This window comes from Streptomyces sp. YS415, assembly GCF_023544665.1.
Lineage (GTDB): Bacteria > Actinomycetota > Actinomycetes > Streptomycetales > Streptomycetaceae > Streptomyces.
Window position 1 is genome coordinate 56,550 of sequence record NZ_JAMJFL010000007.1, and the last position, 55,190, is coordinate 111,739.

General features: G+C 72.9%; 54 protein-coding genes and 1 pseudogene (2 of these 55 cut by a window edge). 29 read left to right on the plus strand and 26 right to left on the minus strand.

Annotated features, from left to right (window positions below):
- From M8H82_RS10885 to M8H82_RS10895, 3 genes are all read left to right on the plus strand, one after another.
- Positions 1-550, plus strand: partial view of an MFS transporter gene (locus M8H82_RS10885; protein ID WP_250072636.1) — the end only. Its footprint begins 1,049 nt before the window's first position; the window shows 550 of its 1,599 coding nt (coding positions 1,050-1,599); its start codon lies beyond the left edge, outside the window; the stop codon is at positions 548-550.
- Positions 547-1,050, plus strand: a complete 504-nt coding sequence (locus M8H82_RS10890) for a hypothetical protein (RefSeq protein ID WP_250072639.1) — start codon at positions 547-549, stop codon at positions 1,048-1,050. Before M8H82_RS10885 ends, M8H82_RS10890 begins: the two co-directional genes overlap by 4 nt.
- Before the next feature lie 115 nt (positions 1,051-1,165).
- The gene (locus tag M8H82_RS10895; RefSeq protein WP_250072641.1) at positions 1,166-1,363 is read left to right on the plus strand and encodes a hypothetical protein; all 198 of its coding nucleotides are present in this window, start codon (positions 1,166-1,168) and stop codon (positions 1,361-1,363) included.
- 15 nt (positions 1,364-1,378) lie between these two features.
- Here the strand turns inward: M8H82_RS10895 and M8H82_RS10900 are convergent, their stop codons facing one another.
- Positions 1,379-2,773: a DUF2252 domain-containing protein gene (locus M8H82_RS10900; RefSeq protein ID WP_250072642.1), complete on the minus strand. Its 1,395-nt coding sequence runs from the start codon at positions 2,771-2,773 to the stop codon at positions 1,379-1,381.
- A 156-nt stretch (positions 2,774-2,929) separates the two neighbouring features.
- On the opposite strand from M8H82_RS10900, the gene M8H82_RS10905 reads away from it, so the two are divergent.
- From M8H82_RS10905 to M8H82_RS10920, 4 genes are all read left to right on the plus strand, one after another.
- Positions 2,930-3,556 (plus strand): HdeD family acid-resistance protein, encoded by a 627-nt coding sequence (locus tag M8H82_RS10905; protein WP_374211651.1) that lies wholly within the window; start codon positions 2,930-2,932, stop codon positions 3,554-3,556.
- A 77-nt stretch (positions 3,557-3,633) separates the two neighbouring features.
- Positions 3,634-4,110, plus strand: coding sequence for an SHOCT domain-containing protein (locus tag M8H82_RS10910; RefSeq protein ID WP_250072643.1), 477 nt, complete (start codon positions 3,634-3,636; stop codon positions 4,108-4,110).
- Between the two features lie 31 nt (positions 4,111-4,141).
- A complete protein-coding gene (locus M8H82_RS10915) occupies positions 4,142-4,561 on the plus strand; it encodes a hypothetical protein (protein WP_250072646.1) in 420 nt (139 codons plus the stop codon).
- A 131-nt stretch (positions 4,562-4,692) separates the two neighbouring features.
- A complete protein-coding gene (locus M8H82_RS10920; RefSeq protein WP_250072648.1) occupies positions 4,693-6,420 on the plus strand; it encodes a sulfatase in 1,728 nt (575 codons plus the stop codon).
- Between the two features lie 24 nt (positions 6,421-6,444).
- Here M8H82_RS10920 and M8H82_RS10925 read toward each other — a convergent pair whose 3' ends face one another.
- Positions 6,445-7,293 (minus strand): alpha/beta fold hydrolase, encoded by an 849-nt coding sequence (locus M8H82_RS10925; protein WP_250072650.1) that lies wholly within the window; start codon positions 7,291-7,293, stop codon positions 6,445-6,447.
- A gap of 10 nt (positions 7,294-7,303) precedes the next feature.
- On the minus strand, positions 7,304-8,803 hold the full coding sequence (locus M8H82_RS10930) for an acyl-CoA synthetase (protein ID WP_250072652.1): 1,500 nt from the start codon (positions 8,801-8,803) through the stop codon (positions 7,304-7,306).
- A 122-nt stretch (positions 8,804-8,925) separates the two neighbouring features.
- On the opposite strand from M8H82_RS10930, the gene M8H82_RS10935 reads away from it, so the two are divergent.
- The gene (locus tag M8H82_RS10935; RefSeq protein ID WP_250072655.1) at positions 8,926-11,334 is read left to right on the plus strand and encodes a penicillin acylase family protein; all 2,409 of its coding nucleotides are present in this window, start codon (positions 8,926-8,928) and stop codon (positions 11,332-11,334) included.
- A gap of 167 nt (positions 11,335-11,501) precedes the next feature.
- Positions 11,502-11,954 carry a hypothetical protein gene (locus tag M8H82_RS10940; protein ID WP_250072657.1) on the plus strand — a complete coding sequence of 151 codons (453 nt, stop codon included), beginning with the start codon at positions 11,502-11,504 and terminating at the stop codon, positions 11,952-11,954.
- A 36-nt stretch (positions 11,955-11,990) separates the two neighbouring features.
- On the opposite strand, the gene M8H82_RS10945 is transcribed toward M8H82_RS10940, so the two are convergent.
- On the minus strand, positions 11,991-13,544 hold the full coding sequence (locus tag M8H82_RS10945; protein WP_250072658.1) for an acyl-CoA synthetase: 1,554 nt from the start codon (positions 13,542-13,544) through the stop codon (positions 11,991-11,993).
- Positions 13,541-14,650 carry a nitronate monooxygenase family protein gene (locus M8H82_RS10950; protein ID WP_250072659.1) on the minus strand — a complete coding sequence of 370 codons (1,110 nt, stop codon included), beginning with the start codon at positions 14,648-14,650 and terminating at the stop codon, positions 13,541-13,543. The genes M8H82_RS10945 and M8H82_RS10950 overlap by 4 nt, the downstream gene beginning before the upstream one ends.
- A gap of 168 nt (positions 14,651-14,818) precedes the next feature.
- On the opposite strand from M8H82_RS10950, the gene M8H82_RS10955 reads away from it, so the two are divergent.
- On the plus strand, positions 14,819-16,582 hold the full coding sequence (locus M8H82_RS10955) for a serine hydrolase (RefSeq protein ID WP_250072660.1): 1,764 nt from the start codon (positions 14,819-14,821) through the stop codon (positions 16,580-16,582).
- A 19-nt stretch (positions 16,583-16,601) separates the two neighbouring features.
- Here the strand turns inward: M8H82_RS10955 and M8H82_RS10960 are convergent, their stop codons facing one another.
- The 5 genes from M8H82_RS10960 to M8H82_RS10980 all read right to left on the minus strand — a co-directional run bounded on the left by M8H82_RS10960 (position 16,602) and on the right by M8H82_RS10980 (position 22,615).
- Positions 16,602-16,817, minus strand: coding sequence for a hypothetical protein (locus M8H82_RS10960; RefSeq protein ID WP_250072661.1), 216 nt, complete (start codon positions 16,815-16,817; stop codon positions 16,602-16,604).
- A 108-nt stretch (positions 16,818-16,925) separates the two neighbouring features.
- Entirely contained in the window at positions 16,926-18,503 is a 1,578-nt protein-coding gene (locus M8H82_RS10965; protein WP_250072662.1) for an NAD(P)/FAD-dependent oxidoreductase, read from the minus strand.
- A 59-nt stretch (positions 18,504-18,562) separates the two neighbouring features.
- Positions 18,563-20,797, minus strand: coding sequence for a tetratricopeptide repeat-containing serine/threonine-protein kinase (locus tag M8H82_RS10970; RefSeq protein WP_250072663.1), 2,235 nt, complete (start codon positions 20,795-20,797; stop codon positions 18,563-18,565).
- A 106-nt stretch (positions 20,798-20,903) separates the two neighbouring features.
- Positions 20,904-22,082, minus strand: a complete 1,179-nt coding sequence (locus M8H82_RS10975; RefSeq protein WP_250072666.1) for an acyl-CoA dehydrogenase family protein — start codon at positions 22,080-22,082, stop codon at positions 20,904-20,906.
- A gap of 158 nt (positions 22,083-22,240) precedes the next feature.
- Positions 22,241-22,615 carry a ferredoxin gene (locus M8H82_RS10980; protein WP_250072668.1) on the minus strand — a complete coding sequence of 125 codons (375 nt, stop codon included), beginning with the start codon at positions 22,613-22,615 and terminating at the stop codon, positions 22,241-22,243.
- A gap of 71 nt (positions 22,616-22,686) precedes the next feature.
- Between M8H82_RS10980 and M8H82_RS10985 the strand changes: the two genes are divergently transcribed.
- Positions 22,687-23,052 carry a DUF6479 family protein gene (locus tag M8H82_RS10985; protein ID WP_250072669.1) on the plus strand — a complete coding sequence of 122 codons (366 nt, stop codon included), beginning with the start codon at positions 22,687-22,689 and terminating at the stop codon, positions 23,050-23,052.
- Positions 23,053-23,091: 39 nt separating this feature from the next.
- Positions 23,092-23,427 (plus strand): hypothetical protein, encoded by a 336-nt coding sequence (locus tag M8H82_RS10990; protein WP_250072670.1) that lies wholly within the window; start codon positions 23,092-23,094, stop codon positions 23,425-23,427.
- A 94-nt stretch (positions 23,428-23,521) separates the two neighbouring features.
- Here the strand turns inward: M8H82_RS10990 and M8H82_RS10995 are convergent, their stop codons facing one another.
- Complete coding sequence (locus tag M8H82_RS10995) at positions 23,522-25,903, minus strand: phosphoketolase (protein WP_250072671.1); 2,382 nt, start codon at positions 25,901-25,903, stop codon at positions 23,522-23,524.
- 48 nt (positions 25,904-25,951) lie between these two features.
- Between M8H82_RS10995 and ppk2 the strand changes: the two genes are divergently transcribed.
- The gene (gene ppk2, locus M8H82_RS11000; RefSeq protein ID WP_250072677.1) at positions 25,952-26,755 is read left to right on the plus strand and encodes a polyphosphate kinase 2; all 804 of its coding nucleotides are present in this window, start codon (positions 25,952-25,954) and stop codon (positions 26,753-26,755) included.
- 21 nt (positions 26,756-26,776) lie between these two features.
- Here the strand turns inward: ppk2 and M8H82_RS11005 are convergent, their stop codons facing one another.
- Genes M8H82_RS11005 through M8H82_RS11020 form a run of 4 tightly spaced genes read right to left on the minus strand, consistent with a single transcriptional unit; the run spans position 26,777 to position 30,947 of the window.
- A complete protein-coding gene (locus tag M8H82_RS11005) occupies positions 26,777-27,658 on the minus strand; it encodes a universal stress protein (RefSeq protein ID WP_250072678.1) in 882 nt (293 codons plus the stop codon).
- Between the two features lie 15 nt (positions 27,659-27,673).
- The gene (locus tag M8H82_RS11010; RefSeq protein WP_250072679.1) at positions 27,674-30,043 is read right to left on the minus strand and encodes a glycoside hydrolase family 65 protein; all 2,370 of its coding nucleotides are present in this window, start codon (positions 30,041-30,043) and stop codon (positions 27,674-27,676) included.
- On the minus strand, positions 30,040-30,780 hold the full coding sequence (locus M8H82_RS11015) for an HAD family phosphatase (protein ID WP_250073066.1): 741 nt from the start codon (positions 30,778-30,780) through the stop codon (positions 30,040-30,042). Before M8H82_RS11015 ends, M8H82_RS11010 begins: the two co-directional genes overlap by 4 nt.
- Before the next feature lie 2 nt (positions 30,781-30,782).
- Positions 30,783-30,947, minus strand: coding sequence for a hypothetical protein (locus M8H82_RS11020; RefSeq protein ID WP_250072680.1), 165 nt, complete (start codon positions 30,945-30,947; stop codon positions 30,783-30,785).
- 318 nt (positions 30,948-31,265) lie between these two features.
- Between M8H82_RS11020 and M8H82_RS11025 the strand changes: the two genes are divergently transcribed.
- Entirely contained in the window at positions 31,266-31,901 is a 636-nt protein-coding gene (locus M8H82_RS11025) for a hypothetical protein (RefSeq protein ID WP_308293244.1), read from the plus strand.
- A gap of 206 nt (positions 31,902-32,107) precedes the next feature.
- Positions 32,108-32,689, plus strand: coding sequence for a hypothetical protein (locus tag M8H82_RS11030; RefSeq protein WP_250072682.1), 582 nt, complete (start codon positions 32,108-32,110; stop codon positions 32,687-32,689).
- 13 nt (positions 32,690-32,702) lie between these two features.
- Here the strand turns inward: M8H82_RS11030 and M8H82_RS11035 are convergent, their stop codons facing one another.
- On the minus strand, positions 32,703-33,557 hold the full coding sequence (locus M8H82_RS11035) for a LysR family transcriptional regulator (protein WP_250072688.1): 855 nt from the start codon (positions 33,555-33,557) through the stop codon (positions 32,703-32,705).
- A 68-nt stretch (positions 33,558-33,625) separates the two neighbouring features.
- On the opposite strand from M8H82_RS11035, the gene M8H82_RS11040 reads away from it, so the two are divergent.
- Positions 33,626-34,531 (plus strand): DMT family transporter, encoded by a 906-nt coding sequence (locus M8H82_RS11040; protein ID WP_250072691.1) that lies wholly within the window; start codon positions 33,626-33,628, stop codon positions 34,529-34,531.
- On the opposite strand, the gene M8H82_RS11045 is transcribed toward M8H82_RS11040, so the two are convergent.
- The 3 genes from M8H82_RS11045 to M8H82_RS11055 all read right to left on the minus strand — a co-directional run bounded on the left by M8H82_RS11045 (position 34,516) and on the right by M8H82_RS11055 (position 36,359).
- Complete coding sequence (locus M8H82_RS11045; RefSeq protein WP_250072693.1) at positions 34,516-34,938, minus strand: PPOX class F420-dependent oxidoreductase; 423 nt, start codon at positions 34,936-34,938, stop codon at positions 34,516-34,518. The genes M8H82_RS11040 and M8H82_RS11045 overlap by 16 nt on opposite strands.
- Before the next feature lie 26 nt (positions 34,939-34,964).
- Positions 34,965-35,876: an NAD(P)-dependent oxidoreductase gene (locus M8H82_RS11050; protein WP_250072695.1), complete on the minus strand. Its 912-nt coding sequence runs from the start codon at positions 35,874-35,876 to the stop codon at positions 34,965-34,967.
- A gap of 150 nt (positions 35,877-36,026) precedes the next feature.
- Entirely contained in the window at positions 36,027-36,359 is a 333-nt protein-coding gene (locus M8H82_RS11055) for a helix-turn-helix transcriptional regulator (protein ID WP_250072697.1), read from the minus strand.
- Between the two features lie 125 nt (positions 36,360-36,484).
- Between M8H82_RS11055 and M8H82_RS11060 the strand changes: the two genes are divergently transcribed.
- The 4 genes from M8H82_RS11060 to dhaM all read left to right on the plus strand — a co-directional run bounded on the left by M8H82_RS11060 (position 36,485) and on the right by dhaM (position 39,621).
- On the plus strand, positions 36,485-37,462 hold the full coding sequence (locus tag M8H82_RS11060) for a zinc-binding dehydrogenase (RefSeq protein WP_250072699.1): 978 nt from the start codon (positions 36,485-36,487) through the stop codon (positions 37,460-37,462).
- A 116-nt stretch (positions 37,463-37,578) separates the two neighbouring features.
- Positions 37,579-38,571 (plus strand): dihydroxyacetone kinase subunit DhaK, encoded by a 993-nt coding sequence (gene dhaK, locus M8H82_RS11065; protein WP_250072701.1) that lies wholly within the window; start codon positions 37,579-37,581, stop codon positions 38,569-38,571.
- Positions 38,572-38,618: 47 nt separating this feature from the next.
- Positions 38,619-39,218 (plus strand): dihydroxyacetone kinase subunit DhaL, encoded by a 600-nt coding sequence (gene dhaL / locus M8H82_RS11070; protein ID WP_250072703.1) that lies wholly within the window; start codon positions 38,619-38,621, stop codon positions 39,216-39,218.
- Positions 39,211-39,621, plus strand: a complete 411-nt coding sequence (gene dhaM / locus M8H82_RS11075) for a dihydroxyacetone kinase phosphoryl donor subunit DhaM (RefSeq protein ID WP_250072705.1) — start codon at positions 39,211-39,213, stop codon at positions 39,619-39,621. Before dhaL ends, dhaM begins: the two co-directional genes overlap by 8 nt.
- 24 nt (positions 39,622-39,645) lie before the next feature.
- Here dhaM and M8H82_RS11080 read toward each other — a convergent pair whose 3' ends face one another.
- Entirely contained in the window at positions 39,646-40,272 is a 627-nt protein-coding gene (locus tag M8H82_RS11080; RefSeq protein ID WP_250072707.1) for a TetR/AcrR family transcriptional regulator, read from the minus strand.
- Positions 40,273-40,409: 137 nt separating this feature from the next.
- On the opposite strand from M8H82_RS11080, the gene M8H82_RS11085 reads away from it, so the two are divergent.
- Entirely contained in the window at positions 40,410-41,162 is a 753-nt protein-coding gene (locus M8H82_RS11085; protein WP_250072708.1) for an SDR family NAD(P)-dependent oxidoreductase, read from the plus strand.
- Between the two features lie 9 nt (positions 41,163-41,171).
- Here M8H82_RS11085 and M8H82_RS11090 read toward each other — a convergent pair whose 3' ends face one another.
- Complete coding sequence (locus M8H82_RS11090) at positions 41,172-41,906, minus strand: glycoside hydrolase family 75 protein (protein WP_250072709.1); 735 nt, start codon at positions 41,904-41,906, stop codon at positions 41,172-41,174.
- A gap of 413 nt (positions 41,907-42,319) precedes the next feature.
- Between M8H82_RS11090 and M8H82_RS11095 the strand changes: the two genes are divergently transcribed.
- Both M8H82_RS11095 and M8H82_RS11100 read left to right on the plus strand, forming a co-directional pair.
- Entirely contained in the window at positions 42,320-43,318 is a 999-nt protein-coding gene (locus M8H82_RS11095; protein WP_250072718.1) for a fibronectin type III domain-containing protein, read from the plus strand.
- A 169-nt stretch (positions 43,319-43,487) separates the two neighbouring features.
- Positions 43,488-44,033, plus strand: coding sequence for a hypothetical protein (locus M8H82_RS11100; RefSeq protein ID WP_250072720.1), 546 nt, complete (start codon positions 43,488-43,490; stop codon positions 44,031-44,033).
- On the opposite strand, the gene M8H82_RS11105 is transcribed toward M8H82_RS11100, so the two are convergent.
- The 3 genes from M8H82_RS11105 to M8H82_RS11115 all read right to left on the minus strand — a co-directional run bounded on the left by M8H82_RS11105 (position 44,021) and on the right by M8H82_RS11115 (position 47,099).
- On the minus strand, positions 44,021-44,578 hold the full coding sequence (locus M8H82_RS11105) for a PadR family transcriptional regulator (RefSeq protein ID WP_250072722.1): 558 nt from the start codon (positions 44,576-44,578) through the stop codon (positions 44,021-44,023). The two genes, M8H82_RS11100 and M8H82_RS11105, sit on opposite strands and share 13 nt — an antisense overlap.
- 32 nt (positions 44,579-44,610) lie before the next feature.
- The gene (locus tag M8H82_RS11110; protein ID WP_250072724.1) at positions 44,611-46,626 is read right to left on the minus strand and encodes an NADPH-dependent 2,4-dienoyl-CoA reductase; all 2,016 of its coding nucleotides are present in this window, start codon (positions 46,624-46,626) and stop codon (positions 44,611-44,613) included.
- Positions 46,627-46,715: 89 nt separating this feature from the next.
- Entirely contained in the window at positions 46,716-47,099 is a 384-nt protein-coding gene (locus tag M8H82_RS11115) for a hypothetical protein (protein ID WP_250072726.1), read from the minus strand.
- Positions 47,100-47,877: 778 nt separating this feature from the next.
- On the opposite strand from M8H82_RS11115, the gene M8H82_RS11120 reads away from it, so the two are divergent.
- Positions 47,878-49,869 (plus strand): SpoIIE family protein phosphatase, encoded by a 1,992-nt coding sequence (locus tag M8H82_RS11120; protein WP_250073067.1) that lies wholly within the window; start codon positions 47,878-47,880, stop codon positions 49,867-49,869.
- A gap of 112 nt (positions 49,870-49,981) precedes the next feature.
- Here M8H82_RS11120 and M8H82_RS11125 read toward each other — a convergent pair.
- A pseudogene (locus tag M8H82_RS11125) lies at positions 49,982-50,755 on the minus strand (putative protein N(5)-glutamine methyltransferase); the annotation flags it as partial.
- Positions 50,756-50,956: 201 nt separating this feature from the next.
- Here M8H82_RS11125 and M8H82_RS11130 point away from each other — a divergent pair.
- Positions 50,957-51,385: a MarR family winged helix-turn-helix transcriptional regulator gene (locus M8H82_RS11130; protein ID WP_250072736.1), complete on the plus strand. Its 429-nt coding sequence runs from the start codon at positions 50,957-50,959 to the stop codon at positions 51,383-51,385.
- On the opposite strand, the gene M8H82_RS11135 is transcribed toward M8H82_RS11130, so the two are convergent.
- Positions 51,382-52,092, minus strand: a complete 711-nt coding sequence (locus tag M8H82_RS11135) for a GNAT family N-acetyltransferase (RefSeq protein ID WP_250072738.1) — start codon at positions 52,090-52,092, stop codon at positions 51,382-51,384. The two genes, M8H82_RS11130 and M8H82_RS11135, sit on opposite strands and share 4 nt — an antisense overlap.
- Positions 52,093-52,250: 158 nt before the next feature.
- Here M8H82_RS11135 and M8H82_RS11140 point away from each other — a divergent pair, with 158 nt between their 5' ends.
- From M8H82_RS11140 to M8H82_RS11155, 4 genes are all read left to right on the plus strand, one after another.
- The gene (locus M8H82_RS11140) at positions 52,251-52,856 is read left to right on the plus strand and encodes a sulfite oxidase-like oxidoreductase (protein WP_250072739.1); all 606 of its coding nucleotides are present in this window, start codon (positions 52,251-52,253) and stop codon (positions 52,854-52,856) included.
- Complete coding sequence (locus tag M8H82_RS11145; protein WP_250072741.1) at positions 52,849-53,604, plus strand: ferredoxin reductase; 756 nt, start codon at positions 52,849-52,851, stop codon at positions 53,602-53,604. The genes M8H82_RS11140 and M8H82_RS11145 overlap by 8 nt, the downstream gene beginning before the upstream one ends.
- 32 nt (positions 53,605-53,636) lie before the next feature.
- Positions 53,637-54,218 (plus strand): hypothetical protein, encoded by a 582-nt coding sequence (locus M8H82_RS11150; RefSeq protein ID WP_250072743.1) that lies wholly within the window; start codon positions 53,637-53,639, stop codon positions 54,216-54,218.
- 250 nt (positions 54,219-54,468) lie between these two features.
- On the plus strand, positions 54,469-55,190 hold the 5' portion of the coding sequence (locus M8H82_RS11155) for an acetylxylan esterase (RefSeq protein WP_250072746.1). The gene runs 247 nt beyond the window's last position; the window shows 722 of its 969 coding nt (coding positions 1-722); its start codon is at positions 54,469-54,471; its stop codon lies beyond the right edge, outside the window.

The window sequence follows — 55,190 nt, forward strand, 5'->3', positions numbered from 1 at the left end:
GGCGGCCATCGTCTGGCTGCTGGCCACCATCGATCCGAAGATCGACGACGCCCAGTTCGCCGCAGCCATGGCCCTGTTGGGCCTCGGCATGGGTCTGCTGGTCTCGCAGCTCGGCAACGTCGTCCAGTCCGGTGCCACCGAGGAGGAGCGCAGCGAGGTCGGCGGGCTGCAGTACACCGCCCAGAACCTGGGGTCGGCGCTGGGGACCGCTCTGATCGGGTCGCTGCTGATCGGTGCGCTGGCGCACGCCTTCACCGGCCACGTCGAGGACGACCAGCGGTTGTCGGAGCAGGCACGGCAGCAGACGAGCGTCGCCCTGGAGGCCGGGGTCTCCTTCGTCCCCACCGATCAGGTGCGCACCGCGGCCGAGCGGGCAGGGCTGCCGCCCGCCGAAGTGGACGCCGTCGTCGACTCCTACGCCTCGGCGCAGCTGAAGGGCCTGAAGGCGGCCATCCTCGCGGCCGGCGGGATCACCCTGGCCAGCTTCCTCATCACCCCCGCGCTGCCGGGGCGCACCGCTTCCGCACGGCAGCCGGAGACAGTTCGATGAGGCGGCCGGGGCAGGCCGGGGCGGAGCAGCGGGCCCGCGCCGATTTCACCGGAGGCGTCTACGGATCACTGCTCGCCGCCTCCGTCATCCTCGGCGCCGGTTCCCTCGGCGACTTCCCCCGGGCGGAGCTGATCGCGCTGCTGTTGCTGACGGGAACGGTGTTCTGGCTCGCGCACGTGCACGCCAAGCTGTTCGGGGAACGGTTGGCGGACCGGGCCCTGAACCGCCGGGAAGTGCTGGGCGTGTGCCGCGAGGAATGGCCCATCCTGCGGGCCGTCCTGCCTCCCGTCCTCGCCATCGCCCTCTCCCCGCTGCTCCGTCTGGACATGCGGGGCACCATCTGGCTGGCCCTCTGCGTCGCCGTGGTGGGGCAGGTGGGCTGGTCGGTGCGAGGGGCCCGGCAGGCCGGAGCCTCCACCCGGCTGGTGATCGTCACCGCGTCGATCAATCTGCTGCTCGGTCTGCTGATCATCGCCGTCAAGCTCTTCGTGAAGCACTGAGGCGCCTTCGTCCGGTATCACCTGTGCCGGGTGAGGACGAGGGGCGCCGGGGACCTGAGTATCGAGGTGCGGGGTCCCAGTACGCCCGCTCCACGCCTCCTGCGGGAGAACGGCCATGCGCTATGAGATCCGCGTCGACGGGCAGATGTCGGACACGCTCGTCCAGTCCTTCCCGGAGCTGGACCATGTGGTGATGGCCGGGCAGACCATCCTGTTCGGCCCGGTGGTCGACGAGGCGCATCTCTACGGCCTGGTGGCCCGCTGCCAATCCCTGGGCCTGCGGATCGTGGAGATGCGCCGGCAGCCCGAGTGAGGCGGTCGGCGCGGCTCACAGAGCCCGGGCGGTGACCCGGCCGGAGTGGACGGCCGCGACCAGAGTCTCGAAGTCCCGCTCGTTCTGGTCCGCGTAGCTCTGGGCGAAATCGGTGAGGGCGCGTTCGAAGCGGTCGCTCTTACCGAGGTAGGCCGAGATGGCGACGGGGTCGCCGGAGCGGGCGTGCGCGCGGGCCAGGGAGGACCCGCACACCTCGGCGAAGAGATCGAGCAGCCGCGGCCCCATGGTGTCGGGATGTGCGATGCCCTTCCAGTCCCGCAGCTGCCGTACGTAGAAGTCCCGCCCTCGGCCGTCGAGGCCGACCACATGCGTCCAGCCCAGGAAGATGTCGCCGGCGGTCTGCATGAGCCGCTGCCCGCTGACCACCCGGCGGCCCTGGTTGCCGTAGTCGTCGCCGCCCGTGTGGGGCGCGAGGACCGACCGCTGGGCCTCCTTGGCCTGGAGCAGCAGGGGATCGTCGTCGTCCCTGCCGAGCAGGAGCATGATCCAGCAGCGGGTGCCGACACTGCCGACGCCGACCACCTTGCGGGCCATGTCGACCAGCCGGAAGTGGTTCATCAGGTGGCGTCGCTCGGCGGGCAGGCTGCTCGTGTACTGCTCCACCAGCGCCACCAGTTCCCTCTCCTGCCCGCCCGCGCCCGGGTCGGCGAGATCGGCGAGGGGAGTGATCAGCGGGGGGTCCGGCGCGATCCGGCGTCCTTCGGGGGTGCTCCGGGTCAGCTGGTCGAAGGCTTGCATGTACGTGCGGCCGCGGGCCTTCGCCGTGGCGTGCGCGATGCGCCGCCTGGCCTTCTTGTCCATGGCCGAGGCCAGCAGTTCCCTCATCCGGTCGGCGTCGTCCTGGGCGTACCAGATGTCCAGGGTGCGCATCCCGGCGAACTCCCGCATCCGCAGCCGGTAGGCCCGTACGCAGGCCTGTACCGCGCTGTCCTGCTCCGCGGCCGTGAAGCCGTTGGCGCGCGCGGCGATGACGAAGCTGGCGGCCAGTCGTTTGACGTCCCATTCGAAGGGCCCGGCCAGGGTCTCGTCGAAGTCGTTGATGTCGAAGACCAGATGGCGCTCCGGCGAGGCCAGCAGCCGGAAGTTCAGCAGATGGGCGTCTCCGCAGAGCTGCACGGTGAGCCCGGTGTTCGCAGCGGCGCCGAGGTCCCGCGCCATGATGGCCGCCGCGCCGCGGTAGAAGCGGAACGGCGACTCGGTCATGCGGCCGTAGCGGATCGGCACCAGCTCCGTCAGCCGGGTGGCCGACTGGGCCTCGATCACGTCGACCGGATCGGGGCGCCACATGTTCGGTTCGAACCGGGCCTGGGCCGTGCGCGGCACGCGGGAGCGCGCCTTCTTGCCGAGGGCCGCCCGTTCGCCGGCTGTCAAGAAGCTCCTCGAGGTCATGACCGCCTCCTGGTTCGCGCCGCGTGCCCGATCCACTGTTGCCGCCGCCGGGTGCGCCGGGATCACCCTTGACGGGTGATCCGGTCCGAGGCCGGACGCGCGACGCTGGGCCCGTGCGAACTCCGCACATCCGTCCCGTCGGGGCGAGGAGGAGTCATGACCGAATCTCCTGCGGCGGCACAGCCGCCCGGGACCGGGCAGCCACCCGGCGGGCCGGTCCCCGGCGACCCCGAGGACGTCCTCGGCCGCCTCGGCAGCTCCTGGACCTGGATGCTGGGCGCGGCCCTGGCCACCTTGGTGCCCGGCATCCTGCTGCTCGTCTGGCCGGACGCCACCTTGCAGGTCGTCGCCGTCCTTTTCGGCCTGTACCTGCTGGTGACGGGCGGCTTCCGGTTCGTGGCGGTCTTCGGGCAGGAACGCGGCGAGCGGGTCCCCGGACTGCTGATCGCGGTGCTGTACGTGCTGGCCGGCGTGCTGTGCATGCGGAACCCGCTGCAGACCATCGCCGCCCTGTCCTTGATCGTCGGCATCGTGTGGCTGGTGTCCGGGCTCCTGACGGCCTACGCGGCCCTCGCCACGCGCGGTCTGCCGCACCGGGGAGTCGTCCTCGGTGCCGCACTGCTCGCCATCGTGGCGGGCATCGTCGTGCTGGCCCTGCCGAGTGAGTCGGCGGTGGCCCTGACCAGGCTGCTGGGCCTGTGGCTGGTGCTGCTCGGCGTGATGGAGCTCGCGGTCGCCCTCGCCTGGCGGTCGGCCGCCCGCCGGGTCACCCCCGGAGGGTGAAGCGGTGCCGCCCTCGCCGTACGCACGCTGACAACGAACAACGACTGTCGGGCCTCGGCCCGGACGGAGGCGACGACATGAACTCAGCGATGTACCTCGCGTACGACTTCCCCCTGCTGGGGGCGTTCTGGGCGATGCTCTGGTTCTTCCTGTGGATCCTGTGGTTCGTCCTGCTCTTCAGGATCATCGTGGACATCTTCCGCGACGACGCGATGAGCGGCTGGGCCAAGGCGGGCTGGCTCGCCTTCGTGATCCTGCTGCCCTTCCTCGGCGTGTTCGTCTACGTGATCGCCCGGGGCAAGAACATGGGACGCAGGGAGATCGCGCAGGCACGCGCGCAGCAGGAGGCGTTCGACTCCTACGTCCGGGAGACGGCGTCCGCCGGCGGCCACCCCAGCAGCGCCGACGAACTGGCCAAGCTGTCGCGGCTGAAGGAGAGCGGCCACATCACGGAGGAAGAGTTCCAGCGGGCCAAGCAGCTGATCTTCACCGACTACGGCCCCGTCGGCGCCCGCAAGCAGCCGGCCTCCGCCACTCCCCCCACCGTCGGCTGAGACCGGACGCACGACACGAGAGGCAAGCGGCATGGCTACGACACAGAGCGCACGTCCCCCCACGGCGAAGCAGACCTGGGCCGAGGGCCTGACAGCCTTCGCCGCCGTGATGCTGATGATCGCCGGCGTGCTGGCCATCACGCGGGGCATCATGGCGATCGCCGAGGACGACGTCTTCGTCTCCACCCCCGACTACATCTTCCAGTTCGACCTGACCAGCTGGGGCTGGATCCATCTGATCCTGGGCGCGATCGCCGTGATCGTCGCCCTCGGCCTGTTCTCCGAGGCGACCTGGGCCCGCGTCTCGGGCGTGGCGATCGGCGCGCTCGTCATCATCGCCAACTTCCTGTCCCTGCCGTACTACCCGGTGTGGTCGGTCGTGCTGATCGGGGTGTCCACGCTCATCATCTGGGCGCTGTGCGTGGAGCGGCCCGGCCGCTCCCTCCCCTGACCTACACGACAACGACGCCCCCTGACCTGCCCGGCACCCGCGTACCGTGTGCGTTCGACCGGCTTTTCCTGTGAACGCAGGACGACAGCCGGCCGTACGCATGGTGACGGGACGCAGGGAAGGGATCGCGGGTGTCGCAAGTCACGGGTCAACTGCCGGACGCCGAAACGGAGGACGACGAGGCCGAGGGCACGCGCCCCGGGCCGCGTGGATGGCGGCAACGGCATCCACGGGCGGCCCGGGGCGTCACCGTGACGACCACCGTGCTGGCGGCGGCCCTTGTCCTGTTCGCGCTCCTGCTGCCCAACCGCGTCGAACGGCTGTCGTTCGGCGCGTTCCTGCGCATCCCCGCCGAGGGGATCCTCCTCGCCGGGCTGCTGCTCTCGCTGCCGCCGCGGCCACGGCGGATCACGGCGATCGCCACGGGCGCGCTCCTCGGTGTGCTGACCGTCCTGAAGTTCCTGGACATGGGCTTCCACCAGGTCCTGGCCCGCCCCTTCGACCTGGTCCTGGACTGGATCCTGCTCGACGACGCGACGGACTTCCTGCGGGAGTCGTTCGGACGGACGGGCCAAGTGCTGGCCGTGACAGGGGTGTTGGTACTCCTCGTGATCATCCTGATCGCGACGACGCTGGCCGCCGTACGACTGACCGACCTGATGGTCCGTCACCGCCCGGTCGCCGCCCGTACGACGCTGATTCTCGGCACCGCGTGGATCACCTGCGTCACGCTGGGCGTGCAGGTCGCCGAGGTGCCCGTCGCCTCGAAGATCAACGCCGATTACGTCGACAACCGCGTCGAGCAGGTCCGGGCGGGGCTGCGGGACGCGGAGGTGTTCGAGAAGCAGGCGGCCGTCGACGCCTTCGCGGACACCCCGCCGGACCGGTTGCTGACCGGACTGCGCGGCAAGGACGTGCTGTTCACCTTCGTCGAGAGCTACGGCCGGGTCGCCATCGACGACCCGGCGATGGCAGGACAGATCGACACGGTGCTCGACGAGGGCACCGACAGGCTGGAGAACGCCGGATTCGCCTCGCGCAGCGCCTGGCTCCGGTCCCCGGTGACGGGTGCGGGCAGCTGGCTCGCGCACTCCACCTTCCTGTCCGGACTGTGGATCAAGAACCAGCAGCGGTACCGGAGTCTGACCACCAGCGACCGCGCGACGCTGGGCAGCTACTTCCGCAAGACCGGCGCGTGGCGCACCGTGGGCATCGTGCCCGGCGTGCGCAGGGCCTGGCCGGAGGGGAAGTTCTTCGCCCTGGACCAGATCTACGACTCCGAGCAGCTCGGCTACCACGGCCCCTACTTCAGCTGGACGCCCGTGCCGGACCAGTTCAGCCTGGAGGCGTTCGAGCGGCTCGAGCACGGCAGGAAGGACCGCGAGCCGATCATGGCCGAGATCATCCTGGCCTCCAGCCACAACCCCTGGGCACCGGTGGCCCGCATGATCGACTGGGAGGACCTCGGCGACGGCTCGGTCTTCCACCGGATCAAGGAGGAGGGCAAGGACCCCAAGGAGGTCTGGAAGAACCCCGACAGCGTCCGCGCCGAGTACGCCAACGCCATCGAGTACTCGCTGCGCAGCCTCGTCGAGTACGTCGAGCGCTACGGCGACGACGACACGGTCCTGGTCTTCCTCGGCGACCACCAGCCGGTGCCGACGGTCACCGCGGGCAGCCGCAGCAAGGACGTCCCCGTGACGATCGTCGCCCGCGACCCGAAGGTCCTGGACCGGATCTCCGACTGGGGCTGGACGGACGGCCTCAAGCCGGCCGACGACGCCCCGCAGTGGGGCATGCACACGTTCCGGGACCGGTTCCTGACGGCGTACGGTCCGCGAACGGCTCCGGGACGCTGACGGTTCCGCATCCGGGGCGGCGCCCTACGACCGAGCCGCCCCGTCCAGGAACCCTCCGACGCACCGCGCGAACCACTTCGGGTCGTCCAGCCACGGGAAGTGGCCGGCGCCGGGCTGGACCGCCGCCTCGGCGTGCGGGAAGACGTCCGCGGTGCGGTGGGCCAGGGCGGGGTTCGGGGCGCCGTCGAGCTCGCCGGCCAGGACGAGGACGGGCGCGGGCAGACGGGAGAGGGCGGCCCGGGTGGCGGGTGGGTCGTAGGCACCCTCGGAGCCGAACACCTCGGCGGCCTCGTCGTTGCACTCCTCGTCCGCGCGGGCGTCGTGCTCCTGGGCGGCCCGGTCCCAGCGGCCGTAGAAGAAGGGCAAGAGTTCGGGTGTGAAGTCCCCGGTGCCGTTGAGCCAGTTCTCCAGGGCCGGGAACGCCTCCTCGAACCACGGCTCCCCCTTGCGCAGCCGCGCGGCCGCGAGGCGGTCCTCGGGCGCCGCCGGGGTGCCGAGGGCCCATGGGTTGGGGGTGACCAGCAGCAGCCGCCGGATCCGCTCCGGGTGGCGGGCCGCGTAGAGCATGGCGAGGCTGCCGCCCGCGGAGTGGCCCATCAGGTCGATCCGGTCCAGGCCCAGGTGGGCCCGGAGCGCCTCCACGTCGTCCACGAGCCGGTCGCAGCGGTACGTCGCCGGATCCGCCGGGACGTCCGAGTCCCCGGTGCCGCGCAGATCGAGCCGGACGACCTGTCGCCCGGCGGTCAGTCCGCCCAGGTCACCGAGGTAGGAGGAGGCGCGCATCGGCCCGCCGGGCAGGACGAGGAGCGGTTCGCCCTCGCCTTGCCGGTGATACGCGAGGCGGGTTCCGTCGGAGGCGGTGAGGATCGGCACGGCGTCGATCCTAGGAGCCGGCGAACCGGTCCCGCAGCTCCCTTTTGAGGATCTTGCCGCTGGCGTTGCGGGGCAGCGTGTCCACGAAGACGACCCGCTTGGGCGCCTTGAAGTGCGCGAGCTTCTCCCGGGCGTGGTCGATCAGTTCGGCCTCGGTGACCTCGCCGCGCCGGACGACGACGGCGGTGACCGCCTCGATCCACCGCTCGTCGGGCAGCCCTACCACCGCGACCTCGGCCACCGCCGGGTGCGTGTAGAGCGCGTCCTCGACCTGGCGCGAAGCGACCAGCACCCCACCGGAGTTGATGACGTCCTTCACCCGGTCGACGATCGTGAAGTAGCCCTGGGCGTCCTTCACCGCCAGGTCCCCGGAGTGGAACCAGCCGTGGCGGAAGGCCTCGGCGGTCTCCTCGGGCTTGTCCCAGTACCCCTCGCACAGCTGCGGGGAGCGGTAGACGATCTCGCCGGACGTGCCGTCGGGCACGTCCTTGCCGTCCTCGTCGACCACGCGCGCGTCGACGAAGAGCACCGGCCGGCCGCAGGAATCCATCCGCCCGTCGTGCTCGTCGGGGGCGAGGACGGTCGCCAGCGGGCCGATCTCGCTCTGGCCGAAGCAGTTGTAGAAGGCCAGCTCCGGCAGCCGCTCACGCAGCCGCTCCAGCACGGGCACCGGCATGATCGAGGCGCCGTAATACGCCTTGCGCAGACCGCCGAGGTCGCGGGTGCCGAAGTCGGGGCGGTTGGCCAGGCCGATCCAGACCGTGGGCGGCGCGAACAGGCTGTCCACGCGGCCGGCTTCGATCAGGTCGAAGAGCCGGTCGCCGTCGGGCGCGTCCAGGATGATGTTGCGGGCACCGACCGCGAGATACGGCAGCAGGAAGACGTGCATCTGCGCCGAGTGGTACAGCGGCAGGGAGTGCGCGGGCCGGTCCCCGGCGCCCAGGTCGAGCGCGGTGATGGCGCTCAGGTACTCGTGCACCAGGGCCCGGTGCGTCATCATCGCGCCCTTGGGCAGGTCGGTCGTCCCGGAGGTGTACAGCAGCTGCACCAGGTCCTCGCTGCGCGGCTCGGGGCCGTCGTGGGCGGGGGCCGAGGCCAGCAGGTCCAGCAGGGACCCTTCGGCGTCACGCAGGGTCAACGTCCGTACGCCGTCGGGCAGTCGGTCCGCCAGGTCCGGGTCGGTGAGGACGAGCGTGCTGCCGGACTGTCCGACCAGATAGGCCAGGTCGTCGCCGGTGAGGTTCTGGTTGACCGGCACATGGACCAGCCCCGCGCGGGCGCAGGCGAGGAAGCCGAGGAGATAGGCGTCGGAGTTGTGGCCGTAGGCGCCGACCCGGTCGCCGGGTGCGAGGCCCTGGTCGAGCAGGACGCTCGCCGCGCGGGAGACCGCCGCGTCGAACTCCTCGTACGTCCATGTCCGGTCGCGGTACTCCACCGCGACGCGTGCCGGGGTGCGGCGGGCGCTGCGCCGCAGCACCCCGTCGACCGTGCTGCCGTGTCCGGGCGTCATGACAGGTGATCCTCGGCCCCCGCCGAAAGGAGGTCAAGACACCCGGCGTCCGGCACGTTCCATGGACACATACCGGTTGGTACGCTCAACCGCCCCTTCCCCCGAAGATGTTGGGAGGCTCGATGCGCATCCGCCCGAGACGGCTCGCCGTCGCGGCCCTGGCCCTGCTCACCGCCACGGCCACACTGCCGGCGGCCGCGGCCGACCGTCAGGACCGGCGTGACCACCCTTCGCACGGCGGCCTGTCGGCCGTGATCCGCTACACCGAGTACGGCATTCCGCACATTCTCGCGAAGGATTACGCGAACCTCGGTTTCGGCACCGGATGGGCGCAGGCCGCCGACCAGGTGTGCACGCTCGCCGACGGTTTCGTGACCGTGCGCGGCGAGCGCTCCCGCTTCTTCGGCCCCGACGCGGCGACCGATTCCTCGCTGTCCTCGGCGACCAGGAACCTCTCCAGCGACCTGTACTTCCGTGGCGTACGGGAGGCGAAGACGGTCGAGAAGCTCCTCGCCGAACCGGCGCCGCGCGGGCCCAGCCGTCAGGTGGAGGAGATGATGCGGGGCTTCGCGGCCGGGTACAACGCCTGGCTGCGGCAGAACCGGATCACCGATCCGGCGTGCAAGGACGCCGCGTGGGTGCGCCCGGTCACCACGCTCGACGTGGCCACGCGCGGTTTCGCCCTGTCGGTGCTGGGCGGTCAGGGCCGGGCGGTGGACGGCATCACGGCCGCGCAGCCGCCGACGGGCACGGCGGCACCGGCACCCGGCGCCGAGGACACCGCCCGCGCCGCGCGGGAGCTCCTCGCCGCCGACACCGCCGACATGGGCTCCAACGCCGTCGCCTTCGGCGGCGCCACGACCGCGAACGGCCGCGGGCTGCTGCTGGGCAACCCGCACTACCCGTGGCAGGGCGGCCGCCGCTTCTGGCAGTCGCAGCAGACCATTCCGGGCGAGCTGAACGTGGCGGGCGGTTCGCTGCTCGGCAGCGCGACGATCTCCATAGGCCACAACGCCCACGTGGCCTGGAGCCACACCGTCGCGACCGGTGTGCCGCTCAACCTGCACCAGTTGACGCTGGATCCGGCGGATCCGACGGTGTACCTCGTCGACGGGAAGCCGGAGCGCATGACCGAGCGCACGGTCACGGTGGCGGTCAAGGACGGCGCCCCGGTGACGCGGACGCAGTGGTGGACGCGGTACGGGCCGGTCGTCACCTCGCTCGGCGCCGCGCTGCCACTGCCGTGGACGGCCTCGACGGCGTACGCCGTCAACGACCCCAACGCCGTCAACCTGCGCGGCTCCGACACCGCGCTCGGCTTCAGCAAGTCCCGCGGCACCGCGGACATCCTGGGCACCTTGCGGCGCACCCAGGGTCTGCCCTGGGTGAACACCATCGCCGCGGACTCCTCCGGCCACACGCTCTTCACCCAGTCGCAGGTGCTCCCCCGGATCACCGACGAACTGGCGCAGAGCTGCTCCACCCCGCTCGGCAAGGTCACCTACCCCTCCTCGGGTCTTGCGATCCTCGACGGCTCGCGCGGCGCCTGCGCCCTCGGCGCCGACCCCGACGCCCGGCAGCCGGGGATCTTCGGACCCGCGAAGCTGCCGACGCTCACGGACGCGCCGTACGCGGAGAACTCCAACGACAGCGCCTGGCTGTCCAACGCGGACCGCCCGCTGACGGGCTATGAGCGGGTCTTCGGCACGATCGGCACGCAGCGCTCGATGCGGACGCGTGGCGCGATCGAGGACGTCACGGCGCTGGCGGACCGCGGCAAGCTGACCGTGCGCGAGCTTCAGGACCAGCAGTTCGCCAACCGGGCGCCCGCTGGCGACCTGGCCGCGAAGGACGCGGCGGCGGCCTGTGCGGCCCTGCCCGGCGGCACGGGAACGGGGAGTGACGGCAAGGCGGTTGACGTCTCGGCCGCCTGCGCGGTGCTGGCTGCCTGGGACCGCACCACGGACGCCGGGAGCCGGGGCGCCCTGCTCTTCGACCGCTTCTGGCGCAAGCTGACGGCCACGGTCCCGTCGGCCCAGCTGTGGAAGGTGCCGTTCTCGGCGTCCGACCCGGTGTCCACCCCGAACACCCTCAACACAGCGGCACCGGGCTTCGCCACGGCCCTGGCGGACGCGGTCGCCGAGCTCCGCGCGGCGGGCGTCGCGCTGGACTCCCCCCTCGGGGACCACCAGTTCGTCGTACGGCACGGCCAGCGCATCCCCGTCCCCGGCGGCACCGAGTCCCTGGGCATCTGGAACAAGATCGAGCCGGTGTGGGACCCGGCGAAGGGCGGCTACACGGAGGTGTCGACCGGCTCCAGCTACATCCAGGCGGTCGGCTGGAACGGCACCCGCTGCCCGGTGGCCCGCACGCTGCTGTCCTACTCCCAGTCCTCGAACCCGAACTCGCCGCACTTCAGCGACCAGACGAAGCTGTTCTCGGCCGAGAAGTGGGTGACGTCCCGCTTCTGCGAGAAGGACATCCTGACGTCGCCGGAGCTGCGGTGGGTGGTGGCACGGGAACGCCGGTGACGGTGCCTGACCGCACCCGGCCGTAAAGTGAGCCGCCGCAGTACCGCTTGGGCGGGGCTGCGGCGATTCGCCGTCCCGTGGAAGGCGGCGACCGCCGACCACGTGGACTTCAGGTTCCTCGGAGAGAATTGAACATCTCGTTGTCACGCACTTGCCCTACACATCGGGTGTCCCGCCTCGCCGCATGCGCCGCGGTGTCGTCGGCCCTCCTGCTCACGTCGTGCACGGCCTCCGGCAGTGGGGAGGACACCGCTGACCCGCGGCCGACGTCGACTGCGGCCGGGCCGTCGGAGCGGGAACTCACCGAGCGGGCGCAAGCGGCCATCGCCGCTGTCCGTGGCGGGACGATGGTCGAGGCCGGCGTGGAGCGGGTCAGGGACGGCATCCATACCGAGCCCGGGCTCAGCGAGGGCAAGGACTATCGGCTCACCCTGGTGTGTGTCGGCACTGGCACCGCGCGGCTGGCGTTCGTGCCCGCGCGGGCTGCTGCGGAGGCGTCGGTGCCATGCGATGAGTCAGTGGTGCGGCAGCGGATCACCGGTGGTGAGTTCGTTCGGATCGACGTGGTCGGCGCCGAAGGAGCAACCGGCGTGGTCGCTTGGCAGATCGACGCCCTGTGAGCCGGGCAGGTGAGTGTCCGGCTCGCGGCTGGGGCATCACACCGCCCGTGTCCGCCCCTCCCAGTACGGGTCCCGCAGTCTGCGCTTGTACAGCTTGCCGTTCGGGTCGCGGGGCATGTCCGGGGTGAAGTCGATGGACTTGGGGCGTTTGTAGGCGGCGAGGCGGTCGGCGCAGTGGGTGAGGAGGGTCGCGGCGAGGTCGGGGCCGGGTTCGTGGCCCGGGGCCGGTTCGATCACCGCCTTGACCTCCTCGCCCCAGTCGTCGTGCGGTACGCCGAAGACGGCCGCGTCCGCGACGGCGGGGTGGGCGAGGAGGGCTGACTCGATTTCGGCCGGGTAGATGTTCACCCCGCCGGAGATGATCATGTCGATCTTGCGGTCGCGGAGGAAGAGGTAGCCGTCCTCGTCCAGGTAGCCGAGGTCTCCCACCGTGAAGAAGTCGCCGATGCGGTTCTTCCTCGTCTTCTGTTCGTCCTTGTGGTAGGCGAAGCCTCCGGTGGTCATCTTCATGTAGACGGTGCCCAGTTCGCCCGGTGGGAGGCGGTTGCCGTCGTCGTCGAAGACGGCCAGTTCGCTGATGGGCCAGGCCTTGCCCACGGTGCCGGGCTTCTTCAGCCAGTCCTCCGCCGTGGCGAAGGCGCCGCCGCCCTCGCTGGCCGCGTAGTACTCCTCCACGCAGTGCCCCCACCAGTCGATCATCGCCCGTTTCACATGGTCGGGGCAGGGGGCGGCGCCGTGGATGGCGTGCCGCATCGCGGAGACGTCGTAGCGGGCCCTCACCGGGTCGGGCAGGGCCAGCAGGCGGTGGAACTGGGTGGGCACCATGTGGGTGTGCGTGCACCGGTGGGTGTCCATCAGGCGGAGCATCTCCTCCGGGGTCCACTTGTCCATCAGCACCAGCCGGTGGCCGATGTGCAGGGACGCGCCCGCGAACTGCAGGACCGCCGTGTGGTACAGCGGGGAGCAGACGAGGTGCACATTGCCGTCGTAGGGCTTGATGCCGAAGATGCCGAGGAAGCCGCCGAGGTAGGCCTCCTCGGGGAGCTTGCCGGGCAGGGGGCGGCGGATGCCGCGCGGGCGTCCGGTGGTGCCCGAGGTGTAGTTCATGACCCAGCCGAGGGTGCGGTCGGCGGGCGGTGAGTCCGGTCGGCCGTCGAGGAGTTCGGCGTACGGCCGGAATCCCTCGACCGTGCCGACGGCGTACCGGTGGGTGGCCGGGAGCCCGGCCTCGTCGGCGGCCCGGCGGACGGGTCCGGCGAACCGTTCGTGGGCGATCAGCACCTTGGCGCCGGAGTCGGCGACGATCCAGGCGATCTCCGGGCCCACGAAGTGGTGGTTGACCGGCACGAGGTAGAACCCGGCCTGGCTGGCGGCGAGATACGCGGTGAGTAAGGCGACGCCGTTCGGCAGGACGACCGCGAAGGCGTCACCGCGTTCGAGCCCCGCGACCCGCAGGCCGTGGACGAGGCGGTTGGCGTCGGAGTGCAGTCGTCCCGCGGTCCACTCCTCGCCGTCCGGGGCGACGAGAACCGTGCGGTCGGGGTCCTGGGTCGCCTGGGCCCAGAAGCCCACGGGCGGTGTGCCGGTCACTGGCCGCTCCTTCCGGCGATGCGGTTGATGCGGTCCACCGCCCGTTCGAAACCCCGGGTGAGGTCGTCGAAGACGGTCTGGACGCTGCGTTCGCTGTTCATCCGGCCGACGATCTGGCCGACGGGCGTGCCGAGCAGCGGTTCGACCTCGTACCGCTGGATGCGGGAGACCGCGTCGGCCACGAGGAGCCCTTGGAGGGGCATCGGGAGGGTGCCGGGTCCGGCCGGGTCGTCCCAGGCGTCGGTCCATTCGGTGCGCAGCTGGCGGGCCGGTTTGCCGGTGAGGGCGCGGGAGCGGACGGTGTCCCCGGAGCCCGCGGCGAGGAGCTTGCGGGTCAGCGCCCGCGAGTGCAGGTCGGCCTCCGTGGTGGTCAGCCACAGGGAGCCCAGCCATACGCCCTGGGCGCCGAGGGCGAGTGCCGCGGCGGCCTGCTCCCCGCTGCCGATTCCGCCGGCGGCCAGCACGGGCAGCGGGGCGACGGCCTCGACGACCTCGGGGGTGAGCACCATGGAGGCGATCTCGCCGGTGTGGCCGCCGGCCTCGTAGCCCTGGGCGACCACGATGTCGATGCCCGCCTCCTGGTGCTTGCGGGCGTGCCGGGCGCTGCCCGCGAGGGCGGCGACGAGGACGTCCTGGTCGTGGGCGCGGTCCACGACGTCCGCGGGCGGTGAGCCGAGGGCGTTGGCGAGCAGGGCGATCGGGTAGTCGAAGGCGACGTCGAGCTGGGTGCGGGCGACCTGCTCCATCCAGCCGGTGATCCGCCAGCCGGACGCCTCTCCGTCGGCGAGTTCGGGCACCCCGTACTTGGCGAGGGTGTCCTGGACGAACGCGCGGTGCTCCTCCGGGATCATCGCCTCGACGTCGGCCTCCGTGACGCCTTCCACCTTCTTCGCGGGCATGACGACGTCCAGCCCGTAGGGCTTGCCGTCGACGTGCTCCTCTATCCAGTCCAGGTCGCGTTTGAGCTCGTCGGGGGCGGTGTAGCGGACCGCGCCGAGCACTCCGAAGCCGCCGGCCCGGCTGATGGCCGCGGCGACGGCGGGGAACGGCGTGAACCCGAAGACGGCGTGCTCGACTCCCAGCTGGTTGCTCAGCTCCGTCTGCATGGGCGCAGGATGCCGGAGTCCTCCGGAGGACGGAAGAGGTTTCCTGATGGTCTGTCAGATTTATTGCGCCGAACGCCTGGTTGACACGACCCCCGTCTGACACGAAAGTTTCAGCGCGCACGGTGATCCCGGAAAGATACTTTCAGGCGGCCCCGCGGGAGGAACCCGATGACCGACGACCGACACGGCCTGACCCGGCGTCAGCTGGCCCGAAGAGCAGTGGCGCTGGGCGGCGCCCTGGCCCTCGCTCCCTTCCCCGCGGGCCCGGCGGCCGCGTCGACCGGCCGCAGCACCCTGCGGTACGGCTCGGCCGAGCGGGCCGGACTCCTCCCCGCCCACCTCCGTCAACTCGTCGCCGACGCCAGGGCGTTCCTCGACCCCTCCCCCAAGCACCCCTGGTACGCGGGCGCCGTGCTGCTCGCCGGGCGGGGCGGCACCGTGGCATTGCACGAGCCGATCGGGATGGCGGTGCGCTACTCCGCGTACGACGAGAAGACCGACACCGGCGTCGAGTTCCCGCCCGACCGGCAGATCCCGATGGCCGAGGACACCGTCTTCGACCTCGCCTCGGTGTCCAAGCTGTTCACCTCGATGCTCGCCGTGCAGCAGATCGAGCGGGGCGCGCTGGAGCTGGAGGCGAAGGTGGCCTCCTACCTGCCGGAGTTCGGAGCGGCGGGCAAGAGCGGGATGACCGTCCGGCACCTGCTCACCCACACCTCGGGCTTCCGCGCCTGGATCCCGCTCTACAACGCGCCCACCCACGAGGACAAGCTCCGGCTCATCTGGAACGAGACCCCGCTGAACCCGCCGGGCACCCGCTACCTCTACTCCGACCTGAACCTCATCTCGCTCCAGCTGGTCCTGGAGGAGATCACCGGCCGCCCGCTGGACGTCCTGCTCCACGAGGACATCACCGGACCGCTCGGCATGGACGGCACCCGCTACAACCCGCCCGCCTCCTGGAAGCCCCGGATCGCCGCCACGGAGGACGCCCGCAAGCCCTGGTCGGGGCTCGACCGGGGGCTGGTGTGGGGCGAGGTGCACGACGAGAACGCCTTCGGCCTCGGCGGGGTCGCCGGGCACGCGGGCGTCTTCTCCTGCGCCTGGGACCTGGCGGTGCTCGGCCGGACGCTGCTCAACGGCGGCACGTACGGCAGGACGCGGATCCTCGAACCGGAGTCGGTGGAGCTGATGTTCACCGACTTCAACACCGCCTTCCCCGGCGACGAGCACGGGCTCGGCTTCGAGCTCTACCAGCACTGGTACATGGGCGCGATGGCCACGCCGCGCACCGCGGGCCACACCGGGTTCACCGGCACCTCGCTGGTCCTCGACCCGACGACCGACTCGTTCCTGGTGGTACTCGGCAACTCGGTCCATCCCGTGCGCAGTTGGCGTTCCGGCTCCGCGCCCCGGGTGGCCGCCGCCAACAACCTGGCGCGGGCCGTCCCGGTCCGCCCGCGTCATGGCCGTACCGCCTGGTTCTCCGGCATGGCGGCCTCGGCCACCGCCACCCTGGCGCTGCCCGCGCTGGACACCTCGGCGGGCGGGGCCCGGCTGCGCTGCGCCCTGTGGTGGGACACCGAGCCGCAGGCGGACGTCCTCGTGCTGGAGGCCAGCGAGGACGGCGGGACGACCTGGCGGCCGGTGCCGTTCACCACCGCCCGCCCCGGCGGGGAGCCGCAGGAGCGTCCGGCGGGTACGGTCACCGGCTGGTCGGGCCGCGTCTGGCACCGCCTGGCGGCGGACCTCCCGGCCGCGCGGCAGCTCGCCCTGCGCTGGCGGTACGCCACGGACCGGCTGTACGTGGGCCGGGGCGCTTATGTGGACGGACTGCGGGTCGCGGACCCGGACGGGGTCCTGTTCGACGAGGCGCGCCCGGCGGACGCGGCCCGCATCACGGCAGCCGGCTGGACGGCCTCGCAGGACTGACGGGCCTGCAGACGCCGTCTCAGCCCTCCCACACCTCCGGACCGCCGCCCTGCCAGTCGATCAGCGAGGACTGCACCACGTCCATCTCGTCCCAGTCCTGCAGCCCGGCCTCCTGGAGGAACGCCGTCACGTCGAGCAGCCGGTAGGCGATCCCGACGTACCGGCCGTCGATGCGGACGCGCCGGCCGCCGTCCGCGGTGGGCGGGAGGACTGCGACGGGGTGATCGGTGGCCATGAGGCCAGCGTGCGGGCAGGGCGGCCGGGGCGCACCATGTGCTGCTCCGATCGCCGGGTGCACGGGCACCCCGGCCGCATCGACCGCCTCGGTACGGCGGCCCGACGCTCAGGCGCGCTCCTGCTCCAGGACCGCCATCGCCGCGTTGTGTCCGGGCACCCCGCTCACTCCCCCGCCGCGCACCGCGCCCGCTCCGCAGAGCAGGACGTTCGGATGCTCCGTCTCCACGCCCCAGCGGCCGGTGCCGTCCTGGGCGTGCGGCCAGGACAGGTCGCGGTGGAAGATGTTGCCGCCCGGCAGGCGCAGGTCGCGTTCCAGGTCGAGCGGGGTCTTCGCCTCGATGCAGGGCCGCCCCTGCGCATCCGTCGCGAGCAGGTCGACGAGCGGTTCGGCCAGATGTGCGTCGAGCTGCGCCAGCGTCGACTTGAGCAGCTTGTCGCGTACGGCGTCGTTGTCGCCCGCGAAGAGCCGGGCCGGGGTGTGCAGGCCGAAGAGGGTGAGCGTCTGGTAGCCGCGGTCGACGAGGTCCGGGCCGAGGATCGTCGGGTCGGTGAGGGAGTGGCAGTAGATCTCCGAGGGCGGGGCGGCGGGCAGGTCACCCGCGGCGGCCTGGGCGTGGGCGGCGGCCAGCTGCTCGTAGCCCTCGGCGATGTGGAAGGTCCCGGAGAACGCCTCACGCGGGTCGACGGAGCTGTCCCTGAGCCTGGGCAGCCGCTTGAGCAGCATGTTCACCTTGAGCTGGGCGCCTTCCGCGGGCTCGGGGAGGGTGCCACCGGTCAACTCGGCCAGGTCGCGCGGGGAGGCGTTGACCAGGACGTGCCGGGCGGCGACGACGCCCTCCCCTTCGGCGGTGCGGTACCTGACCTCGGCGGTTGCGCCGTCCGTGTCGATGCGTACGGCCTCGTGGCCGGTGGCGAGGACGGCGCCGGCCGCACGCGCCGTCGTCGCGAGGGCGTCGGTCAGGGCGCCCATGCCGCCGACGGGCACGTCCCAGGCGCCGGTGCCGCCGCCGATGACGTGGTAGAGGAAGCAGCGGTTCTGCTTCAGGGACGCGTCGTGAGCGTCGGCGAAGGTGCCGATCAGGGCATCGGTGAGGACGACGCCCCGCACCAGGTCGTCCGAGAAGCGGTCCTCGATCGCGGCGCCGATGGGCTCCTCGAACAGGATCCGCCAGGCCTCCTCGTCGTCCACCCGGCGGCGCAGCTCCTCGCGCGTGGGCAGCGGTTCGGTGAGCGTGGGGAAGACCCGCTTGGCGACCTCGCCGGTCAGGCCGTAGAAGCGCTGCCAGGCGGCGTACTCGCGCCCGTCGCCGGTGAGCTTGGCGAACGCCTCCCGGGTGCGCCGCTCGCCACCGCCGACCAGCAGGCCGGTGGCCCCTCCGGCGCGTTCGGCGGGGGTGTAGGAGGAGATGGTGCGGGCGCGGACCCGGAAGGTGAGACCGAGGTCCCGCACGATCTTCTTGGGCAGCAGGCTGACCAGGTACGAGTAGCGGGACAGCCGTGCGTCGACGCCCGCGAAGGGACGGGTGGAGACGGCGGCGCCGCCGGTGCGGTCCAACCGCTCCAGCACCAGCACGGACCGGCCGGCCCGGGCCAGGTAGGCGGCGGCGACCAGGCCGTTGTGCCCTCCTCCGACGATGACGGCGTCGTACGCGCGATGTCCCGGGTGTCCCTCGTGTGCAGGCATGGTTCTTGGTAACACGAGGTGATCTAGGTCGGCCAGGGCTGCGCGGCGGCGGGACCGGGTCAGTGGCCGCCGGTCGTCCCCCGCTGCCGCAGCGCCGCGACCTGGCGGTACAGCTCGGCGGCCTCGGCCGTCCGGCCGAGTTGTTCCAGGCAGTGGGCCTCGTCGTTGCGGCCGGCGAGGGTGTCGGGGTGGGCGGGGCCCAGGACGCGTTCGCGGGCCGCCGCCACCTTGCGGTACTCGGTGAGCGCGTCGGCCCATCGGCCCAGCCAGCCGAGGCCGACGGCGACCTCGCGGCGGCTGACGAGGGTGTCCGGATGGTCGGGGCCGAGGACCCGCTCGCGGATCGCGCACACGTCCCGGGACTCGGCGAGGGCCTCCTCCCAGTGGCCGAGCCGGCCGAGGTTGACGCCGAGGCCGTGACGGGCGCGCAGGGTCTCGGGATGGGTGGGCCCGTGCACCCGGGTCCGGTCGGCGATCAGCTCGCGGTACAGCTGGCGGGCTTCCGCGCTGCGGCCGAGCCGGCCGAGGCTGATCCCGACCTCGTAGCGGGCGGCGAGGGTGTCGGCGTGGTCGGGTCCGAGCGCCTGGGCGCGGGCCCCGGCGACCTCCCGGTAGGTGTGCAGGGCCTCCGCCCAGCGGCCCAGCCGGCCGAGCGCATAGGCCACTTCGTAGCGGGTGACCAGGGTTTCCGGATGGTCGGGGCCGAGCACCCGGGCGCGGGCCGCGGCCACCTCGCGAGCCATGCGGTACGAGTCCTCCAGGCGGCCGAGGCGGCTGAGGTTGAAGGCCAGGTTGTGGCGGCAGCGCAGGGTGTCGGGGTGCTCCGCGCCCATGGTCCGCTCGCGGGCGGCGAGCACCGAGTTGTACACCTGGTGGGCGTCGAAGTGGCGGCCCAGCTGGCCCAGCACGTAGGCCATCTCCTGGCGGGCGGCGAGCGTTTCGGGGTGGTCCGGGCCGAGGGCGAGGCTTCTTTCGCGGGCGACGTGCTTGTACTCGCGCAGGGCGTCGGCCGCGCGGCCGGTGCGGCTGAGGGTGAAGGCGACCTCGTAGCGGCTGGCGAGGGTGTCGGGGTGCTCGGGTCCGAGCAGGTGCTCGCGCTCGGCGGCGACCGCCCGGTGCACCTCCCCGGCCTCCGCCCAGCGGCCGAGCCGGCCGAGGCTGAGCCCGGCGTTGTGCCGGCCGGCCAGCGCGGTGAGCACCGCCGGGTCGGGGGCGGGCGGGTCGTCGGGGGCGGGGTCCGGCCGGCCCGGGAGGGGGCGCGGGATCCACTCGCCGGTGAGTCCGGCTCCGGCGTCCGGGGGCGTGGTGCGCAGTCCGGCGCCGGTGGCCTTGTGGCCGGTGGTCATGCCCTGGGTCCAGGACGGCAGCCGGACCTCGCGGCCGGTCGGCTCGGGCGGCCGGAGCGCGGGGCGCGGGCTGAGCACGGTCGGTACGTACGTCGGCGTGCCCCGGCCCAGGACGATGCGGCGGCCCACCTCGCGCGCGTCGCGCGGCCGGTCCTCGGGGCGTTTGGCCAGCAGGTCCAGGACGATCTTCTCCATGAACCCGGGCAGGTCGGGGCGGTGTTCGCGGGGCGGACGCGGCGGGGTGTCGCGGTGTCCGACGAGGACCGCCCAGGCGTCGTCGAGGTCGAAGGGCGGTGCGCCGGTGGCGATCTCGTAGAGCACGCAGCCCAGTGAGTACAGGTCGCTGCGCTGGTCGACCTCCGAACCGCCGATCTGCTCGGGGGACATGTAGTGCGGGGTGCCCATGGCGATGCCGGTGCCGGTGAGCCGGGAGGTGAAGCCGATGTCGGCGCCGAGGCGGGCGATGCCGAAGTCGCAGATCTTCACGGTGCCTTCGGTCAGGCGCACGATGTTGGCGGGCTTCAGGTCGCGGTGCACGATGCCCTGCAGGTGGGTGTAGGCGAGGGCCGCGGTGACCTGGTCGGCGATGTCCACGACGGCGGGCACGGGCAGCGGACGGTGCTCGTTGTCCTCCAGCAGCTGGCTGAGGTTGCGGCCCTCCAGCAGTTCCATGACGAGGTAGAGGACGCCGTCGGACTCGCCGAAGTCGTGGACGACGGTGACGCCGCGGTGCTGGAGGGCCGCGGCCACCCGGGCCTCCCGGCGGAACCGCTCCCGCAGCACGCGCGTGAACTGCTGGTCGTGGTGCGGGCCGGGAGGTTTGAGGCACTTCACGGCGACCTGGCGGCCGAGCGACTCGTCGCGCGCCCGCCACACCTCGCCCATGCCGCCGCGCCCGATCAGGTCCAGCAGCCGGTACCGGCCCTGGATCAGCCTGCTCTCCCCCATCTCCCGCGCCCGCCCCCGTCGCTGTGGTCCCCCGCCGGCCCCTGGCCCGTCCAGTATGGCGAGCCGTCGTCCGAGTTTGTACGGTGCCGAGCGGGGGGTCGGTGCGTCAGCGCCGCACGCGGGGCATGCCCAGGCCGATCCAGGAGATGATCTCCCGCTGGATCTCGTTGTTGCCGCCGCCGAAGGTGAAGATGACGGCGGAGCGGTAGCCGCGCTCCAGTTCGCCGTGGAGGACGGCGCCCGCCGAGCCCTCCTTCAGGGCGCCGGGTACGGCGACGATCTCCATCAGCCAGGCGTAGGCGTCGCGGCGCGCCTCGGAGCCGTAGACCTTGACTGCGGAGGCGTCCTGCGGGGTGAGGGTGGCGTCCTGGACGGCCTGCACCATCTGCCAGTTGAGGAGCTTCAGGGCGTCCAGGCGGACATGGGTCTGCGCGAGCCGGCGGCGCACCCAGGGCAGGTCGATCACGCGGCTGCCGTCGGCGAGCTTGGTCTCCGCCGCCCAGCGCTGGACGTCGTGCAGGGCGCGGATCGCCATGGTGCCGTGGGCGGCGAGGGTGACGCGCTCGTGGTTGAGCTGGTTGGTGATCAGCCGCCAGCCCTGGTTCTCGGCGCCGACGCGTCGGGAGACCGCGACGCGGACGTTCTCGTAGTAACTGGCGGTGGTGTCGTGCCCGGCGAGGGTGTTGATCAGGGTGCAGGAGTAGCCGGGGTCACCGGTCGGCACGAGGAGCATGGTGATGCCCTTGTGCGGCGGGGCGGCCGGGTCGGTGCGCACGGCGAGCCACACCCAGTCCGCGGTGTCGCCGTTGGTCGTCCAGATCTTCTGCCCGTTGACCACGTACTCGTCGCCGTCGCGCACCGCGCGGGTGCGCAGCGAGGCGAGGTCGGTGCCGGCGTCGGGTTCGCTGTAGCCGATCGCGAAGTCGAGTTCGCCGGAGAGGATCCGCGGCAGGAAGTACGTCTTCTGCTCCTCGGTGCCGAACTGCATGATCGTCGGGCCGACGGTGTTCAGCGCCATCAGGGGCAGCGGTACGCCCGCCTGGGCGGCCTCGTCGAAGAAGATGAACTGGTCCATCGCGCCCAGGCCGCGGCCGCCGTACTCCTCGGGCCAGCCCACGCCGAGCCAGCCATCGGCGCCGAGGCGCCGGATGGTGTCGCGGTAGAAGCGTTTCCGGGCGGCGGGGTCCGCGTGGCGGGCGTGGGCCGTGTCCGGCACCAGCGCGGCGAAGTAGGCGCGCAGCTCGGTGCGCAGCCGTTGCTGCTCGGGCGTGTGGTCGAGATGCACGGCGCCTCCAGGGTTCCCCTCGGCCGGTCCTGACGGCGCACACCGTAGAACGTGTTACAGAAATTGGGAATGCCGGGGAACACCTCACATGCGACACGCCTGAGCCGACGTACGACACACCTGTGCCGACGTGCGTCTCACCTACGCGTACAGGCGTCTCACGTCAGCGTCTCCAGGAAGTCCGTGCACGCCTGGGCGCACTCGCGGCACGCCTTGGCGGCGTCCTCCGCGCCCAGCCGGCCGTCGAAGACCTGCGCGGTCTCCAGGCACACCGTGCGGCACCATTCCAGCTGGACGCGGACACCCTCCTCGTCCGTGACGCCTTGCTCGGACAGCACGCGACACGTCGCGTCGCACACCTCCGCGCACATGATGCCCTTACGCCGTACGAGTTCTTCTTCCGCCGTCCCGTCCGGTTCCGCCAGGCTGGCGCGCAGCGCACAGGCCCGCGCACACTCGGTGCACGCCTGGGCGCACGCGAAGCGGTCCTCCAGGTACTGGAAGAGCTCCTGTTGCGAAGTAGTCGAGGTCACAGGGTGCGGGTAGCCGCCGCTCGGGAGGTCAAACCCGGTTCGCCCGGAGCACGAGGGGTACTCGCGAGGTCATGAATACGACCTCTTGGGACCTGGCCGCCGAGAGCGGCGCCGTCGGAATCGGACTGATCGTCGCAGGCGTGGTCGTCGTGGCGCTGCTCCTGGGCGCCTTTGTGCTGGGCTCCCGGATCAGGCGCCGGGAGCCCGGGCCGCCGAGCCCGGAGGAGCAGCCGCGACTGCCTGCCGATGGCCCCGTGCGCGAGGTGCGGGAGAGCCGGGAGCCGGACGAGGTGCCCCGCAGCGACCACCGCGTCACCCCGCACGAGATGCCCGGGCACGGCAACATGCCCTCCCGCCCGACCTCGGGGCAGGAGCGGCCGCGCTGGAACGAGGGCAGCGGCGGCTCCTTCGGCAGCGGCGGCCCGGGTGGCACCTGACACCCCTCGGCGCGAGAAACACCTAGGGAAGTGAGCACGATGACCGACCCCGCCCGCAACACCCTGCCGCTGCCCGACTACGACCACCTGCCCCTGGGCAGCCTGGAGAGCCGCGTACGGTCGCTGTCGGCGGACGAGGTGGAGAAGCTGCTGGCGTACGAGCGTTCGCACGCCGACCGCCTCCCCGTGACGCAGGTGCTGGGCACCCGTCTGGAGCAGCTGCAGACCGGGTCCGAGCCCACGTCCGGTGACCCCGGCGCGGTACGCCCGGAGCAGACCACGGGCCACGCCGGCTCCCCCGTCTCACCGGCGACCTCGCCCCAGCCCTTCAGCCCGCCGCCGCACGGCACCCCGGACCAGCGGGGCAACAGGTAACGCTCCGCCTCTCCCGGACACCGGGGCTGCGCGGTACACCTCCCCTTCAGGGCCCCTCGGCTCTGAGGGGGAGGCCGTTTGTTCAGTCGTCTGTTCAGGCGTTCCAGGTCCACTCCGCGACCTCGGGCATGTCACTGCCGTGCTCGCGGATCCAGGCGTGGTGGCGGGTGCGGGCGTCGGCCATGGTCTGGCGTACGGCCGCGGCGCGCACCGCGAGGCCGGGGACGCGGTCGATGACGTCCATGACCAGGCGGTAGCGGTCGAGGTCGTTGCGGACGACCATGTCGAACGGCGTGGTCGTGGTGCCGGACTCCTTGTAGCCGCGGACGTGCAGGTGCTGGTGGCCGTTGCGGCGGTAGGCCAGGCGGTGGATCAGCCAGGGATAGCCGTGGTAGGCGAAGATCACCGGCTTGTCGGCGGTGAACAGGCCGTCGTACTCGTAGTCGTTCATGCCGTGCGGGTGCTCCGCACTGGGCATCAGCCGGGCGATGTCGACGACGTTGACCACGCGCACCGCGAGCCGGGGCAGATGGCGGCGCAGCAGCTGGGCGGCGGCCAGTACCTCCTGGGTGGGCACGTCGCCGGCGCAGGCGAGGACCACGTCGGGCTCGCCGCCGTTCTCGCTGCCCGCCCAGTCCCAGATGCCGGCGCCGCGTGCGCAGTGGGCGCGGGCTTCGTCCATCGACAGCCAGTCGAAGCAGGGCTGCTTGCCGGCGACGATGACGTTGACGTAGTCGCGGCTGCGCAGCGCGTGATCGGCCACCGAGAGCAGGGTGTTGGTGTCCGGCGGGAGGTAGACCCGCACGACTTCGGGGCTCTTGTTGAGGACGTGGTCGACGAAGCCGGGGTCCTGGTGCGAGAAGCCGTTGTGGTCCTGGCGCCACACATGGGACGTCAGCAGGTAGTTGAGGGAGGCGATGGGCGCCCGCCAGGACAGCTCCCGCGAGGTCTTCAGCCACTTGATGTGCTGGTTGACCATGGAGTCGACGATGTGCACGAACGCCTCGTAGCAGGAGAACAGCCCGTGCCTGCCCGTCAGCAGGTATCCCTCCAGCCAGCCCTGGCAGGTGTGCTCGGAGAGGATCTCCAGGACCCGGCCGTGCCGGTCGAGGTGCTCGTCGACCGGGAGCATGCCGGCCTGCCAGGCCTTGCCGCTGCTCTCGAAGACGGCCTGGAGCCGGTTGGAGGCGGTCTCGTCCGGGCCTACGACCCGGAAGTTCCGGCGGTCCGCGGTGTCCTTCATGATCTGGGCGAGGAGATCGCCGAGGATCCGGGTGGGTTCGTTCAGGGTGGTGCCGGGCTTGTCGACGGGGACGGCGAACCGGTCGAGGGAGTCGATCGGCAGCTCGCGCACCAGCAGGCCGCCGTTGGCGTGCGGGGTGGAGCCCAGTCGGCGGGTGCCCTCGGGCAGGCAGGCCAGGACGTCCGGGGCGGGCCGCCCGTCGTCGTCGAACAGTTCTTCGGGCCGGTACGAGCGCAGCCACTGCTCCAGCTGGCGCAGGTGCTCGGGGTTCTCGCGGACGCCGGAGAGCGGGACCTGGTGGGCGCGCCAGGTGCCCTCGACAGGGACCCCGTCGACCTCGGCGGGCCCGGTCCAGCCCTTGGGGGTGCGCAGCACGATGACCGGCCACCGCAGGCGCTCGGTCGCCCCGTCCTCTCGGGCGCCGCGCTGGATCCCGGCGATGCGGTCCAGGGCGGTGTCGAAGGCCTGGGCCATGGCGCGGTGCACGGCGGCGGGGTCGTCGCCGGAGACGTACAGCGGATCATGGCCGTAGCCGCGCAGCAGTTCGTCGAGTTCCGGCTCGGGCAGCCGGGCGAGCACGGTGGGGTTGGCGATCTTGTAGCCGTTCAGGTGCAGGATCGGCAGGACGGCCCCGTCGTGGACCGGGTCGAGGAACTTGTTGGAGTGCCAGGAGGCGGCCAGCGGGCCGGTCTCCGCCTCGCCGTCACCGATCACGCAGGCGACGACCAGGCCGGGGTTGTCGAAGGCGGCGCCGTAGGCGTGGGAGAGCGCGTAGCCGAGCTCGCCGCCCTCGTGGAGGGAGCCGGGGGTCTCCGGCGCCACATGGCTGGGCACCCCGCCGGGGAAGGAAAACTGCCGGAACAGCCGGCGCATGCCCTCCGCGTCCCGGCCGATGTCGGGGTAGGTCTCGCTGTAGCTCCCCTCCAGCCAGGAGTTGGCGACCACGGACGGCCCGCCGTGTCCGGGCCCCCACACGCACAGCGCGTCCAGGTCGCGGGCCTTGATGACCCGGTTCAGGTGGGTGTACACGAGATTCAGGCCGGGCGAGGTGCCCCAGTGCCCGAGCAGACGTGGCTTGATGTGCTCGGCGCTCAGCGGCTCGCGCAGCAGCGGGTTGGCGAGCAGGTAGATCTGTCCGGCGGCCAGATAGTTGGCCGCGCGCCAGTGGGCGTCCAGGGTGCGCAGCTCGTCGTCGGTCAGTACGGTGCTGTTCTGGTGTTCGACCGTGGACATACGGTGACTCCTGGGTCATCGACAGGGTGACGGGCGGTGGGAGGCGGCATGGCCGGCGACAAGGCGAAGAAGCTGCCGCGCAAGACGTACGAGAAGGAACTGCTGCGCCTGCAGACCGAGTTGGTGCAGTTGCAGGAGTGGGTGCGTGCCCAGGGCGCCCGTCTTGTCGTCATCTTCGAGGGACGGGACGCGGCGGGCAAGGGCGGCACCATCAAACGAGTCACGGAGCACCTCAACCCGCGCGTGGCGCGGATCGCGGCCCTGCCCAGGCCGACCGAGCGGCAGCGCAGCCAGTGGTACTTCCAGCGGTACGTCGAGCAGCTCCCCGCCGCCGGGGAGATCGTGCTGTTCGACCGCAGCTGGTACAACCGGGCCGGGGTCGAGCATGTGATGGGCTTCTGCACCAAGGCGGAGTACCAGATCTTCCTCAGGCAATGCCCCATTTTCGAGCGGATGCTCGTGGAGGACGGAATCCTGCTGCGCAAGTACTGGTTCTCGGTCAGTGACGAGGAGCAGCAGGAGCGCTTCCGGCGCCGGCTGGAGGATCCGCTGCGGCGCTGGAAGCTGTCGCCGATGGACCTGGAGTCGATCACCCACTGGGAGGACTACTCCCGAGCCAAGGACGAGATGCTGGTCCACACCGACATCATCGAGGCGCCTTGGTTCGTCGTGGAGAGCGACGACAAGCGCCGCGCCCGGCTGAACATGATCGCCCACCTGCTGGACTCGGTCCCCTACCGGGACGTACCGCCCCAGGTCCTCGAACTCCCCGAGCGGCCACCGTCGACCGGCTACGAGCGCCCGCCGCGCGATCTGCAGAACTACGTGCCGGACCACGCGGCGAACCTGTGACCGGGCGCGTGGCCCGGTCACCTACGGCGCCGGGTGCTGTACCGCGGCACGGACGACGGCGACCGGGCAGTCCGCGTGGTGCAGGACGGCCTGGCTGACCGAGCCGAGCAGCAGCCCGGTGAAGCCGCCCCGGCCGCGCGCCCCGACCACGACGAGCCCGGCGTCCGTACTGGCCTCGATCAGCGTGTGCCGGACCCGGCCGCGCACGAGGCGGCGCCGCACCTCGACGTCCGGGTACTTCGCGCGCGGCCCGACGAGCGCTTCGGCGAGCACCCGCTCCTCCTCGGCGCGCAGCCGGTCCTCGTCGTAGGTGACGAAGGGCGGATCGCCCGGGGCCTCGTAGACCCGGTCGGTGCGGGTGCTCCAGACATGCAGCGCCACCAGGTCCGTCCCGTGCAGCGCGGCGTGCGCGAAGGCGAACTCGACGGCGGGCTCGGCATGGGGCGAGCCGTCCACGGCCAGCAGGACCGGCCCCGCGGGATCCGGGCGGCCGCGCACGACCAGGACCGGGCAGCCGGCGTGGGCGGCCAGGTGCGCGGCTGTGGACCCGAGCAGCAGGCTGCCGAAGCGGCTCCGGCCCCGGCTGCCGACGACCGCCAGGGACGCGGTCCGCGTCTCCAGCTCCAGCACCATCACCGGCTCGCCGACCACGGTCTCGCGGGAGATCTCCAGATGCGGTGCGGCCGTGCGAGCACGCCGTTCCGCCTCGGCGAGGGTGTCGTCGACCAGTTCGCGCACTCCGGCGCTCGCCTGACTCCAGGGCGGCACGTGGACCGACTGCCCCCCGAAGGCGTGCACCAGCCGCAGCGCCACGCCGCGCACGGCGGCCTCGCGTGCGGCGACCCCGACCGCGGTCAGGCTCGGTTCCGAGCCGTCCACGCCCACGACGACAGGACCGTTCATCACCGGCCTCCTCTCTCAGTCCGGCAACTTCAGCCGTGTCGACTCCCCCGGTTTCAGGACGACCGTGCGGTCCGGCAGCCGTAGGTCGATCGGGGGCGCGTCGGAGAACGGAACGGAGATGTCCAGATGTCCGTGCTCCAGGTGCAGCCGCACGCCCCAGTGGCCCTGATAACGCAGGCCGAAGCCGTACGCGGAGAGCTCCGGCAGCGGCACCGGGTCGAGCCACAGCGCTCCATCGCGGGTCTCCAGACCCGTCAGCCCGCGCTGCACCAGGTCGAGGGTGCCCGCCATGGCACCGAGGTGGATGCCCTCACCGGTGGTCCCGCCCTGCACGTCCGCGATGTCGCCCTGCAGTGCCTCCTGGCAGAACGTCCACGCCTCCGCGCGGCGGGCCCGGGCCAGCACCCAGCCGTGGACCAGACCGCTGAGGGTGGAGCCGTGGCTGGTGCGGTGCAGGTAGTAGTCGACGGTACGGTGCCAGGTCTCGTCGTCGAGCGGGACGCCCAGCCGGTCGAACAGGCCCCGCAGTTCGGCCGGGGCGAAGAGGTAGCCGAGCATCAGCACGTCGGCCTGCTTGGAGGCCTGGTAGCGGTTGACGGTGTCGCCCTCCGCCTCCAGGATCCGGTCCAGACGGCGGATGTCGCCGTACCGCCGGCGGTATTCGTTCCAGGGCAGCTCGGCGAGCTCGCCGTAGCCGTCGAACTGGCTGATGACACCGGAGTGGAAGGGCACGTACAGCGTCCGCGAGACCTCATGCCACAGTTCCAATTCGGTCACGTCCAGGCCCGTGCGTTCGGCGAGTTCGCGGCGCCTCGGTTCCGGCAGGGCGTCGATCAGCTCCAGGGCGCGCATGAGCACCCAGGCGGCCGTGACGTTGGTGTAGGCGTTGTCGTCGAGGCCGGGGACGCTCGCGCCGGGGTAGGCGTCGTGGTACTCGTCGGGGCCGACCACACCCGTGATGCGGTACCGGCCGAGCCCGTCGTCGTACTCGGCGGCGTCCGCCCAGAAGCGGGCGATCTGGAGCATCATCTCGGCGCCCTTGGTGTGCCGGAACTCCATGTCGCCGCTGGCCTCGCAGTACTGCCAGACGTTGTACGCGATGGCCGAACCGACGTGGTACTGCAGATGCGAGTGGTCGGGCAGCCAGCGCCCCGAGCGCGGGTTGAGATGCAGCTGCTGGGTCTCCTCGCGGCCGTCGCTGCCGCTCTGCCACGGGAACAGGGCGCCCCGCCGGCCGACGGCCCGCGCCGAGGTGCAGGCCTTTTCCAGGCGGCGGTGGCGGTAACGCAGCAGGGCCCGGGAGACCTCGGGGAAGTGCAGGTTGAGGAACGGCAGCACGAACAGCTCGTCCCAGAAGACGTGCCCGCGGTAGGCCTCGCCGTGCAGTCCCCGGGCGGGCACGCCCACGTCGAGGTCGGCGGTGTGCGGGGAGAGCGTCTGCAGCACATGGAACAGGTGCAGCCGCAGAATGCGGCCCGACTCCCCGGCGACCTCCAGGGCGGCCCGGCGCCAGAGCTGGTCCCAGACCGTGCAGTGCGAGGTGAGCAGGTCGTCGAAGCCGGGCGCACGCCCGACCCGGTCGACGGCGGCGTGCAGCGGATCGCTGATGGCCGGGTCGCGCGAGGTGTACAGGGCGATGACCTTGTCGACAGTGCGGGCGCGGCCGTCGGCGAGCGCCAGGACGGTGTGCTGGGTGGTGCGCCGGTTCTTGTTGCGGACGGTGACCAGCCCGTCGGAGGTCAGCCGGGCCGCCATGCCGATGCGGACGTCCGAGGTGCGAGTGCGGCAGCGCAGCCACACGGTCTCCGGGGTGGCGGTGCCCGCCTGCACATGGATGAGGTGGTGGCCGTCCAGGTCGCGGTAGCGCGGTACGCCCGCGTTGGTGACGCCGCCGTCGAGGGACGCCTCGACCTCCAGCTCGCCGGAGAACCCCTCGGCGGTGAACTCGGTGCGCAGCGCGGCCAGATGCGGGTCCGCCATGTGCACGATCCGCTGCTGGTGGACCGCAAGGACGCGTCCTGCGCCCAGGTCGTAGCGGGTGCGCCGCTCCAGCATCCCGGAAGCCAGGAGCAGCCCCATGCGGTGCTCCACCAGCGGGGCGGTGTCGGGCGTCAGCCAGGGCCCGCCGCGCAGCCGGAAGCGCAGGGGCAGCCAGTTGGGGACGTTGACCATGTCCTCGTTCTCGACCTGGCGTCCCGCCACATCGGAGGTGAGCCGGTTGTAGCAGCCCGCGACATACGTGCCCGGGTAGTGGATGTCGTCGGCCGTGCACTCCGGCAGCGCGCCCCGGGTGGCGAAGTAGCCGTTGCCCAGGGTGCACAGGGACTCGCGCAGCCGTTCGTCCGTGGGCTCGTAGCCCTCGTACTCCCAGGTCCATCCCGTCACGTCGACTCCTCACCGAGCAGTTCCGCGAGATCTCGTACGACGATGTCGGCACCGTGGCGGCGCAGTCTGTCCGCCGAGTCCCCCGAGGCGGCCCGGTCCACGCCCACCACCAGGGCGAATCCGCCCCGCTTGCCCGCCTCCACCCCCGCCAGGGCGTCCTCCACGACGGCGGCGCGGTCGGCGCGGACGCCGAGCCGGTCTGCGGCGGTGCGGAACAGGTCGGGCTCGGGCTTGCCCGGCAGGCCGAGGCGGGCCGCCTCGCCACCGTCCACCAGGACGTCGAACAGGTCGCGCACACCGGCTCGGGTGAGCAGTTCACCGGCGTGCCGGGAGGCCGAGGCCGCCGCCACGGGGAGTCCCGCCCGGCGCAGGGCGCGCACCAGGCGCACGGTGCCGGGAAAGGCCTCCACGCCGTGCTCGCGCAGGCGCCGGGTGAACAGTTCCTCCTTGGCGGCGGCGACGGCCCGCACGGTGTCGTCCGAGGTCTCGACGGCGCGGGAGGCGAGGAAGGCGGCGGCGCCGTCGAGGCGGGACCTGCCGTCCACGAACCGCAGGTAGTCGTCCTGGACGTCGAACGGCCGTCGCTGCTCGGGATCCTCGGGCGGATGCGCCTCCAGGAAGGCGTCGAAGGCCTCCTTCCAGGCCGCCGCGTGCACCCGCGCGGAGTCGGTGATCACACCGTCGGTGTCGAAGACGACGGCTCGGACGTCGGTCAGCGAGGGGGCGAGGCGCTCCATGGTCACTCCGGCTGGGGTACGACGGCGACGGGGCGGGCGGCACGGTGGGGCAAGGCGGGTCCGGCCCGGCGCGGGAGGAGGGCGGAGGCGCCGGGGCAGGTGAGGCCGGGCCAGGGACCGGGAGCGCCGGACCGTCCGCCGGCGACCACCACCAGGGGCAGCTCCATGGCGCCCACCGCCTTTCCGTCGGCCGCGGCGCGATGCCGCGCCGCTCCGACTCCACGGTCGCACGGGTGCCCGGGAAACCGCAGGCGGGCAAGTCGACCCCCGCGCACGCGGTGATGCACGAGTTCTGTGCAGGAGCGGCACACAGGCTGCACCCGGCCTCTGGAAAGGCTCGCTACGGTTCTGGCCGATCGATCCCCCGTGCGAACGCCGAGTCAGAAAGACCGCGGATGGACTACTGCTCCACATGCCGTCGGCATCTCAACGGTGCCCTGGTGTGCCCCGGGTGCGGCGCCTACGCCCCGGACATCGCTCCCCCGATGGCGCCGGGACCCGCGGCGGCCCGCTCCGACAGCACCTGGCCCGACGTGGAACCCCCCGCGGAGGAACAGCCCCCGCACGAGGAGCCGGCGGCCCTGCCCGACCCGCCCTCGGGCCGGGCCGCGCTTCGGCGCCGGCGGGCCCGCTGGAAGAAGAACCAGCGCAAGGCCGTGGTGGCCACCGCGGTCGCGCTGGTCGGCGGCGGGCTGACCTTCGCCTCGCTGGGCCAGCAGTCCGGGGACCGCGCTCAGGCGGCCACGGCGCCCGACACCACCGCCATGGGCACCGGCGAGGAGCAGGCCGATGAGCCGGCCCAAGCCGCGTCGGCACCGCCCGACACGCGCCGTCCCCGGCCCGGCACCCCCTCCGCCCGGCCCTCGGCCGCCACGCATCCGCGCGAGCAAGCCGTCGCCACCGTCCCGGCCACGTCCCAGCCGGCTCCCGCGTCCACCGCCGCCACGGCGCCACCGGCCGCCCAGTCCCAGCCACTCCCCGCCGTCACCGACACGGCTCCCCGGCCGACGGCCACGCCGACACCCCCGGCCACCGAGGCGGGCACACCGGCACCGGCGCCCCCTTCGCCCTCGGCGACCTCGCCCTCGGGACTCTGCCTGCTGGTGCTGTGCATCGATTGATCCGGCAGTGCGGGCAGTCCCGCCTCACTGCTCGGCAGGCGACACCGGAGCCTGACACTCCAGCCAGGCCCCTCCGCCCTTGAGGGTGCTCACCTCAAGCGCACCATCGAGCTGTCGGTACCGCCCGTCGCCGTCGACTGATCGGGGCGACCACCGTGTGAGCGGTGCGATGCGCGGTAACGAGAGGGGCGAGGAGGTGCGGACCCATGGACGGCACCGAGGACACGAGGAAGCGGATGTGGCGGTGGCGGACCAACCCGCTGCGCCGACGTGAGGACATCGTCGAGGCGTGGATCGTGCTTGCCGTCTGGGTCGTCGTCGCCGTGGGCGGCACGCTCGCCGGCCTGGTGACGGCCCGCACGGCCGACGCGGAGTTCGCCCGGCAGCGCGGTGAACGGCATCCCGTACGGGCCGTGCTGCAGGCCGACGTCCCCCGCGCCACCTCGGCGTCCCAGACGACCAACGGGCAGGCAGAGGCCCGGATTCGCTGGACGGACGACAACGGCACCAGCCGATCCGGCGAGACCCTGGTCATACGAGGGCAGAAGGCCGGCGCCGAAGTCGTCGTCTGGGTGGACCGCCGAGGCGACCTGGCCGGCGAGCCACTGAGCCGCACGGAGGCGGCCGTGCAGGCCGGCGTCCTGGGTATGGCCGCCGCGCTCGCCCTGACGGGCGTGGTGGTCGGCGCCGGCGCCGCTGCCAAGTGGCGGCTCGACCGGCGGCGGATCGAAGGGTGGGGGCGCGAGTGGGAGTCGGTGGGGCCCGAGTGGGGCCGCCAGACCAGCTGACCAGGCGCGCGGATCAGCCGTTGCGGTACAGGCCCGTCAGCAGTTCGACCGCCGCCTGCGTCGCCGGGTGCGGGTCCTCCCGCCACCAGCCGAGGCGTACGGCGATGGGCTCGGCGTCACGCACCGGGCGGTAGACCACGCCGGGGCGCGGGTACTGGTTGGCGGTCGCCTCGGCGGTCATGCCGACGCAGCGGCCGGTGGCGATCACGGTGAGCCAGTCGTCGACGTCGTGGGTCTCCTCCGTCGCCGGGCGGGCGTCCGGAGGCCACAGCTCCGCCGTGGTGGTACCCGTGCGCCGGTCGACGAGGAGGGTGCGCCCGCCCAGATCGGCGAGCCGGACCGAACGGCGGCGGGCCAGCGGATCGTCGGCGGCCACCGCGCACAGCCGCCGCTCCAGACCGACGATCGCGGAGTCGAACCTGCGGTCGTCCAGCGCCCTGCGCACGACCGCCAGGTCCGAGGCACCCTCCGCGAGACCGGCGGTGGCCGAGTTGACGCGCACCAGCTGGAGGTCGGTTCCGGGGTGCGCGACGGCCCAGCGGCGCAGAAACGGCGGGGTGTGCCGGCCGAGCGCCGCCCAGGCGTAGCCGATCCGCAGCCGGGCGTGGCCGGAGGTGGCCTCGCGGACCAGGTCGTCGACCTCCCCGAGCACGCGGCGGGCGTGCGCCAGCACCCGCAGTCCCGTGCCCGTGGGGGTCACCTCCCGCGAGGTCCGGCGCAACAGCCGCACTCCCAGGGCGCGTTCCAGGGAGGCGAGGGTGCGGGACACGGCCGCCTGGGAGACGCCGAGCGCCAGGGCGGCGTCGGTGAAGCTGCCCTCGTCGACGATGGCGACCAGGCAGCGCAGCTGACGGAGCTCCACATCCATGACTCAAGCGTATAGATGCCTCGGCGTACGCATTTTGCGCATACGGCGGTGAGCTCCACGCTGTCCGCATGCCCACCGCCTCCGCCGCCGAAGCAGCCGAAGCCGCCCTCCCCCGGGCCGGGTCCGCACCCGGCAGGCTCGCCGGCGTGGCCACCATGGTCGCCAGCGGGCTGTCGAACCAGACCGGTGCCGCGATCGGTTCGCTCGCCTTTCCCGTCCTGGGCCCCCTCGGGGTAGTGGCAGTACGTCAGTACGTCGCCGCCCTGGTGCTGCTGGCCGTCGCCAGGCCCCGGCTGCGTGCGTTCACCCGGCACCAGTGGTGGCCGGTCGTCCTGCTGGCGGTGGTGTTCGGCACCATGAACCTGTCGCTGTACACCGCCATCGACCGGATCGGTCTGGGGCTGGCGGTGACCTTGGAGTTCCTGGGCCCGCTCGCCATCGCACTGGCCTCCTCCCGGCGGCGGGTGGACGCGCTGTGCGCGGTGATCGCCGCGGCCGGGGTGATCGCGCTGATGCGTCCGGGGCCCTCCGCCGACTACGCCGGCCTGGGCCTGGGCCTGCTGGCCGCCGTCTGCTGGGCGTCGTACATCCTGCTCAACCGCACCGTGGGGCAGCGCCTGCCCGGCGCGCAGGGGGCAGCCGCCGCGGCCACCCTGTCCGCCCTGCTGTTCCTGCCCGTCGGGATCGTCCTCGTCGTACGGCAGCCGCCCACGGCCACGGCCGTCGCCTGCGCCGTGGCCGCCGGGGTGCTGTCGTCGGCCGTGCCCTATCTCGCGGACCTGCTCACCCTGCGCCGGGTTCCGGCACGGGCGTTCGGGCTGTTCATGAGCGTCAACCCGGTGCTCGCCGCGCTCGTCGGCCTGGTCGGGCTCGGGCAGGGCCTCGGCCGGGCGGAGTGGGCGAGCATCGGGGCGATCGTGGCCGCGAACGCGCTGAGCATCCTGACCTCGCCCGCGCCTCAGGTGGAGGCCTGATCGCTGTCCTTGTGCGCGCCCCAGCCGTGCCAGCGCTCGACCTCGATCCAGGCGCTCGTGCGGGGGCGGACCCGGTCCGGATAGGGCTTGCCGGTGTAGTGCGAGGCGATCCGGTCGATGTCCGCGAGCCCTTCGTCGCCGTACGTCTCGATGACGCGTCCGATGAGGGTGACGTGCGTGTACCAGTCCTCGCCGTCGAGCACGGTGAGCGTCACGCGCGGGTCGCGGCGCAGGTGTTTCAGGCGTACGCGGCCGTCGTCCAGGCTGATCAGGACGCGGCCGTCCTGCCACAGGTACCAGGTGGGCGTGGAGACGGGCGTGCCGTCGGAGCGCAGGGTGGCCATCACGGCCGGGTTGGGGCGGCGCAGCAGTTCCTGTGCCTCGTCGGGCAGCGGGGGCTTGGACATCCTGGTTCCTCCTCGGTTCGGTGCGGTCAGCTCTGCTCGTCGACGGCGTCGGCGATCCGGTGCTCGTCGAAGCTGGCGAAGTAGGCCGCGGCCATGTCCTCGTCGCCGTGGCCGAGGGCGGCGGCCCGCTCCAGGCGGGCGGCGCCCGCCTCGGCCACGTCCAGCCGTACCCCGCCCCGCTCGCCCGCCTCGACGATCAGCCGGGCGTCCTTGGCGGCGGTGGACACCGCGAACTGCGCCGGGGACAGCCGGTCCTCGATGATCAGCCCCGCCTTGGCCCGCAGGTACCCCATGTCCAGCGGGCCACCCTCGATCAGGTCGAAGAACCTGCGCGGGTCCACGTCGAGGGCACGGGCCAGGGCGAGCGTCTCCCCCGCCGCCGCGGTGGCCGCGATGACCCAGCTGTTCGCGACCAGCTTCAGCCGGGTCGCGGTCCCGGCCGCGCCGTCCTCACCGGTCCACACCGTGCGGGCACCGACGGCCTCGAACACCGGCGTGACCTTGTCCCGGCCGTCGGCGGGCCCGGCCGCCAGCACGGTGAGCTGTCCCGCCTCGGCGGGCCCGCGGGTGCCGAGCACGGGGGCGTCGTAGAAGGCCAGCCGGTGCTCACCGGCGAGGTCGGCCAGGGCGGGGAGGGCGTCAAGGCCGACGGTGGTGGACTGCACCCAGGCCGTGCCGGGGCGCAGGACGGGCGCGGCCCGGCGCATCACGTCCAGGGCGGCGGGACCGTCGTGCAGGACCGTCAGGACGACATCGGCGTCCTGGGCGGCCTCGGCGGGGGTGCCGGCGACGGACGCGCCGTCGGAGGTGAGCGGTTCGGCCTTGGCGCGGGTGCGGTTCCAGACGCGGACGGTGTGTCCGGCCCGGGCGAGATTGCGGGCCATCGCGGCCCCCATGATCCCGGTGCCCAGCACCGCGACGGTGAGCCTGTCGGTCATGGCGTTCGCCTTCCTGTCTCTCGCCGAGCTGTGACCCCTGGTTTCACCCGGGTGTCCATCCGTACCCGGTCACCGGGAAGATCCCCCACCGGTCAGGCGTGCGGCCCATCGAGCCGTTCCGGCAGCCCGCGTCGGCCCGGCAGGCGCCGTTCAGCCCCGCAGCACCAGGTCGAGGAGGCCGGGGAAGCGGGCGTCGAACTCCTCTCGGCGCAGCCGGTTCACCCGCTTCGGCCCCTCGTCCCGCTGCTCGACCAGGCCGGCGCCCCGCAGGACCGAGAAGTGGTGGCTGAGCGCGGCCTTGCCGACCGGCACGTCGAAGCTGCCGCAACTGCGCGTCCAGTCGGGGGAGTTCGCCAGCTCACGGATGAGCTGCATGCGCACCGGGTCGGCGACCGCGGACAGCGCGGTCTGCACCGGGACGTCCTCGGGATCCGTGTGCACCGGTGCGGCGCGATGACTGCCGCCCGCCGCCTGGTCCGCCATGTTCCGCTCCCCGCGCCGCTTGCCGAGTGTTCGATCCGTATCTTACAGTCCCACTGTTCGCTTCCAATCGAACAGTCAGATCGACCCGTCACGGAGTCGACACGTCACAGAAGGGCCGATCCGTCATGCGCGCAGTCGAGTTCCAGGAGTACGGCGGCCCAGAAGTGCTGAAGGTCGTGGAGACCGGCGTCCCGGAACCGGGGCCGGGCCGGGTGACCGTCGAGGCCGCCTATGCCGGGGTGAACTTCGCGGACCTCAAGGCGCGCACCGAGGGGTACCGGGTGGCCGCGCTGCCCTTCCGTCCGGGCCTGGAGGTCTCCGGGCGGATCAGGGCCGTCGGCGAGGGCGTCGAGGGCCTGCGGCCGGGGCAGGAGGTCGCCGCCCTCGTCGACGGCGGCGCCTACGCCGAGGTGGTCGTCGCCGACGCGGCGGCCGTCTTCCCGCTCCCCGAGGGCATGGACCTGCGGACGGCGGCCACGCTCCCCACGGTCGTGCCGACGGCGTACGCCCTCGTGCACGAGGTGGGCCGGCTGCGCGCCGGGGAGAGCGTGCTGGTGCACGGCGCGGCGGGCGGCATCGGCACCGTGGCCGGGCAGCTGGCCCGCGCGGCGGGCGCCGGGGCGGTGTACGGCGTCACCTCCTCGGCGGACAAGGCCGAGTACGCCCGCCGGCACGGCTACGACACGGTGTTCACCGCCGAGACCTTCCCCGAGGACGTCCGCCGCGCCACCGGCGGCCGGGGCGTGGACCTGCTCCTCGACCCGGTCGGCGGGGACACCCTGCGCCGCGGCCTGGACGCGCTGGCCGTCTACGGACGCCTGGTGTCCTTCGGCAACGCGAGCGGATCGCAGCCGTGGCAGGCCGGCCCGCCCGAGCTCTACGCCCAGGGCCGCTCGGTGGCGGGCTTCTCCGTCCTGGCCCTCGCCCGGTCGGCACCGGAGGCGCTGCGCGCGCTCGCCGAGCGGGCCTTCCGCACGGTCACCGACGGCACCGTGCGGCTGCCGGTCACCGCGGAGTTCCCGCTGTCGGACGCGGCCGGGGCGCACCGGCTGATGGGGAGCCGTACGTCCACGGGCAAGCTGGTGCTGCGGGTGGCCGGCTGAGCCGGGCCGCCCCACGCGCCGACGGGTCCTCCCCCGCACGTGACCTTCCCCGCCACAAGGTCGATACTGCCGACAGCGGTCCGGAAGCTGTCTGCCCACCTCACCAGGAGGCACCCATGAGGATGCTCATCAACGTCCCGGAGACCGTCGTCACCGACGCGCTGCGCGGTATGGCGGCCGCCCATCCAGAACTGACCGTTGATGTCGAGAACCGGGTGATCGTACGGCGGGACGCCCCGGTGCCCGGAAAGGTCGCCCTGGTCTCCGGCGGCGGTTCGGGGCACGAGCCGCTGCACGGCGGGTTCGTGGGGCCCGGGATGCTGTCGGCGGCCTGTCCGGGCGAGGTGTTCACCTCTCCGGTGCCCGACCAGATGGTGCGGGCCGCGGCGGCCGTGGACAGTGGCGCGGGCGTGCTGTTCATCGTGAAGAACTACACCGGCGACGTCCTCAACTTCGACATGGCGGCCGAACTCGCCGAGGACGAGGGCATCCAGGTGGCGAAGGTGCTCGTCGACGACGACGTGGCGGTCACCGACAGCCTCTACACCGCCGGACGCCGCGGCACCGGCGCGACCCTGTTCGTGGAGAAGATCGCGGGCGCGGCGGCCGAGGAGGGCATGCCGCTGGAGCGGGTGGAGGCGATCGCCCGTCAGGTCGACGAGAACTCCCGTAGCTTCGGCGTGGCGCTCAGCGCCTGCACCACCCCCGCCAAGGGCAGCCCCACCTTCGATCTGCCCCCCGGTGAGCTGGAGCTCGGCATCGGCATCCACGGTGAGCCGGGGCGGGAGCGGCGGCCGATGATGACCTCGGGGGAGATCGCCGACTTCGCGGTGCACGCGATCCTGGAGGACATGGCCCCGCGCAACCCCGTCCTGGTCCTGGTCAACGGCATGGGCGCGACCCCGCTGCTGGAGCTGTACGGCTTCAGCGCCGAGGTGCAGCGGGTGCTCGCCGCCCGCGGGGTGGCCGTGGCCCGCACCCTCGTCGGCAACTACGTCACGTCCCTCGACATGGCCGGCGCCTCGGTCACCCTGTGCCAGATCGACGAGGAGCTGCTGCGCCTGTGGGACGCGCCGGTGAAGACGGCCGGGCTGCGCTGGGGCATGTGAGCGGGCGGCGCCCGGGTGTCAACGTACCTACCACGCAAGGAGATCCCGTGCTCGACGCCGATTTCTTCCGCCGCTGGATGACCGCCACCGCCGCGTCCGTCGCCCGCGAGGCGGAACACCTCACCGCCCTCGACTCGCCGATCGGGGACGCCGACCACGGCAGCAATCTGGTGCGCGGGTTCCACGCCGTGACCGCGGTCCTGGACAAGGAGTCCCCGGACACGCCCGGCGCGGTGCTGATCCTCGCCGGACGGCAGCTGATCTCCACGGTGGGCGGCGCCTCGGGGCCGCTGTACGGGACGCTGCTGCGGCGCACCGGCAAGGAGCTCGGGGAGGCGGCCGAGGTCGACGAGACCCGGTTCGCGGAGGCCTTCCGGGCCGGGGTGGACGCGGTGATGACGCTCGGGGGTGCCGCGCCGGGCGACAAGACGATGATCGACGCTCTGGTGCCGGCCGTGGACGCGCTCGGTGACGGTTTCGCCGCCGCGCGGGCCGCCGCCGAGGAGGGGGCACAGGCCACGACGCCGCTGCAGGCGCGCAAGGGGCGGGCGAGTTATCTCGGCGAGCGCAGCATCGGGCACCAGGATCCCGGTGCCACCTCGTCGGCCCTGCTCGTCGCGGCGCTGGCGGAGGCGAACGGTGAGTGACGACAAGCGGGTCGGGATCGTGCTGGTGTCGCACAGCGCCGAGGTGGCCGCGTCGGTGGCCGAGCTGGCCAAGAGCCTCGCGGGCGGCGGGACCTCGGTGCCGGTGGCCCCTGCGGGCGGTACCGAGGACGGTGGCCTCGGCACCAGTTCCGAGCTGATCGCGGCGGCTGCCGCGGCCGTCGACCGGGGCGCCGGGGTGGCCGTCCTCACCGACCTCGGCAGCGCGGTGCTGACCGTCAAGGCGCTGCTCGCCGAGGGCGACGAACTCCCGGACGGCACGCGCCTGGTGGACGCGCCCTTCGTCGAGGGCGCGATCGCCGCGGTCGTCACGGCGGCGGCCGGCGCGGACCTCGCGGCGGTACAGGCGGCCGCGGAGGAGGCGTACAGCTACCGCAAGGTGTGACCGACGGGGCGGCCCGGGCCTGGCCTAGGCGATGCCGCGGGCGGCCACCTCCAGGGCCGTCCGCAGGGCCGCCTCCAGCTCGGCCCTCGTCGCCGTCGCGTCGGGGGCCGCGTCCACGGTGTGCCAGGCGTGGTGCTCCACGGCCGCCCGCAGGGCCGCGTTGAACATCGCCGCCTGGATCACCGGGCGCAGGTCGTCGGCGGGCAGTCCGGCCCGCTCGGCGAGCGCCCGCGCGAAGGCCGGCTCGGCCTCGTCGTAGGTCTGGAGCCAGACGGCGCGCAGTGCCGGTTCGGTGCGGGTGAGCCGGACCAGCGCGCCGACGGTGTCGTGGGCGGGGTCCGGGTCGGCCGGGAAGCTGCCGTCGAGGATCCGCTCCAGGGGCGCCCCGGTACGCCAGTTCCGCAGCGACTCGGCGATCATCTCGATCCCGGCCGAGAACAGCGGCCGTACGCAGCTCTCCTTGCTCGGGAAGTAGCGCCACACCGTCCGCGCCGAGACACCGACCGCCTGCCCGATCTGCTCCCCGGTGGTCGCCGTCACCCCCTGGGCGACGAACAGGCCGACCGCGGCCCGGGCGATCTCCAGCCGGATCTCGGCCTTGCGCTCCTCGGTCAGCGGCGGTCGCCCCGTACGGGTGCGGGCTGCGGTCATGTCTGCCTCCGGTCCGGTGATCGCTCCCCGGGATTCTCCACCACGACCACGGCCTACTTTATGTCACTGACAGACATTAAGTCGGTAGGGTGGGCGCGCACGGGGCGCTCGGCCCCGGCGCAGGGAGGGAGCAGTACATGACCGAGGGACGCGGCGTCATCGTCACCGGAGCGGGTTCGGGCATCGGCCGGGCCACGGCGCTGGCCTTCGCCGCGCAGGGCGACCGGGTGCTGGTGGCGGATCTCAACGCCGAGGGCGCCCTGGCCGTCGTCGCACAGATCGAGGGGGCGGGCGGCACCGCGGTCGCCGTCACGGGCGACCTGAGCGAGGGGGCGGTCGTGGACGCCGTGGTGGCCACCGCCGTGGAGCGGTTCGGCGGGGTGGACGTGCTGGTCAACAACGCCGGGATCATGGACCGCATGTCGGCGGTCGCCGATGTGAGCGACGCGGAGTGGGAGCGGGTCATCCGGGTCAACCTCACCGCCCCGTTCCAGCTCACCCGGGCCGTGCTGCCGCACATGCTCGCGGCGGGCAAGGGCGTGATCGTGAACACGGCCTCCGAGGCGGGCCTCAGGGGCAGCGCGGCGGGCGCCGCGTACACGGCCTCCAAGCACGGCATGGTGGGCCTGACGAAGAACCTCGCGGTGATGTACCGGGGCAAGGGGATCCGCGCCAACGCCATCGCGCCCGGAGGCACCGAGACCGGCATCGTCGTCGACGCCGAGCCGGGAGCCCACGGGCCGGCGACGCTCGGCCCGCACTTCGTCAACGTCGGCCGGCTGGCCCGGCCCGAGGAGCAGGCCGCGGCCATCGTGTTCCTTGCCTCGGACGCGGCGAGCAACGTCAACGGCGTGGTACTGCCCGTGGACGACGGCTGGTCGGCGGTCTGATCCGGGCCCTCAGCGCCCGCGCGCGAACATGCGCGCCAGGCGCTCCCCCACCGCCACGGCGGCCTCGCGGTCCTCGATCGGGTCCACCCGGGTGTCCTTGAAGACGATGTAGGTGACCCCGGAGTCCGTGCCGCCGCCGTGCGGGTCGGCAGGGATGCCGAGGGCCTCGGCGGCGGCGTAGGAGGCCTCGCCGATGATGTCGCGCGGCCCCACGTCGCCGACGACCGCGTACCGCACCCGGTCCCGGTGCACGAGGGCGACCACCGAGCCGCCGCGGATCCCGTGGTCCCGGTAGTCCCAGACACGGCTCGGACCCGGCACGACGACGTACGGGAGGCGTTCGGCGTCCAGGTAGCGGCCGTCGGACTGGGTGAAGGCGGTGGCGTCACTGAACCAGGGGTCGGTACGGCTGTTGCAGCGGCGGCCAGGGCGGCCGTCGCAGTCGATGTCCAGGTCGGCCTTCCAGAAGACGGCCTCCCGGGTTGCGCACACGGGGACCGTCGGGGACCGGCCGTCGTCCGTGCGGTAGCGCCCGCGGGAGACCTGGGCGCACCGGCGCGCCTTGGCCAGCAGTTCGGCGGCGCGGACGCCCCCCTGGGGCCCCATCGCGGGACGCACCGCGGGGCGCACCGCCGGCCGCTCCTCAGCGCGCGGCGGGGCGGCGGTGGGCAGGGCGGTGGGCAGGGCGGTCGGGGCGAGCAGGGCGGCGCTCGCCGCGGCCAGCGTCAGCGACTGGACACGCACGATAAGGAACCCTCTCCGGGGGGACACTGACGGACACTCGGCCCAATCTGGTACCTGGCCGATCGGGCGGCCACCATTCAGGGGCCAGACGGGGTGCCCGGGCACCTCGTCCGGCGGGGGGACCGACTCTCCGGCAGCGGCCGGGAGTCCGAGCCCGTATCGGCCCGTCCTCCCGGCCGCGCACGGCCGGCGCGGGATCAGCGACGACAGCGGTCCGCGCCACCGGCGTGAACTCCCGCATCCCCCTGGGAAGTTCAGCCGTCGAGAGGTCAGCATACGTAACCGCCGCGAACGGTCACCCCGCACCGCCCTCTTGATGTGATCGCGTCAGCCGCGCCATATTGGTCCGGACCATTGCCGCGCCGGGCCGTGAGGTTCCGCGCGGCCCGGGTTCCCCCACGGGAGGCTCAGCCGTGCGACGCGTTCCGGTTCCCGCCCGCCCGCACCGACTCGCCCTGTTCTGCGGCGCCCTCGCCCTGGTCGCCTCCTGCGGCGGCCAGGGACAGGCGCAGCAGGTCCCGCTGCCCGGCGCCCCGAGGGGCGTCACGGCCGAGGCGGGCAGCGCGACCAGCGTGCACGTGATGTGGAACGCGGTGGCGTCGGGCCGGGGCATCGACGGCTACGAGGTGTATCGCGGCCCCACCAAGGTCAAGGACGTGCCGGGTGACGAACACATGGTGGATGTCACCCGGCTCCGCCCCTCGACCGCGTACACCTTCACCGTGCGCGCCCGGGACGCCGACGGCCGGCTCGGACCGCCCAGCGAGAAGGTGCGCGCGACGACTCCCGCCGCTGCCGCCGCGGACCGCTCGGCCCCGAGCGCGCCGGGCGCCCTCCGCGGCCGCGCGGTGGGCAGCCGGGCCGTCCAGCTGTCCTGGTCACCGTCGAAGGACGACCGCGGGGTGGTGTCGTACGACATCCATCAGGGCGATACGAAGATCCACAGCGTGGGCGGGAACCAGACCGCGGCCGTGGTGACCGGACTGCGGCCGGGCACCCGCTACACCTTCACCGTCCGCGCCCGGGACGCCGCCGACAACCGCTCCCCGGCGGGCACGCCCGTCCGCCTGACCACGCCCGGCACCGACGACGGCCGCGGCACCGCACCGGCCGGCTTCCGCGCCACGAGCCACCGTGACAAGGGCGACGGGGCCTACTACATCGACCTGAGCTGGGTCCCGCCGCGCGCCGACGGCCGGGTCACGGAGTACCAGGTCCACCTGGACGGGAAGCCCGCCACCTCCGTGGCGTTCGGCGGCGACGAACCGCTCGAGAAGGCCACCTACAGCTTCTACGCGGGTGAGGAGGCGGGCGTGCGCCACCGGGTGCGGCTGCGGGCGCGGCTGCCCGACGGGACGTGGGGCGGCTTCTCGGGGGAGCGGACGGTCATCACGGGCGCCGCGGCCCGGTGAGGGGCCCGGCCATGGGCCGGACGGTGGACCGCGTCACCTGCCCGGGTGCGGTCCGCATGCGCGCCGGGCCGGGGGGACGTTGGCTGACCTCGAGGCAGCACGGGCCTTTCCCGACCCCTCGGCGGCGCAAGGGATGTACCGCCAACCGTGCCGCTGGAGGGCAGTCCACATGCGCAACTCATCGCCCATTGTCCGCTCGGGGCTGACCGTGGCGGCCGTCGCCGCGCTTCCGCTCGCCCTGACCGCCCCGACGGCCACCGCCCAGTCCGGGATCTCCGTCAGCACCAGCGGCAACACGGTCTCGGTCAGCACCAGCACGTGCAGCCAGACCAGCCCCACCGGCAGCTGGGGCACCGCTTCCCTGCTCACCAGCAGCCAGGCGAACTTCGCCCAGGGCCGCCAGGTGGCGCTCTCGGGCACGACCAGCCAGCAGTCCGCCGCCTGGTCGAACGTCAGCCCGGGCACGTACACCGTGGTCGTGCAGTGCGCGTTCAACAACCAGACGGCGGGCACCCAGGCCGTCGTCGTCTCCACGACCCCCACGCCCACCGTCTCCCCGACGGCCTCCCCGTCCCGCGGAGTCATGGGCGGTGTGGGCGGCGGCACCGAGGACTACGGCACGCTGACACTCGTCGCGGGCGGCGGGCTGCTGGCGGTCGGCGCCGCGGCGACCGTCTGGTTCCTGCGCCGCCGCGCCAAGCCCTACCGGCTCTGAGACTCCGCGCCGGGCAGCTCCGCGAACTCCGCCAGGGCGTGGGTGAGCCACTGGGTCCAGAAGGTCTCCAGATCGATGCCCGCCCGCAGCACCAGATGGCGCAGCCGGTCCTCGGGGCCGTCCTTGCCGGGCGGGAAGTCGCGCTTCTCGATCTCCCGGTACTCGGCCAGCTGCCGGGTGTGCAGGTCGAGATGGCGGCGCAGATCGGCCGCGATGCCCTCGGTGCCGACCACGGCCGCCGCGCGCAGCCGCAGCAGCAGCGTGTCCCGGTGCGGCTTGGGGTCCTGGGCGGCGGCGCTCCAGCGGGCCAGTTCGGCGCGGCCCGCGGGCAGGACCTCGTAGCGCTTCTTCTGGCCGCGGGCGGGCTGCTCGGACGCGAGCGCGCGGATCAGCCCGTCCGCCTCCAGCTTTCCCAGCTCGCGATAGATCTGCTGATGCGTCGCCGACCAGAAGTAACCGATCGACTTGTCGAAGCGACGGGTCAGCTCCAGCCCCGAGGACGGCTTTTCGAGCAGGGCGGTGAGGATCGCGTGCGGGAGTGACATGACGTCATCCTAGGGACGGCCCGGAACAGCCCCTACAGGGCCGCCGCGACCTCCGTGCCCTGCTTGATGGCCCGCTTGGCGTCGAGCTCCGCGGCCACGTCCGCGCCGCCGATCAGGTGCACGCTGCGGCCGGCCGCCACCAGCTCCTGGTAGAGGTCGCGGCGCGGCTCCTGCCCGGTGCACAGCACGATGGTGTCGACCTCCAGCACCGTGCTCTCCTCGCCGACGGTCACATGCAGACCGGCGTCGTCGATCCGGTCGTAGCGCACGCCCGGGACCATGCGCACGCCGCGGTGCTTGAGCTCGGTGCGGTGGATCCAGCCGGTGGTCTTGCCGAGACCCGCGCCGACCTTGCTGGTCTTGCGCTGCAGCAGGTGGACGGTGCGCGGCGGGGCGGGCCGCTCGGGCGCCGCCAGACCGCCGGGGCCCTCGTACGCCATGTCGACGCCCCAGTGCCGGAAGTACGTCTCGGGGTCCTCGCTCGCCTTGTCGCCGCCGTCGGTGAGGAACTCCGCGACGTCGAAGCCGATGCCGCCCGCGCCGAGGATCGCGACCCGCTCCCCGACGGGCACCCGGTCGCGCAGGACGTCGAGGTAGCCGACGACGCTGGGGTGGTCGACGCCGGGGATGTCCGGGGTGCGCGGGGTGACGCCGGTGGCGACGACGACCTCGTCGAAGCCCTCCAGATCGGCTGCCCCGACGGGCGTGTTCAGCCGTACGTCGACACCGTGCGCGTCGAGCTGGTGGCGGAAGTAGCGCAGGGTCTCGTCGAACTCCTGCTTGCCGGGGACCTGGCGGGCGACGTTGAGCTGGCCGCCGATCTCGCTGCCGGCGTCGAACAGGGTGACCTCGTGGCCGCGCTCGGCGGCCGACACCGCGCAGGCGAGACCGGCCGGGCCCGCCCCCACGACCGCGACCCGCTTGCGCAGCCGGGTCGGGGCCAGCACCAGCTCCGTCTCGTGGCAGGCGCGCGGGTTGACCAGGCAGGAGGTGATCTTGCCGCTGAAGGTGTGGTCGAGGCAGGCCTGGTTGCAGCCGATGCAGGTGTTGATGGCCTCGGGCCGGCCCTCGGCGGCCTTGTTCACGAACTCCGGGTCGGCGAGCATCGGACGGGCCATCGAGACCATGTCCGCGCAGCCGTCGGCGAGCAGTTCCTCGGCGAGCTCGGGGGTGTTGATGCGGTTGGTGGTCACCAGCGGGACCGACACCTCGCCCATGAGCCGCTTGGTGACCCAGGTGTACGCGCCGCGCGGCACGGAGGTGGCGATGGTGGGGATCCGGGCCTCGTGCCAGCCGATGCCGGTGTTGATGAGCGTCGCCCCGGCGGCCTCCACGGCCTTGGCGAGGGTGATCACCTCGTCGAGCGTGGAGCCGCCCGGGATCAGGTCCAGCATGGAGAGCCGGTACACGATGATGAAGTCCTCGCCGACGGCCTCGCGGACCCGGCGCACGATCTCTACCGGGAACCGCATGCGGTTCTCGTACGAGCCGCCCCAGCGGTCGGTGCGGTGGTTGGTCGGGGCGGCGATGAACTCGTTGATGAGGTAGCCCTCGGAGCCCATGATCTCGACGCCGTCGTACCCGGCCCGCCGGGCGAGCCGGGCGGTGCGGGCGTAGTCCTCGATGGTCCGCTCGATGTCGGCGTCGGTCAGCTCGCGCGGCGGGAAGGGGCTGATCGGGGCCTGCAGCGGGCTCGGCGCGACCAGGTCCTGGTGGTAGGCGTAGCGGCCGAAGTGCAGGATCTGCATCGCGATCCGGCCGCCCTCGCGGTGCACGGCCCCGGTGATGACCCGGTGCTGCTCGGCCTCCGCCTCGGTGGTGAGCTTCGCGCCGCCCTCGTAGGGGCGTCCCTCGTCGTTGGGCGCGATGCCGCCGGTGACGATCAGGCCCACCCCGCCGCGGGCCCGCTCCGCGTAGAAGGCGGCCATGCGCTCGAAGCCGTGCTCGGCCTCTTCCAGGCCCACGTGCATGGAGCCCATGAGGACACGGTTGGGCAGGGTGGTGAAGCCCAGGTCGAGCGGGTTCAGCAGATGCGGGTAACGGCTCATCGGGCCCCTCCGTGCGCGGCGTCGTCACCCCTGTTGTAGAGGACCGCGCACGGCTTATGCAACTAGTTGCACAAAAGAAGAGACCCAGGTCACCGGCTTTCCAGCCGCACGTGCAGCTCACGCTCCTGGTCACCGGAGGTGGTGCTCAGGTCATGCACCGTGAACAGGTCGTCCAAGGTGGTGCGGAAGCGCTCGATCGCCCAGTAGCCGCCCTGTACGTCCGCCTCGACGGACGAGGACAGCCGCCCTTCGGGCCGCTCGCCCGCGCGCGGGTCGGAGACGTCGAAGGTGCCCAGCCACACCGTCGGCCGACTCTCGTGCCAGTCCTGCGGTACGTCGTCGGAGCACCGGTCCGAGTCGAAGTGCGCGCACAGGGCGTCGAACACGATCCGGGCGTCCTCCTTGCTGCATCCGCTCAGCTCCACGGAGACGGATTCCGGGTGCGATTCCGGGTGCAGTCGCTCAGTGTCCATCGTGACTTGCTCCTCTCGAGGCCTTGCCGCGTCACAGCGCGGGTTCCCCCGCGACACCGTGTCGCACTCCCAGAAAACCACCACATTCCGGGATGCACAGCCCCGAGAAGGCCCGGGGCACCCGCGGGCGAGGCGGTAAGTCCTGCTGGTCGTGGTCGTCCCCCGCACCTCGTCCTCCGAGACGGTGGCCGTCCTCGTGGCGCTCACCCGGACGCCCGCCGCCGTGTTGAGGGATGGTGGAGATGAGCGACGCGAGAGGTCGCGGAGACGGTTGAGCGCGGTACAACTGGGAGAGTCGGCACGGGGGCGGCGTGTCGCGCGAAGGGCGAAGGCGGTGCGTGGGATGACTGCAGCCGGATCTCCCGTGGCCCGGGGCGACGAGCCCGCGCGCGCCCCTACGCCGCCCCTGGCCGGGGGTGACGAGCCGGTGCCGGATGACGAGCCGGACCGCGCCCCCACCCCACCCACTCCCTACGGCGACGAAGCCGGGCACGCTCCAGCGCCGCCTCCGGCCGGAGCTGACGAGGCCATGCACGCCCCCGGGGCACCCGCGGCCGAGAACCACGCATCGGTGCCCGGCAACGAAGCCGTGCACTCCCCCACGCCACCCCCGGCCCGAGGTGACGAGGCCACGCAGCGCCCCGGAGCACCCGCGGCCGAGAACCACGCATCGGTGCCCGGCAACGAAGCCGTGCACTCCCCCACGCCGCCCCCGGCCCGGGATGGTGAGCCGGTGCGGGGGCCTGTGCGGCCCACCGGGCTGCTCGATGTGCTGGGCGTGGCCTCCGTCGTCCTGGACACCGAGGGCCGGATCGTGCTGTGGAGCCCCCAGGCCGAGGAGCTCTTCGGCTACTCCGCGCAGGAGGCGCTGGGCCGGTCCGCCGCGCGGTTGATGATCCACGAACAGCACTTCGACCTGGTGGTGAAGCTGTTCGCCGATGTCCTGGAGACCGGCGAGAGCTGGGCCGGGGCCTTCCCGATCCGGCACAAGGACGGCAGCACCCGGCTGGTGGAGTTCCGCAACCAGCGGCTGCTGGACGACCGGGGCGACGTGTACGCGCTCGGCCTGGCCGCCGACCAGTCGACCGTGCGGCGGCTGGAGCGGGACGTCGCGCTCTCCACCCGGATGGTGGCGCAGTCGCCGACCGGTCTCGCCGTCCTCGACACCGACCTGCGGTTCGTCTCCGTCAATCCCGCGCTGGAGCGGATCAACGGCATACCGGCCGAGGAGCACCTGGGCCGTACCGTCCCCGAGGTCCTGCCCGATCTGGACACCGACGCCCTGGAGTCCGCGGTGCGGCGGGTGCTGGAGAGCGGGGCGGCGCTGGTCGATCAGGCGCTCGTCGGACGCACTCCGGCCGATCCGGACGAGGAGCACGCCTGGTCGGTGTCGCTGTACCGGCTCGAGGACGCGCTCGGCACCGTGCTGGGCGCGGTCTGCATGGTCGTGGACGTCACCGAGCAGCACCGGGCGCAGGTCGAGGCCGAGGCGGCCCGCCGGCGCCTGGCGGTGATCGCCGACGCGTCCGCCCGTATCGGCACGACACTGGATCTTGACCGCACGGCGAGCGAACTGGCCGATGTCGCCGTGCCCGAACTCGCCGACATCGCGGCCGTGGATCTGCTGGAGGCGGTGGTGGAGGGCAGGCGCAGCATCCTCGGCCCCACCGAGCCGGCCGTGATCCGCGCCCTGGCCGTCAAGGCGGAGCATCCGTCGGAGGCGCTGGAGGCCGCCGATCCGCCCGGGCAGATCGCGCGGTACGCCTCCGACCGGCTGGTCACGGAGTGCGTGCGCACCGGCAGCCCGGTGATGCTGGCCGAGGTCGGGCCCGCGGACCTGCCCCGCATCGCCCGTTCACCCGAGGCCGCCGAGCAGCTGGCCCGCGCGGGGGTGCACTCCTATCTGGCCGTGCCGCTGATCGCCCGCGGGGAGGTGCTGGGCTCCCTCGACCTGAAGCGGATGACCAACCCCCTGCCCTTCGGGGACGACGATCTGCTGCTGGCCCGGGAGTTGGCGGCCCGCGCGGCCGTGCAGATCGACAACGCCCGCTGGTACCAGAACGCCCGCAACACCGCCCTCACTCTCCAGCGCAGTCTGCTGCCGAGCCATCCGCCGAGGACGGGCGGTCTGGAGGTCGCCTCCCGCTACCAGCCCGCGGGCGCCACGGCGGAGGTCGGCGGCGACTGGTTCGACGTGATCCCGCTGGACGGCGGCAAGACCGCGCTGGTCGTCGGTGACGTGATGGGCAGCGGGGTGAGCGCCGCCGCCACCATGGGCCGGCTGCGGACCGCGACCAACACCCTCGCCTCCCTCGACCTCGACCCGGCCCGGCTGCTGGAACACCTGGACCGGACCACGGAGGGCCTGGACCACTCCATCGCCACCTGTGTGTACGCGGTCCACGACCCGGGGCTGCGGCAATGCAGGATCGCCAACGCCGGGCATCTGCCCCCGGTCCGGCTGCGCGACGGCCACGCCCCGGAGCTGCTCGAACTCCCCACCGGGGCACCGCTCGGAGTGGGCGGAGTGGCCTTCTCCACCACCACCGTGACGCTGGAGCCCGGCGACCGGCTGGTGTTCTACACCGACGGCCTCGTCGAGACCCGCCGGCACCCGCTGGACGAACGCCTCGACGCGCTGCTGCACCTCCTCGACGGCCCCGACCGCCCGCTGGAGGAGGTCTGCGACCTCCTGCTGCGCACACTGCACCAGCCCGACAACTCCGACGACGTCGCCCTGCTCATCGCGCGGGTGGTGCGGCCGGGTTAAACCCCGGACAGGCCGGTTCGGCAAGGGCGGTGGCGCCGCTCACGGCGGGGAGGACCGCGTCCCTCCCTTCCGGTGCGTGGGGCCACGGACGCGCCGGCCGGCGCGAAGGGACCGTACCGACCACGACCTGGGCGTACCGCTCCTCGCACACCGCCGGGCGGGCTGTCAGGCCGCCGCGGGTGAAGGCCTCGACGGCGGCCGCGGTCTGGCGCTCGCTGGTCTCGACGAGCAGACAGCCGCCCGGCGCCAGCCAGCGCGCCGCCTCGCCGGCGACCCTGCGCAGCAGGTCCAGCCCGTCGGCCCCGCCGTCGAGGGCGGTCAGCGGCTCGTGGTCGCGAGCTTCGGCGGGCAGGAGGGCGACCTCGCCGGTGGGTACGTAGGGGACGTTGGCGGCGAGGATGTCGACCCGGCCGCGCAGGGCCGCGGGCAGCGCCCCGAACAGGTCACCGGCGTGCACCTGACCGCCGTACGCGGCGACGTTGCGGCGGGCGCAGCGCACCGCGGCCCGGTCGATGTCGGCGGCGTGCAGTTCGACCGGGCCCAGCGCCGCGGCGAGGGCGGCGCCGACGGCGCCCGAGCCGCAGCACAGGTCCACCACCACCCGGGCGTCCGGGACCTGGGCCAGGGCCTGCTCGACCAGGAACTCGGTACGGCGGCGGGGGACGAAGACCCCGGGCTCGACGACGATGCGCAGTCCGCGGAACTCGGCCCAGCCGAGGACGAGTTCGAGGGGATGGCCGGCCGCCCGCCGGTCCACCAGGGCGGCGAGTTCGGCGTCCGAGGCGGCGGCGCTCAACAGCAGCCGCGCCTCGTCCTCGGCGAAGACACAGCCCGCGGCGCGCAGCGCGGCGACCACGGCGTCACGGGAGAGGGAAGGGGAAGTCAAGGGGGGCCTTTCGGGATCCGAAGGGCGCTCCTCGAGTCACCGGCGAGCGGCGACGGCACCGACGCGCGGGGAGAGCACCCGACCTGACACTGCGGTAATGGGTCTCACCCCCTCGGTGCGACACGTCCGGGACGCTCCGCGGACGGCGGTCAGCTTATCCAGTGATCACCGCCGATGTCTGCCGAGTTGTACTCTGCAACCATGAGTACGAGGGACGTTCCGGACCCGGCCGTGGAGACCATCCAGCGCGAGATGACGGCTTTCGCCCGCCGCGCCCGGGCCTCGGCCGGACGTATGCACCCCGAGCTGTCGCTGGTCTCGTACACCCTGCTCGGCCATCTGGAGGAGAGCGGCGGCTGCCGGGCCACCGACCTCGCGGCGCACTACGCCCTGGACAAGTCCACGGTGAGCCGCCAGGTGGCAGGCCTGGAGCGCGACGGGCTCATCGGGCGGAGCCTCGATCCGGACGACCACCGGGTGCAGGTGCTGCACCTGACGGACGCGGGGCGGCGGCTCCTCGCCCAGGTCACCGAGCGGCGGCGGGAGGTCGTGCGGGAGCGGCTGGCCGACTGGCCGGACGAGGATCTGCGGCGGTTCGCCGGGTACCTGGTGCGCTACAACGCCGGTTAGGCCACCGGTTCCAGCAGGTCGCCGGGGACGCGGGTGCCGAGGAAGACGGTGCTGCGGCGCAGCCGGAAGCCCAGGGTCTCGTACAGCCGGATCGCGCCCGTGTTGTCCGCGGCCGCCTGCAGGAAGGGCTTCTCGCCGCGCTCCTGGATGCCGTGGGCGACGGCGAGCACCAGCCGTCCGGCCAGGCCCTGGCCCCGGACGGCGGGGTCGGTGCACACCGCGCTGATCTCCGTCCAGCCCGGCGGCCGCAGCCGCTCCCCCGCCATGGCGACCAGCTTGCCGTCCCGGCGTATGCCCAGGTAAGTGCCGAGTTCGAGGGTGCGGGCCCGGAACGGTCCCGGACGGGTGCGGGCGACCAGGTCGAGCATCTCGGGCACGTCGGCCGGGCCGAGGCGGACCGCCTCCGGGTCCGGCGCGCCGGCCACGTCCGGGCCGACGAGCTGCACGCCCTCGGCGCGGAAGACGGTCTCCCAGCCCTCGGGCGCCGGACCCCGGAAGCCGATCAGCAGGGCCTCGTTGCCGGGACCGGCGAGGGCGGCGATGTCGGCCCAGTCGGCGGGCTCCGGGTCCTCGGGAACCGCCACCCAGGGCGCCACCTCGGCGGGGTAGCGCAGGACCCGGCCCCGCTGCTCGGCCAGCGGGGCCTGCGGGCCGGTCAGCGCGGCCCAGGCCGGGTTGTCGAGGACCTGCTCGTACGCCTCGGACATCTGCTCCCTCTCTCCTGTGCCGCCACGGAAACCTTCGCCGCCACAGAAACCAATCAAGATCGGCGGACGGCTATTCCCGCCCCGTCGGACCAGTACGGTTGAATGAGCAACGTACTGATCACGGCCGTCGCGCACGGCGGTCTGGAGGCACCACCCGCATGAACGTCACCCGAGGCTTCACCGGACGCCCGCGCGTCCCCGACCCCGGACTGCCACCCGGCCAGTACGACGCCGGCGACGACTGGCCCGTCCTGTCCGCCGAGGTCACACCGGATCTCGCGGCCGCCGAGTGGACGTTCCGCGTCGACGGTCTGGTCGAGCGGCCCCGCACCTGGAACTGGGACGAGGCGCACGCGCTGCCCGGGTCGGTGTACGAGGGCGCCATCCACTGTGTGACGAGCTGGTCGAAGTTCGGGGTGCGGTTCGGGGGCGTCTCCCTGGACGCCTTCCTGAGTGCGGTCCGGCCCCATGCCTCCGCCACCCATGCCGTGGCCTACTCGCACACCGGGTACACCACGAACCTCCCGCTCGCGGACCTCACCGGCGGACGCGCCTGGATCGCCTGGGAGTACGACGGGCAACCGCTCGCCCCGGAGCACGGCGGACCGGCACGGCTGCTGGTGCCGCATCTGTACTTCTGGAAGAGCGCCAAGTGGATCGCGGGCCTGCGCATCCTCGACCACGACGAGCCGGGCTTCTGGGAGCAGAACGGCTACCACGAGCGGGGCAACCCGTGGGAGGAGCAGCGGTACTCCGGTGACTGAGACCTTCACTCCCCCGCCCCGCTTCGCCGTGCCCGGCCGCATCGCGGTGAACCAGGAGACGGCGACGGCGTGGCAGACCGCCACTGTCGCCGAGATCCGGCGCGAGACCCCGCACGCGGCCACCGTCCGGCTCGCGGTGCCCGCCTGGGCGGGACATGTGCCCGGCCAGCATCTGATGCTGCGGCTGACCGCCGAGGACGGTTACGCGGCCCAGCGCCACTACTCGATCGCGTCCGCGCCCGACGACTCCGGGCACATCGAGCTGACCCTGGACCATGTCGAGGGCGGCGAGGTCTCCGGCTGGTTCCACACCGTCGCCCGGCCCGGCGACCGGGTCGAGGTGCGCGGCCCGGTCAGCGGCTTCTTCGCCTGGCCCGGGGACCGGCCGGCGCTGCTGATCGGCGCCGGATCCGGGGTCGTCCCGCTGATGTCGATGGTCCGCCACCACCGTGCGCGCGGCCTGGACATGCCGCTGCGGCTGCTGGTGTCGGCGCGCAGCCCCGAGGAGCTGATCTACGCGCGGGAGTACGGCGCCGAGACGACGCCCGTGTTCACGCGCAGCGCACCCGACGGTGTGCCGGTCGGCCGTCTGTCGGCCGCGCACGTGGCGCCGCTCCTGGCCCAGCGGCCGCCCGGCGGGTGGGAGGCCTATGTGTGCGGCTCCAACGGGTTCGCCGAGCACGCCTCGCGGCTGCTCGTGGAGGCGGGCCAGCCGGTCGACCGGATCCGCATCGAACGCTTCGGCTGACTTCCGCGCGCGTGTGCGGGTACCCGGCCGATGTGAAGACACAAGCGCCCGGCCGGCGCCGGCGGGACAACCCGCTGCGGCGCCGGTCCGATGTGGTGGAGGCGTGGGCGGTCGCGGTGGTGGCCGTCCTGGTGTTCGTGGCCGCGCCGTCGGCCGGGGTGGCGGCGGGCTGGTGGGCCCATGACGACGCCCGGGCCACGGCGGCGGCCCAGCATGCCGACCGCCACCGGATCCGCGCCGAGGTCACCGGGCGGGACCCGGGATCCCTCCCCACCGTGCAGAGCACCGGGCGCAAGCAGCGGGTGACGGTGCGCTGGACCGGCCTGGACGGCACACGTCGCACGGACACGGCCCTGGTCCCGGCCGGCACGCACCCCGGTGACCGGGTCGACGTGTGGCTCGACTCCGCGGGCCGCAGCGTCCCGCCGCCGACGACCGAGGCGACGGTCTGGCAGCACACCGTGACGATCGGCGTCTGCGCGACGGCCGCGGCGGCGAGCCTGGCCCTCCTCGGCCACGCCCTGTTCCGCCGCGCCTCGATCGCGCGGCGGCTCACGGAGTGGGAGCGCGAGTGGGCCCGGATCGAGCCGCAGTGGAGCCGACGGGACGCCTGACCGCGGGCCGACGCCGCGGTGACCCGACCACCGGGGACCGCGGCCCCGCCCTCGGCGACCTTCCGCCCGGCAGGCACGACCGTCAACTCGCCCTCGCTGACCAGCGCTTCCGCCCCTGCGACGGGGCCGTCGAGGGACGTGCCAGGGCGTCGGCGCCGGACGCGTACCCGGGGATTGATCTGGCGAAAGGTCCGATCACCGCCGTACCGTGTGATCATCCGCAAGCCCTCCTCCCCGAAGGCGGTCATTCATGGCCCTGTTCGACCTTCCGCTCGACGAACTGCGTGAGTACCGCAGTGATTCCGTCGCGCCCGAGGACTTCGACTCCTTCTGGTCCAAGACGCTCCAGGAGGCCCGCGCGCACGATCTGGACGCCCGCTTCGAGCCGGTCGACACCGGACTGGCCACGGTGACGGTGTACGACGTGACCTTCGCCGGATTCGGCGGTCATCCGGTGAAGGGCTGGCTGACGCTGCCCGCGGCGGCGCAGGAGCCGGTGCCGCTGGTGGTGGAGTTCGTCGGGTACGGGGGCGGGCGCGGGCTGCCGCACGAGCATCTGCTGTGGGCGTCCACGGGCCGGGCGCACTTCGTGATGGACACCCGCGGCCAGGGCAGCGCCTGGGGCGGTGGCGGCGGTACGGCGGACCCGGTGGGCGGCGCCCCGGCGTACCCCGGATTCATGACGCGCGGTGTCGACGCGCCCGAGAACTACTACTACCGGCGGGTCTTCACCGACGCGGTGCGGGCGGTGGAGGCGGCCCGTTCGCATCCGCTGACGGATGCCTCGCGGACCGTGGCGCTGGGCGCCAGCCAGGGCGGCGGGATCACGATCGCGGTGGGCGGTCTGGTGCCGGACCTGACGGCCGTCGCCCCGGACGTGCCGTTCCTGTGCGACTACCCCCGCGCGGCGACGCTGACCGACCGTCACCCGTACCGCGAGATAGGCCTCTACCTCAAGACGCACCGCGGCCG

Coding starts and splice junctions, on each gene's coding strand:
- M8H82_RS10890 (WP_250072639.1), top strand. CDS start 547: ATGAGGCGGCCGGGGCAGGCCGGGGCGGAGCAGCGGGCCCGCGCCGAT.
- M8H82_RS10895 (WP_250072641.1), top strand. CDS start 1,166: ATGCGCTATGAGATCCGCGTCGACGGGCAGATGTCGGACACGCTCGTC.
- M8H82_RS10900 (WP_250072642.1), bottom strand. CDS start 2,773: ATGACCTCGAGGAGCTTCTTGACAGCCGGCGAACGGGCGGCCCTCGGC.
- M8H82_RS10905 (WP_374211651.1), top strand. CDS start 2,930: ATGACCGAATCTCCTGCGGCGGCACAGCCGCCCGGGACCGGGCAGCCA.
- M8H82_RS10910 (WP_250072643.1), top strand. CDS start 3,634: ATGAACTCAGCGATGTACCTCGCGTACGACTTCCCCCTGCTGGGGGCG.
- M8H82_RS10915 (WP_250072646.1), top strand. CDS start 4,142: ATGGCTACGACACAGAGCGCACGTCCCCCCACGGCGAAGCAGACCTGG.
- M8H82_RS10930 (WP_250072652.1), bottom strand. CDS start 8,803: ATGACGCCCGGACACGGCAGCACGGTCGACGGGGTGCTGCGGCGCAGC.
- M8H82_RS10935 (WP_250072655.1), top strand. CDS start 8,926: ATGCGCATCCGCCCGAGACGGCTCGCCGTCGCGGCCCTGGCCCTGCTC.
- M8H82_RS10950 (WP_250072659.1), bottom strand. CDS start 14,650: ATGCAGACGGAGCTGAGCAACCAGCTGGGAGTCGAGCACGCCGTCTTC.
- M8H82_RS10955 (WP_250072660.1), top strand. CDS start 14,819: ATGACCGACGACCGACACGGCCTGACCCGGCGTCAGCTGGCCCGAAGA.
- M8H82_RS10960 (WP_250072661.1), bottom strand. CDS start 16,817: ATGGCCACCGATCACCCCGTCGCAGTCCTCCCGCCCACCGCGGACGGC.
- M8H82_RS10965 (WP_250072662.1), bottom strand. CDS start 18,503: ATGCCTGCACACGAGGGACACCCGGGACATCGCGCGTACGACGCCGTC.
- M8H82_RS10970 (WP_250072663.1), bottom strand. CDS start 20,797: ATGGGGGAGAGCAGGCTGATCCAGGGCCGGTACCGGCTGCTGGACCTG.
- M8H82_RS10985 (WP_250072669.1), top strand. CDS start 22,687: ATGAATACGACCTCTTGGGACCTGGCCGCCGAGAGCGGCGCCGTCGGA.
- M8H82_RS10990 (WP_250072670.1), top strand. CDS start 23,092: ATGACCGACCCCGCCCGCAACACCCTGCCGCTGCCCGACTACGACCAC.
- M8H82_RS10995 (WP_250072671.1), bottom strand. CDS start 25,903: ATGTCCACGGTCGAACACCAGAACAGCACCGTACTGACCGACGACGAG.
- ppk2 (WP_250072677.1), top strand. CDS start 25,952: ATGGCCGGCGACAAGGCGAAGAAGCTGCCGCGCAAGACGTACGAGAAG.
- M8H82_RS11005 (WP_250072678.1), bottom strand. CDS start 27,658: ATGAACGGTCCTGTCGTCGTGGGCGTGGACGGCTCGGAACCGAGCCTG.
- M8H82_RS11015 (WP_250073066.1), bottom strand. CDS start 30,780: ATGGAGCGCCTCGCCCCCTCGCTGACCGACGTCCGAGCCGTCGTCTTC.
- M8H82_RS11020 (WP_250072680.1), bottom strand. CDS start 30,947: ATGGAGCTGCCCCTGGTGGTGGTCGCCGGCGGACGGTCCGGCGCTCCC.
- M8H82_RS11025 (WP_308293244.1), top strand. CDS start 31,266: ATGGCGCCGGGACCCGCGGCGGCCCGCTCCGACAGCACCTGGCCCGAC.
- M8H82_RS11030 (WP_250072682.1), top strand. CDS start 32,108: ATGGACGGCACCGAGGACACGAGGAAGCGGATGTGGCGGTGGCGGACC.
- M8H82_RS11035 (WP_250072688.1), bottom strand. CDS start 33,557: ATGGATGTGGAGCTCCGTCAGCTGCGCTGCCTGGTCGCCATCGTCGAC.
- M8H82_RS11040 (WP_250072691.1), top strand. CDS start 33,626: ATGCCCACCGCCTCCGCCGCCGAAGCAGCCGAAGCCGCCCTCCCCCGG.
- M8H82_RS11045 (WP_250072693.1), bottom strand. CDS start 34,938: ATGTCCAAGCCCCCGCTGCCCGACGAGGCACAGGAACTGCTGCGCCGC.
- M8H82_RS11050 (WP_250072695.1), bottom strand. CDS start 35,876: ATGACCGACAGGCTCACCGTCGCGGTGCTGGGCACCGGGATCATGGGG.
- M8H82_RS11055 (WP_250072697.1), bottom strand. CDS start 36,359: ATGGCGGACCAGGCGGCGGGCGGCAGTCATCGCGCCGCACCGGTGCAC.
- M8H82_RS11060 (WP_250072699.1), top strand. CDS start 36,485: ATGCGCGCAGTCGAGTTCCAGGAGTACGGCGGCCCAGAAGTGCTGAAG.
- dhaK (WP_250072701.1), top strand. CDS start 37,579: ATGAGGATGCTCATCAACGTCCCGGAGACCGTCGTCACCGACGCGCTG.
- M8H82_RS11080 (WP_250072707.1), bottom strand. CDS start 40,272: ATGACCGCAGCCCGCACCCGTACGGGGCGACCGCCGCTGACCGAGGAG.
- M8H82_RS11085 (WP_250072708.1), top strand. CDS start 40,410: ATGACCGAGGGACGCGGCGTCATCGTCACCGGAGCGGGTTCGGGCATC.
- M8H82_RS11100 (WP_250072720.1), top strand. CDS start 43,488: ATGCGCAACTCATCGCCCATTGTCCGCTCGGGGCTGACCGTGGCGGCC.
- M8H82_RS11105 (WP_250072722.1), bottom strand. CDS start 44,578: ATGTCACTCCCGCACGCGATCCTCACCGCCCTGCTCGAAAAGCCGTCC.
- M8H82_RS11110 (WP_250072724.1), bottom strand. CDS start 46,626: ATGAGCCGTTACCCGCATCTGCTGAACCCGCTCGACCTGGGCTTCACC.
- M8H82_RS11115 (WP_250072726.1), bottom strand. CDS start 47,099: ATGGACACTGAGCGACTGCACCCGGAATCGCACCCGGAATCCGTCTCC.
- M8H82_RS11130 (WP_250072736.1), top strand. CDS start 50,957: ATGAGTACGAGGGACGTTCCGGACCCGGCCGTGGAGACCATCCAGCGC.
- M8H82_RS11135 (WP_250072738.1), bottom strand. CDS start 52,092: ATGTCCGAGGCGTACGAGCAGGTCCTCGACAACCCGGCCTGGGCCGCG.
- M8H82_RS11140 (WP_250072739.1), top strand. CDS start 52,251: ATGAACGTCACCCGAGGCTTCACCGGACGCCCGCGCGTCCCCGACCCC.